Origin of the sequence: Sphingomonas colocasiae, assembly GCF_019880585.1 — a bacterium.
GTDB lineage: Bacteria > Pseudomonadota > Alphaproteobacteria > Sphingomonadales > Sphingomonadaceae > Sphingobium_A > Sphingobium_A colocasiae.
The window spans coordinates 1-56,708 of sequence record NZ_JAINVV010000015.1 but is presented as its reverse complement, the minus strand read 5'-3'; the positions used below and the strand labels follow the sequence as shown (position 1 = coordinate 56,708).

53 protein-coding genes (1 of these 53 running past the window's edge) are annotated in these 56,708 nt (G+C 66.4%); 18 read left to right on the top strand and 35 right to left on the bottom strand.

Translation table 11 applies throughout. The features are described 5' to 3' along the window. The 4 genes from K7G82_RS28135 to K7G82_RS28120 all read left to right on the top strand — a co-directional run. On the top strand, positions 1-1,203 hold the 3' portion of the coding sequence (locus tag K7G82_RS28135) for an amino acid permease (RefSeq protein WP_222993638.1). Its footprint begins 321 nt before the window's first position; only the last 1,203 of its 1,524 coding nucleotides appear in the window; its start codon lies off the left edge, out of view; it ends in the stop codon at positions 1,201-1,203. 3 nt (positions 1,204-1,206) lie between these two features. Further along, complete coding sequence (locus K7G82_RS28130; protein WP_222993636.1) at positions 1,207-2,175, top strand: alpha/beta hydrolase; 969 nt, start codon at positions 1,207-1,209, stop codon at positions 2,173-2,175. Between the two features lie 155 nt (positions 2,176-2,330). Continuing rightward, complete coding sequence (locus tag K7G82_RS28125) at positions 2,331-3,434, top strand: helix-turn-helix transcriptional regulator (RefSeq protein ID WP_222993634.1); 1,104 nt, start codon at positions 2,331-2,333, stop codon at positions 3,432-3,434. A gap of 105 nt (positions 3,435-3,539) precedes the next feature. Then, complete coding sequence (locus tag K7G82_RS28120; RefSeq protein ID WP_222993632.1) at positions 3,540-4,109, top strand: septal ring lytic transglycosylase RlpA family protein; 570 nt, start codon at positions 3,540-3,542, stop codon at positions 4,107-4,109. Positions 4,110-4,166: 57 nt separating this feature from the next. Here the strand turns inward: K7G82_RS28120 and K7G82_RS28115 are convergent, their stop codons facing one another. Beyond that, positions 4,167-4,640 (bottom strand): Lrp/AsnC family transcriptional regulator, encoded by a 474-nt coding sequence (locus K7G82_RS28115; RefSeq protein WP_222993630.1) that lies wholly within the window; start codon positions 4,638-4,640, stop codon positions 4,167-4,169. A 130-nt stretch (positions 4,641-4,770) separates the two neighbouring features. Here K7G82_RS28115 and K7G82_RS28110 point away from each other — a divergent pair, with 130 nt between their 5' ends. Together K7G82_RS28110 and K7G82_RS28105 are read left to right on the top strand one after the other, a co-directional pair. Further along, positions 4,771-5,142 carry a nuclear transport factor 2 family protein gene (locus K7G82_RS28110; protein WP_222993628.1) on the top strand — a complete coding sequence of 124 codons (372 nt, stop codon included), beginning with the start codon at positions 4,771-4,773 and terminating at the stop codon, positions 5,140-5,142. Between the two features lie 281 nt (positions 5,143-5,423). Next, entirely contained in the window at positions 5,424-5,738 is a 315-nt protein-coding gene (locus K7G82_RS28105) for a hypothetical protein (RefSeq protein WP_222993626.1), read from the top strand. 185 nt (positions 5,739-5,923) lie between these two features. Here K7G82_RS28105 and K7G82_RS28100 read toward each other — a convergent pair whose 3' ends face one another. Both K7G82_RS28100 and K7G82_RS28095 read right to left on the bottom strand, forming a co-directional pair. After that, complete coding sequence (locus tag K7G82_RS28100) at positions 5,924-6,730, bottom strand: agmatinase family protein (RefSeq protein ID WP_222993624.1); 807 nt, start codon at positions 6,728-6,730, stop codon at positions 5,924-5,926. Between the two features lie 56 nt (positions 6,731-6,786). Continuing rightward, positions 6,787-10,248, bottom strand: a complete 3,462-nt coding sequence (locus K7G82_RS28095; RefSeq protein WP_222993622.1) for an indolepyruvate ferredoxin oxidoreductase family protein — start codon at positions 10,246-10,248, stop codon at positions 6,787-6,789. Positions 10,249-10,442: 194 nt separating this feature from the next. On the opposite strand from K7G82_RS28095, the gene K7G82_RS28090 reads away from it, so the two are divergent. Continuing rightward, positions 10,443-11,594: a pyridoxal phosphate-dependent aminotransferase gene (locus K7G82_RS28090; protein ID WP_222993620.1), complete on the top strand. Its 1,152-nt coding sequence runs from the start codon at positions 10,443-10,445 to the stop codon at positions 11,592-11,594. A gap of 70 nt (positions 11,595-11,664) precedes the next feature. Here K7G82_RS28090 and K7G82_RS30115 read toward each other — a convergent pair whose 3' ends face one another. From K7G82_RS30115 to K7G82_RS28070, 4 genes are all read right to left on the bottom strand, one after another. Beyond that, positions 11,665-12,477, bottom strand: coding sequence for a response regulator transcription factor (locus tag K7G82_RS30115; RefSeq protein ID WP_222993618.1), 813 nt, complete (start codon positions 12,475-12,477; stop codon positions 11,665-11,667). Between the two features lie 323 nt (positions 12,478-12,800). After that, positions 12,801-13,277 (bottom strand): MEKHLA domain-containing protein, encoded by a 477-nt coding sequence (locus tag K7G82_RS28080; RefSeq protein WP_222993616.1) that lies wholly within the window; start codon positions 13,275-13,277, stop codon positions 12,801-12,803. 44 nt (positions 13,278-13,321) lie between these two features. Continuing rightward, positions 13,322-14,191: a sigma-70 family RNA polymerase sigma factor gene (locus tag K7G82_RS28075; protein WP_246623945.1), complete on the bottom strand. Its 870-nt coding sequence runs from the start codon at positions 14,189-14,191 to the stop codon at positions 13,322-13,324. Further along, positions 14,191-14,649, bottom strand: coding sequence for a carboxymuconolactone decarboxylase family protein (locus K7G82_RS28070; RefSeq protein WP_222993614.1), 459 nt, complete (start codon positions 14,647-14,649; stop codon positions 14,191-14,193). Before K7G82_RS28070 ends, K7G82_RS28075 begins: the two co-directional genes overlap by 1 nt. 59 nt (positions 14,650-14,708) lie before the next feature. Here K7G82_RS28070 and K7G82_RS28065 point away from each other — a divergent pair, with 59 nt between their 5' ends. Beyond that, positions 14,709-14,888, top strand: coding sequence for a hypothetical protein (locus tag K7G82_RS28065; RefSeq protein WP_222993613.1), 180 nt, complete (start codon positions 14,709-14,711; stop codon positions 14,886-14,888). Between the two features lie 149 nt (positions 14,889-15,037). On the opposite strand, the gene K7G82_RS28060 is transcribed toward K7G82_RS28065, so the two are convergent. Genes K7G82_RS28060 through K7G82_RS28050 form a run of 3 tightly spaced genes read right to left on the bottom strand, consistent with a single transcriptional unit; the run spans position 15,038 to position 18,193 of the window. Then, entirely contained in the window at positions 15,038-15,901 is an 864-nt protein-coding gene (locus K7G82_RS28060) for a hypothetical protein (RefSeq protein ID WP_222993612.1), read from the bottom strand. A 1-nt stretch (position 15,902) separates the two neighbouring features. Next, positions 15,903-16,928, bottom strand: coding sequence for a 2-hydroxyacid dehydrogenase (locus K7G82_RS28055; RefSeq protein WP_222993610.1), 1,026 nt, complete (start codon positions 16,926-16,928; stop codon positions 15,903-15,905). A 53-nt stretch (positions 16,929-16,981) separates the two neighbouring features. Continuing rightward, entirely contained in the window at positions 16,982-18,193 is a 1,212-nt protein-coding gene (locus K7G82_RS28050) for a GGDEF domain-containing protein (protein WP_246623944.1), read from the bottom strand. 248 nt (positions 18,194-18,441) lie between these two features. Between K7G82_RS28050 and K7G82_RS28045 the strand changes: the two genes are divergently transcribed. After that, the gene (locus K7G82_RS28045) at positions 18,442-19,056 is read left to right on the top strand and encodes a LysE family translocator (RefSeq protein ID WP_222993608.1); all 615 of its coding nucleotides are present in this window, start codon (positions 18,442-18,444) and stop codon (positions 19,054-19,056) included. A 27-nt stretch (positions 19,057-19,083) separates the two neighbouring features. Here the strand turns inward: K7G82_RS28045 and K7G82_RS28040 are convergent, their stop codons facing one another. Both K7G82_RS28040 and K7G82_RS28035 read right to left on the bottom strand, forming a co-directional pair. Then, the gene (locus tag K7G82_RS28040) at positions 19,084-20,838 is read right to left on the bottom strand and encodes a hypothetical protein (RefSeq protein WP_222993606.1); all 1,755 of its coding nucleotides are present in this window, start codon (positions 20,836-20,838) and stop codon (positions 19,084-19,086) included. Between the two features lie 2 nt (positions 20,839-20,840). After that, positions 20,841-23,405 (bottom strand): hypothetical protein, encoded by a 2,565-nt coding sequence (locus tag K7G82_RS28035; protein WP_222993604.1) that lies wholly within the window; start codon positions 23,403-23,405, stop codon positions 20,841-20,843. Positions 23,406-23,595: 190 nt separating this feature from the next. On the opposite strand from K7G82_RS28035, the gene K7G82_RS30260 reads away from it, so the two are divergent. After that, the gene (locus tag K7G82_RS30260; RefSeq protein ID WP_222993602.1) at positions 23,596-24,633 is read left to right on the top strand and encodes a helix-turn-helix transcriptional regulator; all 1,038 of its coding nucleotides are present in this window, start codon (positions 23,596-23,598) and stop codon (positions 24,631-24,633) included. A 35-nt stretch (positions 24,634-24,668) separates the two neighbouring features. Here K7G82_RS30260 and K7G82_RS28025 read toward each other — a convergent pair whose 3' ends face one another. The 9 genes from K7G82_RS28025 to K7G82_RS27985 form a co-directional block, all read right to left on the bottom strand. Beyond that, the gene (locus tag K7G82_RS28025; RefSeq protein ID WP_222993600.1) at positions 24,669-26,624 is read right to left on the bottom strand and encodes a serine hydrolase domain-containing protein; all 1,956 of its coding nucleotides are present in this window, start codon (positions 26,622-26,624) and stop codon (positions 24,669-24,671) included. A 139-nt stretch (positions 26,625-26,763) separates the two neighbouring features. After that, positions 26,764-26,955: a hypothetical protein gene (locus K7G82_RS28020; RefSeq protein ID WP_222993598.1), complete on the bottom strand. Its 192-nt coding sequence runs from the start codon at positions 26,953-26,955 to the stop codon at positions 26,764-26,766. Next, positions 26,952-27,122 carry a hypothetical protein gene (locus tag K7G82_RS28015; RefSeq protein ID WP_222993596.1) on the bottom strand — a complete coding sequence of 57 codons (171 nt, stop codon included), beginning with the start codon at positions 27,120-27,122 and terminating at the stop codon, positions 26,952-26,954. The genes K7G82_RS28020 and K7G82_RS28015 overlap by 4 nt, the downstream gene beginning before the upstream one ends. Before the next feature lie 306 nt (positions 27,123-27,428). After that, a complete protein-coding gene (locus tag K7G82_RS28010) occupies positions 27,429-28,835 on the bottom strand; it encodes an amidohydrolase family protein (RefSeq protein WP_222993594.1) in 1,407 nt (468 codons plus the stop codon). A gap of 328 nt (positions 28,836-29,163) precedes the next feature. Beyond that, a complete protein-coding gene (locus tag K7G82_RS28005) occupies positions 29,164-30,348 on the bottom strand; it encodes a serine hydrolase domain-containing protein (protein WP_222993593.1) in 1,185 nt (394 codons plus the stop codon). A 151-nt stretch (positions 30,349-30,499) separates the two neighbouring features. Next, a complete protein-coding gene (locus tag K7G82_RS28000) occupies positions 30,500-32,179 on the bottom strand; it encodes a TonB-dependent receptor domain-containing protein (RefSeq protein ID WP_222993591.1) in 1,680 nt (559 codons plus the stop codon). A 106-nt stretch (positions 32,180-32,285) separates the two neighbouring features. After that, positions 32,286-33,683 (bottom strand): CapA family protein, encoded by a 1,398-nt coding sequence (locus K7G82_RS27995; RefSeq protein ID WP_222993589.1) that lies wholly within the window; start codon positions 33,681-33,683, stop codon positions 32,286-32,288. A 160-nt stretch (positions 33,684-33,843) separates the two neighbouring features. Next, positions 33,844-35,151, bottom strand: coding sequence for an NTP/NDP exchange transporter (locus K7G82_RS27990; protein WP_222993587.1), 1,308 nt, complete (start codon positions 35,149-35,151; stop codon positions 33,844-33,846). Beyond that, positions 35,138-36,058, bottom strand: coding sequence for an aldo/keto reductase (locus K7G82_RS27985; protein WP_222993585.1), 921 nt, complete (start codon positions 36,056-36,058; stop codon positions 35,138-35,140). Before K7G82_RS27985 ends, K7G82_RS27990 begins: the two co-directional genes overlap by 14 nt. Positions 36,059-36,305: 247 nt before the next feature. Between K7G82_RS27985 and K7G82_RS27980 the strand changes: the two genes are divergently transcribed. Next, positions 36,306-37,265, top strand: a complete 960-nt coding sequence (locus K7G82_RS27980; protein ID WP_222993583.1) for an SDR family NAD(P)-dependent oxidoreductase — start codon at positions 36,306-36,308, stop codon at positions 37,263-37,265. A gap of 24 nt (positions 37,266-37,289) precedes the next feature. On the opposite strand, the gene K7G82_RS27975 is transcribed toward K7G82_RS27980, so the two are convergent. After that, on the bottom strand, positions 37,290-38,195 hold the full coding sequence (locus tag K7G82_RS27975) for an NAD(P)/FAD-dependent oxidoreductase (RefSeq protein ID WP_222993834.1): 906 nt from the start codon (positions 38,193-38,195) through the stop codon (positions 37,290-37,292). Between the two features lie 139 nt (positions 38,196-38,334). Between K7G82_RS27975 and K7G82_RS27970 the strand changes: the two genes are divergently transcribed. Continuing rightward, positions 38,335-38,784: an Rrf2 family transcriptional regulator gene (locus tag K7G82_RS27970; protein ID WP_222993581.1), complete on the top strand. Its 450-nt coding sequence runs from the start codon at positions 38,335-38,337 to the stop codon at positions 38,782-38,784. Here K7G82_RS27970 and K7G82_RS27965 read toward each other — a convergent pair. Together K7G82_RS27965 and K7G82_RS27960 are read right to left on the bottom strand one after the other, a co-directional pair. Further along, the gene (locus tag K7G82_RS27965; RefSeq protein ID WP_222993579.1) at positions 38,763-39,797 is read right to left on the bottom strand and encodes an AI-2E family transporter; all 1,035 of its coding nucleotides are present in this window, start codon (positions 39,795-39,797) and stop codon (positions 38,763-38,765) included. The genes K7G82_RS27970 and K7G82_RS27965 overlap by 22 nt on opposite strands. Before the next feature lie 122 nt (positions 39,798-39,919). Continuing rightward, positions 39,920-41,203 (bottom strand): MFS transporter, encoded by a 1,284-nt coding sequence (locus tag K7G82_RS27960; protein WP_222993577.1) that lies wholly within the window; start codon positions 41,201-41,203, stop codon positions 39,920-39,922. Positions 41,204-41,379: 176 nt separating this feature from the next. On the opposite strand from K7G82_RS27960, the gene K7G82_RS27955 reads away from it, so the two are divergent. Beyond that, positions 41,380-41,913, top strand: a complete 534-nt coding sequence (locus K7G82_RS27955; RefSeq protein WP_222993575.1) for a DUF4269 domain-containing protein — start codon at positions 41,380-41,382, stop codon at positions 41,911-41,913. A gap of 111 nt (positions 41,914-42,024) precedes the next feature. Here K7G82_RS27955 and K7G82_RS27950 read toward each other — a convergent pair whose 3' ends face one another. The 6 genes from K7G82_RS27950 to K7G82_RS27925 form a co-directional block, all read right to left on the bottom strand. Then, complete coding sequence (locus tag K7G82_RS27950) at positions 42,025-42,393, bottom strand: hypothetical protein (protein ID WP_222993573.1); 369 nt, start codon at positions 42,391-42,393, stop codon at positions 42,025-42,027. 158 nt (positions 42,394-42,551) lie between these two features. Beyond that, positions 42,552-43,211: a PAS domain-containing protein gene (locus tag K7G82_RS27945; RefSeq protein ID WP_222993571.1), complete on the bottom strand. Its 660-nt coding sequence runs from the start codon at positions 43,209-43,211 to the stop codon at positions 42,552-42,554. An 89-nt stretch (positions 43,212-43,300) separates the two neighbouring features. Then, on the bottom strand, positions 43,301-43,564 hold the full coding sequence (locus K7G82_RS27940; RefSeq protein ID WP_222993568.1) for a hypothetical protein: 264 nt from the start codon (positions 43,562-43,564) through the stop codon (positions 43,301-43,303). Between the two features lie 97 nt (positions 43,565-43,661). Beyond that, positions 43,662-44,927: a dicarboxylate/amino acid:cation symporter gene (locus K7G82_RS27935; protein ID WP_222993566.1), complete on the bottom strand. Its 1,266-nt coding sequence runs from the start codon at positions 44,925-44,927 to the stop codon at positions 43,662-43,664. Continuing rightward, positions 44,924-45,568: an O-methyltransferase gene (locus tag K7G82_RS27930; protein ID WP_343228670.1), complete on the bottom strand. Its 645-nt coding sequence runs from the start codon at positions 45,566-45,568 to the stop codon at positions 44,924-44,926. Before K7G82_RS27930 ends, K7G82_RS27935 begins: the two co-directional genes overlap by 4 nt. Positions 45,569-45,645: 77 nt before the next feature. Further along, entirely contained in the window at positions 45,646-46,131 is a 486-nt protein-coding gene (locus tag K7G82_RS27925) for a GNAT family N-acetyltransferase (protein ID WP_222993564.1), read from the bottom strand. A 147-nt stretch (positions 46,132-46,278) separates the two neighbouring features. On the opposite strand from K7G82_RS27925, the gene K7G82_RS27920 reads away from it, so the two are divergent. Beyond that, on the top strand, positions 46,279-47,403 hold the full coding sequence (locus tag K7G82_RS27920; protein ID WP_222993562.1) for a zinc-binding dehydrogenase: 1,125 nt from the start codon (positions 46,279-46,281) through the stop codon (positions 47,401-47,403). A 21-nt stretch (positions 47,404-47,424) separates the two neighbouring features. On the opposite strand, the gene K7G82_RS27915 is transcribed toward K7G82_RS27920, so the two are convergent. The 4 genes from K7G82_RS27915 to K7G82_RS27900 are packed head-to-tail and all read right to left on the bottom strand — an operon-like array spanning position 47,425 to position 51,876. Next, positions 47,425-49,395, bottom strand: coding sequence for a glycoside hydrolase family 5 protein (locus tag K7G82_RS27915; protein ID WP_222993560.1), 1,971 nt, complete (start codon positions 49,393-49,395; stop codon positions 47,425-47,427). After that, the gene (locus K7G82_RS27910; RefSeq protein ID WP_222993558.1) at positions 49,392-50,261 is read right to left on the bottom strand and encodes a phytanoyl-CoA dioxygenase family protein; all 870 of its coding nucleotides are present in this window, start codon (positions 50,259-50,261) and stop codon (positions 49,392-49,394) included. The genes K7G82_RS27915 and K7G82_RS27910 overlap by 4 nt, the downstream gene beginning before the upstream one ends. After that, positions 50,258-51,076, bottom strand: coding sequence for a phytanoyl-CoA dioxygenase family protein (locus K7G82_RS27905; RefSeq protein WP_222993556.1), 819 nt, complete (start codon positions 51,074-51,076; stop codon positions 50,258-50,260). Before K7G82_RS27905 ends, K7G82_RS27910 begins: the two co-directional genes overlap by 4 nt. Beyond that, complete coding sequence (locus K7G82_RS27900) at positions 51,073-51,876, bottom strand: phytanoyl-CoA dioxygenase family protein (RefSeq protein ID WP_222993554.1); 804 nt, start codon at positions 51,874-51,876, stop codon at positions 51,073-51,075. The genes K7G82_RS27905 and K7G82_RS27900 overlap by 4 nt, the downstream gene beginning before the upstream one ends. Positions 51,877-52,045: 169 nt before the next feature. Between K7G82_RS27900 and K7G82_RS27895 the strand changes: the two genes are divergently transcribed. After that, positions 52,046-52,798, top strand: a complete 753-nt coding sequence (locus K7G82_RS27895; protein ID WP_343228669.1) for a Crp/Fnr family transcriptional regulator — start codon at positions 52,046-52,048, stop codon at positions 52,796-52,798. 60 nt (positions 52,799-52,858) lie between these two features. Next, a complete protein-coding gene (locus K7G82_RS27890; RefSeq protein ID WP_222993552.1) occupies positions 52,859-53,059 on the top strand; it encodes a hypothetical protein in 201 nt (66 codons plus the stop codon). On the opposite strand, the gene K7G82_RS27885 is transcribed toward K7G82_RS27890, so the two are convergent. Beyond that, positions 53,056-53,625 carry a TetR/AcrR family transcriptional regulator gene (locus tag K7G82_RS27885; RefSeq protein ID WP_343228668.1) on the bottom strand — a complete coding sequence of 190 codons (570 nt, stop codon included), beginning with the start codon at positions 53,623-53,625 and terminating at the stop codon, positions 53,056-53,058. The two genes, K7G82_RS27890 and K7G82_RS27885, sit on opposite strands and share 4 nt — an antisense overlap. Before the next feature lie 164 nt (positions 53,626-53,789). Between K7G82_RS27885 and K7G82_RS27880 the strand changes: the two genes are divergently transcribed. Beyond that, entirely contained in the window at positions 53,790-54,476 is a 687-nt protein-coding gene (locus K7G82_RS27880) for an O-methyltransferase (RefSeq protein ID WP_222993548.1), read from the top strand. Between the two features lie 184 nt (positions 54,477-54,660). Then, positions 54,661-56,708: hypothetical protein (locus tag K7G82_RS27875; protein ID WP_222993546.1), on the top strand; the 2,048-nt coding region annotated here is incomplete at its 3' end.

Below are 56,708 nucleotides of genomic sequence, written 5' to 3'. Positions count from 1 at the left end.
GCCTGGGGGCTGGGCTGGATGCTGATGCTCGAGCTCGGGCTGGCCGGATCGGCGCTCGCGGTCGGGGTTTCCGGCTATCTGGTCAGTCTGCTCGGCGATTTCGGCGTGCAGGTGCCCGCGATGATCGCGACGCCGTTCATGCGGCCGGAAGCGGGGCAGGCGGGCACGCATTTCGTCACCGGCGGCGGCGTCAACCTCGTCGCGACGGGGGCGCTCGCGTTCTTCGCGCTGATCCTGGTGCGCGGCGTTTCGCAATCGGCGGCGATCAATGCGGTCATGGTGACGGTGAAGGTGGGCGTGCTGATCGCGTTCATCGCTTTCGGCGCGCCGCATGTCGATCCGGCCAATTGGCAGCCCTTCATTCCCGAGAATCAGGGCGGCTTCACCTATGGCTGGCAGGGCGTGCTGCGCGGTGCGTCGATCCTGTTCTTCGCCTATCTGGGGTTCGAGGCGGTGGCGACCGCGGCGCTGGAGGCGCGCAAGCCGCAGCGCGACATCCCGATCGGCATATTGGGCGCGCTCGCGATCGCGACGCTCGTCTATATGGCGGTCGCCGCGGTGCTGACCGGTCTGGTTTCCTATCGCCTGCTCAACGTGCCCGATCCCGTCGCGGTGGCGGTCGAGGCGATCGGGCTGCCGACGCTGACCCTGGTGATCAAGGTCGGCGCGCTGACCGGCCTGTGCTCGGTGCTGATGGTCAACACCTATGCGCATTCGCGCATCTGCTACGCCATGTCGCGCGACGGGTTGCTGCCGCCGCTGTTCAGCCGCGTCCATGCGCGGTTCCAGACGCCGCACCAGGGCACCTGGTTCGTCGCGCTGACGGCGGGCATCGCCGCCGCGTTCCTGCCGATCTCGATGCTCGGCGACCTTGTCAGCATCGGCACCGGCTTCGTGTTCGCGACCGTGGCGATCAGCGTGATGTGGCTGCGCACGACGCAGCCCGATCTGCCGCGCCCGTTCCGCGTTCCGTTCGGCGGCGTGCGGATCGGCGGCATGTGGCTGGGCGTCGTGCCCGTGCTCGCCCTGCTCTTCTGCATTCTGATGATCGGCCCGGTCATCCTCGACATCATCCACAAGGCCACAGTCGGCGAGTGGGTGCCCGCCATCATATTGGGAGTGTATCTGTGCTTCGGTCTCGCCTTCTACCTGCTCTACGGCGTTCGCAATTCCCGCCTCGGCCGCGCATTCGCCGAGGGCTGATCGATGCATGACGGTTCCCCGGTCCTCGACGATCTCGATCCCGATATCCGGCGTTTCCAGCGCGAGGTTGCCGCCGCCTATGGCCGCTATCCCGATTTCGACCGCCTGCCGCTCGCCGAACGGCGGCGCGTTGCGGAAGATGTGCGCGCGCCCTGGACGGCGGGCGGGCCGGTCATGGCCGCGACCGAGGAACGCCGGATCGGGCCGCATGGCGTGCGTATCCGGATCCACCGCCCCGATCATCGGCCGGACATGCCGATCCTGGTCTATATCCATGGCGGCGGCTGGACGATGTTCAGCCTCGACACCCATGACCGGCTGATGCGCGAATATGCCGCGCGTGCGGGTGTGGCGGTGGTGGGCGTCGACTACAGCCTGTCGCCCGAAGCCAAGTTTCCCGTCGCGCTCGACGAGATCGTCTCGGCGATCCGCTGGCTCCGCGCGGAGGGTTCGGCGCTGGGGCTCGATGCGTCGCGCATCGCGATCGCCGGCGATTCGGTGGGCGGCAACATGTCGATCGCCGCCAATCTCCGGCTGCGCGCGGCCGGCGAGCCCGTTCTCGCCGCCATGCTGGTCAATTACGGCGCGCTCGACAGCCGGCCGGTTCATCCGAGCTACACGCGCTATGACGGCCCGGACTATAACCTGACCACCGCCGAGATGGCGGTGTTCTGGGCGAATTACGCGCGCGATGCGGCGGATCTCGATGATCCTTTCGCCTGTCCGATGCGTGCCGATCCGGCGGGCCTGCCGTCCGCCTTCTTCGCGATCGCCGAATGCGACGTGCTGGCGGATGAGAATCTCGCCATGGCGTCGCGCCTGGCGGACGCCGGTTCGGCGGTGACATCGCGCATCTATGCGGGCGCCACGCACAGCTTCCTCGAAGCCGTTTCGATCGCGCCGCTGGCGGACCGGGCGCTGGAAGAGGCGTCTGCCTGGCTGGCGATGCAACTGGGCGGGACGTCCCGATAATGCTCGAACGGCCGGCATGCGGGTGCCCGGTCGGATAAGTCGGCGACCGTCGGGGTTAAGTCGTCGCGCTGCGCGCATCTATCCTGTAGCATGGGCGCAATCGCGTTGGGGCGGCGAGGCCGGCGGTCGGGATCGGCATGGTGCGGGAGGCTGCGATGACGAATCCGAACTTTCCGCCCCGGACACCGGCGACGCGCAGTATCCAGGACATGAAGCGGATGTTCCGCTCCGCCCATGACACCGGCGTTCGCACGCCCGGCGCCGATGACGGCTGGTTCAAGCCGTTGGGGGAGGCGGGTTTCCGGTATGATTACGATATCAATGTCGCGCGCGGCGGCTGGGAGTTTCACGAACTCGGCAATGGGCTGAGCCTGATCGTCACCGACATGGTAGCGGTGATGCCGACGCCGCGCTCCCATCGCATGACCGATCATCTGGTGATGTCGATCGTCGTCGATGGGGTGATACCCTTCGCCGACCCCGGAGGGACGACACCGGCCGATCCAATGACGCGCGGCTTCTGCACCGTTTACGGGCTGCGCGAGGGCGGCGCCGTCGAAACCTTCTACGAGCCGGGCAAGCATCTGCGCTGGATCAGCATCGTCATCGACTGCGAGCACTTCCGGGATGCGACCGGCATTGATCCACGCGCGCTGCCCCAGGACATGCGCGCCTTCCTCGATGGCGACGAACTGCGCGCCCGCCATGTGCCGGTGACGCATCCGGCGGTTTCGCTGGCGGCGGTGCATTTGCTGGAATGCCCTTATGACGGCATGTTCCGCACCGCCTATATGCGGGCAAAGGCCAGCGAATTGATCTGTCATGTGCTTGCCGCGATGACCGATGCCGCGCATGTCCATCTGGGCGAGCGCCTTTCGGCCGCCGATCTCCGCAGGCTTGAGAAGGCGATGCAGATATTGCGCGCCAATCCCCAGGCGCCGGTACGTGTCGACGATCTGGCCGGCATGGTCGGCATGTCGCGCCGTCGTCTCCAGCACGGCTTTCGCCAACTCTATGGCGAGACGGTCTGCAATGTCCGGGATCGCCTGCGGATGGACCTGGCGCTCGATCTGGTGATCGATTCGGACATGCCGATGATCGAGATCGCGCTCGAGACGGGCTATGAGCATCCCGCGAGCTTCACCCGCGCGTTCAAGTCGACCTTCGCCGCGTCGCCGATCGCGGCGCGCAACGCCGCGCGGGCGGGGCGCTTCGCCCGCAGGCGGCAGGAAGCCGCCCGGACACGGCCTGCACCCTGAACCGTCCTCCATCTTCTCCGCACGATGCTTCGCCATGTGCTGTCGCATCGTTTTCTGCGGAAAACCGGTTCCCGTTTTTCCGCACGATGCTTTAGGGACCTAAAGATGCAGGGGCATCCGATCACGATCCGCTTCACGAGCGCAGCGGCGCTGCTGATGCTTTCGGCGTGCGCGGGCGGCAATTTCCGGGATGTCAGCGATACGCCGGTCCGGATCGGGCCGCCCTATTCGGTGCGCGGCACCACCTATGTGCCTGCCGCCGCGCCCGCCTATGACGTGCTGGGCTATGCGAGCTGGTATGGCAGCGAGTCCGGAAACCGCACCGCCAATGGCGAGAAATTCCGCCCCGGCTGGATCACAGCCGCGCACACCACGCTGCCACTGCCGACCTATGTGGAGGTGACGGCGCTCGATACCGGGCGGCGGATCATCGTCCGGGTCAATGATCGCGGGCCGTTCGCGCAAACGCAGCGCATCATCGACCTGTCGCGCGGCGCGGCCGAACAGCTCGGCGTCAAGGCGCAGGGCCATGCCCAGGTGCGCGTCCGCCGCGTCGAACCGTCGGAGCGGGACCGCAAGCGGCTTCGCGAGGGCAAGGCGGCGGCCGGATTGGCGCCGGTGTCGCAGCGCGAGTTGCAGGCGCTCCGAACCCGATTCGCCACCAAGGGGCGCTAGTGGATCGTATCCGACAAAAGCGTCTGCTTTTGACGGAGGTCCGATCCACTCAGACCACTAGATGAAATCCAGCGGCAGCGCGGTCGTATCCTTGATGCCCGATACGACGACGCTGGAATTGACTTCCCTCACGCCGGGAAGCTGCGAGAGCTTCTTGAAGAAGAATTCCTCGTAATATTTGATGTCCTTGACCGCGATCTTGACGAGCACGTCGATGGCGCCGAGCAGGATGTAGCATTCCAGCACTTCGGGCCAGGTCTTGATCCGGTCGCGAAATTGCTGGGTGGCGGTGGCGTCGTGCGCGGCCAGCCGGATGGTGGCATAGACGATCAGGTTGATGCCGATCGCTTCCGGATCGACGATCCAGGTCTGGCGCCGCAACACCCCTTCGTCCTTCAGCCGCTTCACGCGCCGCCAGCAGGGCGGCGGCGTCATGCCCAGCCTGTCCGCGAGTTCGGCGATCGAAAGCGATCCGTCCTGCTGCAGCAGTGACAGGATCGCGCGGTCGGTCTGGTCCAGAGATATAGTCATGCTTGAAATCGCTGAATCCGGGTCATGATATTACTCATATAATCGATAAGTGCGAATGTCCGTCGATGCAATTACCCGGCATCCGTTCGTAGATATCCCGTCAGAACCAACCGCAATCCAGGTAGGGAAGATGGGCACGACACAACCCCGGCAAGGCGTGATCCGGGACTATTATGCGCATATCGACCGGGTCGATCTCGATTGGGTGCTTGCGCTGTTCGCGGCCGATGCCGTCTATGAGCGCGCCGACGCCACCTATTCGGGGATTTCGGAGATTTCGCACTTCTTCCGCGAGGAGCGGCAGATACGCGGCGTGCATGATATCGAACAGCTCTGGGCCGATGACGACAGTGTCGTCGCCTTGGGCGAGTTTCGCGGTGTCGGTGCAGAGGGCGATGCGCGCCGCGTGCGCTTCACCGATGTCTGGCATTTCGGCGCGGACGAGCGTGTGCGGCGGCGCCAGACCTTCCTTGCGCTCGGCCATGGCTATGTGGCGCGCTGAGAAGGCAAACAGCCTCCGAGATCATATATTTGATTTTCACTTTTACGTGCGCATGGTGTAGGGACCCTGCGTTCCTCGAATGAAGGACTTGGACGAAAGCGCGATGCCGAAGGGCGCGATCATGGCTGCGAACGGATGCGCGATGCGACTTAGCATCGGCGCCGGCATGCCGTGCGTGGTATCCGGTGTCCGAATTATGCGCGGTCGGATCGGCTGATCCGACCATCACTGCGCCCGTTGCCGGGCCAAAGCGTTTTTCCTTCGTTCCAGTGAGTTCCGACATGACCGTTATGACTGCGTCCGGCGCATTGCGTCCGGCTTTCCCCTCTCCCGTCTTCCCGCCCAAGATCCCGCGCGAACGCCTGTTGCGCCTGGATGTGGAGGGGGAGCGCGATGCATCCTTCCTCGCCGAACTGCTCGATCTGGTGCGCGCCCATGCGCTGATGCCGCTCGGCATCGCGATCGATTCGGCGGGCGCGCGGATGCGCGTGCGACTGGAATTCGATCGCGCCGCCGACGGTGCGGGCGACGCGCTGGTCGAACGGCTGCGCAATCGCCCCTCGATCCGCAAGGCCGCGTTCGTCACGCAGGATTGAGATCGTCACCGTTGTTTATGCGGTGTCAGGATCCTCCCAACGGTTGGGGCTGTGCTTGGCGACCCCCCTACTTCCTACACACCCCCGCGAAGGAAGGACAAGGGCTTCGACAGGCTCAGCCCGAACGGAGGTGTTGGTGACGCGGCATAAGGCCGGCTTGGCTCATTTTGATGGCGGCCAGCCCTTCATGCCCGATCCTGCGCCATCCGCCCGGCCAGCTCCTTGACGAGCTTGGCCGCGACCGTCGCGGTCATGCCGTTGATGTCGTGGACCGGATTGAGTTCGACGATGTCGGCGCCGATCACCGGGCCGGACAGACGGTCGATCAGGTCGAGCACTTCGCGCACCGAAAGCCCGCCGGGTTCATGGTGCGAGACGCCGGGCGCGTACGCGGGATCCAGGCCGTCGAGATCGATCGAGATATAGACGGGGCCCTTGGGCAGCGCCGCCATCGCCGCGCCATATTGGCGTGCGGTGAAGGCGTTCACGCCATAAAGTTCGATCTGGCCCTTTTGCGTGGCGTTGATCGTGCGCACGCCGATCTGTGTCAGGCTTGCCGCCAGCCCGCCTTCCATGATCCGCGCCATCGGCGAGGCGTGCGAATGCGGGTTGCCGTCGAAATCGGGATAGAGATCGGGATGCGCGTCGATATGCACCAGATGCGGGGCGGGGTGGCCGGCACGGCGCAGCCCTTCCAGAACCGGCCAGCTCACGAAATGATCGCCGCCCAGGAAGATCGCGGGCCCTTCCGCGAACAGGCCTGCCGCCGCATCGGCGATGATATCCAGATCCGCCGGGCTTTCGGTGAGCGCCGCATCGCCGCGATCGCGCAGCAGCCCGTCGCTCTCCAGATCCCAGCCATTTTCGGACCACATGTTGGACGATCCAGAGGCCAGGCTCGCCCGGATCGCGGCCGGCGCTGTCGCCGGTCCGCGCAGATGCGATGAATTGACGTCGGTCGGAAGACCCAGAAGCGAGATCGTGACGGACATGTCTGAAACCCTCGGCTCAAAGCTGAAGGGCGGCCTGCTCGGTCTCGATCACCGCGTCAAGCGGCGGCTTCATGCTCGGCGAGCTTCGCCTGATAGCTCTCGACCGCCGCTTCCTTGACCGGGCCGAAGCCCCGGATCATGTCCGCCAGGCCCAGCAATTGCGTCGCCGACCCGTGATTCTCGGGCGTCAGCCGCCGCAATGCGGTTTCGACCAGCGCTTCGTAGTCGGCGATCAGTCGCCGCTCCATCCGGCGTTCGGCGGTGCGGCCGAACGGATCGAAGGCGGTGCCGCGCAGCCCCTTGGCCGATGCCAGCAGCTTCAGGAACGGGCGCAGCTTCGCCGCGCCGAATTCGCGCTTGCGCGGGCGGCCGTCGGGCGTGCGCCCCGGCAGCATCGGCGGCGCCAGGTTGAACGACAGTTTCGCGCCATCGGCGAAGGTCTGTTCAAGCTCGGCCTGAAGCGACGGATGCGTCAGCAGCCGCGCCACTTCATATTCGTCCTTGTAGGCGAGCAATCTGGCATAGTTGCGCGCGACCGCCATGGTCATCGCGTCGCTCTCCGGCAGTGTGGCCTGTTCGGCCTGGCGGACGCGTTCGACCAGATCGCGATAGCGCCGGGCATAGGCTTCGCCCTGATAGTCGGTCAGATGCGCGCTGCGGGCCGCGATGACGGCGTCGAGCGAATGATCGGGTTGCGGTGCCGCTTCGCCGCGCCGCATCGCCGTCACGCGATCGGGCTGCTCGGCATAGAGGCGCCCGAGCCGGAACGCCATCAGGTTGAACGCGATCGCCGTGTTGTTGAGCGTGACGGCCTGTTCGATCGCGGCGGTGCCGACGGGCAGCAGGCCGCGCTGCGCTGCGACGCCGACCATGAACAGATTGGCGGCGATGCTGTCTCCCAGGATCCCGGTCGCCAGCGCGGTCGCGTCGATCCGCTGGATCGCCTGTTCGCCGATCAGCGCGGTCAGCCTTTGCGTCAGCGCGCCGCCATCCACCGTCGCGTTGCGATCGAACTGGAACGCCACCGTCGAGGTGACATCGCCGTTGACGAGCGCGCGGCTGCGGCCCGGCTCCAGCGTCGATGCCGCTTCGTCGGCAAGCGCCGCGACAAGATCGAAGGCGAGCAGGGCGTCGGTCTCACGCCGGCCGATCTTCTGGCTGGCGATGCGTTCGGGCGTATCGGCCAGGCGGATATGGCTGAACACCGCGCCGTTCTTCTGCGCCAGCCCGGTCATGTCGAACATCGATGCCGCGCGCCCCTCCAGATGGGCGGCCATGCCGATGATCGCGGCGACGGTGATCACGCCGGTGCCGCCGATGCCGGCGACCATGATGTTATAGGTGCCGCGCGCGATCGGGGCGATCGGCGCATCGGGCAGGCCGTCGAGCAGGGTCGTGTCGAAATCGAGCCGTTCGCGCTTGCGCGGCTCGGCACCGTGGACGGTGATGAAGCTGGGGCAGAAGCCGTTCAGGCAGCTATAATCCTTGTTGCAGCTCGACTGATCGATGCGGCGCTTGGTGCCGAATTCGGTTTCGACCGGCGCCAGGCTGACGCAGGTGGACTGCACCGAACAGTCGCCGCAGCCTTCGCACACCGCCTTGGAGATGAAGAGCCGCTTGGGCGGATCGGGATAGAGGCCGCGCTTGCGCCGCCGCCTTTTCTCCGCCGCGCAGGTCTGTTCGTAGATCAGCACGGTGCAGCCGGGAATCTCGCGCAGCTCGCGCTGGACGTTGTCCAGATTGTCGCGATGCTCGATCCGGATGCCGGCGGGCAGCTCGGCATTGCCGCGATGCGCATCGGGATTGTCGCTGACCAGGATGATCGTGCGCACGCCTTCATGCGCCACCTGCTGCGCGATCTCCGCCACCGAGATCGGTCCGTCGACGGGCTGCCCGCCGGTCATGGCGACCGCGTCGTTGTAGAGGATCTTGTAGGTGATGTTGACGCCCGATGCGATCGCGGCGCGGATGGCGAGCAGGCCTGAATGATAATAGGTGCCGTCGCCCATATTCTGGAAGATATGGCTGGTCTCGCTGAACGGGGCCATGCCGATCCAGTTGGTGCCTTCGCCGCCCATATGCGTGGGGAGGAGCGCCTCTTTCGGCCGCACGAAGGTCGCCATCGTGTGGCAGCCGATGCCCGTCATGCTGATGCTGCCGGCGGGAATCCTGGTCGATCGGCTGTGCGGGCAGCCCGAACAGAAATAGGGCGCGCGCCGTGGCAGCGCGGCATTGCCCGTGCTCGTCACGGACCGGGGTGCCAGCGCATCGCGCGCGGTGCGGACGCCGTGGTCGTCGATCCCCAGCCGGTCCAGCCGCGCCGCGATCGCCAGCGCGATCCCGATCGGTTCCAGCGGCATGGCCGACGACATCAATATCGCGCCATCCTCGTCGCGCTTGCCGATCAGGCGCGGGCGTTCGGGCCGGTTGACCAGGATCGACGCGATCTGCGCCTCGACGAAACTGGTCTTCTCCTCGACGACCAGGATCGTGTCGTGGCCCATGGCGAATTCGGCGATGCCCTCGGGTTCTAGCGGCCAGATGCAGCCGACCTTGTAGAGCGACAGCCCCAGCCGTGCCGCCGATGTTTCATCGAGCCCGAGAAGTTCGAGCGCCTGGCGCGTGTCGCCATGGCTCTTGCCCGCCGTCACGATGCCGAGACGGGGCGATTGCGCGCGGAAGATCGTGCGATCGATGCGGTTGGCGCGGACGAAGCGCTGCACCAGCGGCAGGCGGTGATCGACGACGATCAGTTCCTCGCCCAGCGGGTTGAAGGCGCCCGACTGAACATGGACGCCCTCTGGCGGCAGCGTGGGATAGGGCGGGGCGACGGGCGCGAAGCCGGGCAGGTCGATATCCGCCGAAACCGTCTGTTCGACCACTTCGGTCACGCATTTGATGCCCACCCAGGATCCGCTGTAGCGCGACAGTGCGAAGGCGAGCAGGCCGTAGTCCAGGATCTCGGCGGCATTGGCGGGATAGAGCGAGGGGATGAAGGCGGCAGCCATCGCCTGTTCGCTGTGATGCGCGATCGTCGACGACTTGCCGGCATGATCGTCGCCATAGAAGATGGCGACGCCGCCATGGCGGTGCGCGCCGCCGAAATTGCCGTGCTTCAGCGCATCGCCCGACCGGTCGACGCCCGGTCCCTTGCCGTACCAGGCGGCGAAGACGCCGTCATATTTCTGGCCGGGCACCGCGGCGATCTGCTGCGTGCCGCGCACCGCCGTCGCCGCGATATCCTCGTTGAGGCCGGGCTGGAAAACAACGTTCGCCGCCTCCAGTCGTTTGGCGACCGACCAGAGCGTCGTATCGACATTGCCGAGCGGCGATCCGCGATAGCCCGAGATATAGCCGGCGGTGTTCAGTCCATTGGACGCATCGATGGCGTGCTGCGCCAGCAGCACGCGCGCGATCGCCTGGGTGCCGTTGAGCAGGATCCGGCCGCTGTCGACGGTCCATCGGTCATCCAGGCTGACGGCGCGGGGCGCCTGCGGGTCCTTGACTGCGGATGCCATGCCGTCTCTCCATCTCGCACGGCCTCGCTGCCGTCGCCTGCCGTCGTCCCCGTCGCGCTACCGGGGCAGCGCCCACGCAACAACCGTGCAAAAAACCATAGGGGCGGCGCAAGCCCGGCCGGTCCACCCCTGCAATCCATGAGATTGCCCGCCCGCGTCGCCCGCGAAAAGATCATTCGCAGGGGAGAGCCTGAATGACCGCCGAGATCGACGCCTTTCACACCATCGATGTCAGCCGCCATGCCTATGCGCTGCAATCGGCGGGGCGATCGGTTATCCATATGGAGTTCGGCCAGCCTTCGACGGGGGCGCCGCGGGCGGCGATCGCGGCGGCGCGAGAGGCGCTCGACACCGATCCGTTGGGCTATTGGGAAAGCGACGCGCTCAAGCGGCGGATTTCGGAGCATTACCGGCAATCGCATGGCGTCGATATCCGGCCCGAGCGGATCATCCTCACGTGCGGTGCGTCCCCCGCGCTGATCCTGGCGCTGACCACCGCGTTCGCGCCGGGGCAAACCATCGCGACCGCGCGCCCGGGCTATGTCGCCTATCGCAACAATCTGCGCGCGCTGCATATGAAGGTGCTGGAAATCGAGTGCGGCGCCGCGCAGCGTTTCCGCCTGTCCGCCGATGCGATCGCGGCGCTCGATCCCGTGCCCGACGGTCTCGTCATCGCAAGCCCCGCAAATCCGACCGGGACGATCATCGCCCCGGACGAAATGGCGCGCATCGCCCGCCTGTGCGCGGATCGGAATATCCACGTGATTTCAGACGAAATCTACCATGGCCTGAGCTTCGGCGAGCCCGCGCATTCGATGCTGCAATATCTGGATGACGCGTTCGTCGTGAACAGCTTCTCCAAATATTTCTGCATGACCGGCTGGCGGCTGGGCTGGCTGGTGGTGCCGGAAACACATGTCGCGCCCGCCCGCGCGCGCATGGGCAACATGTTCCTGACGCCGCCGTCGCTCAGCCAGCATGCCGGCCTCGCCGCGTTCGAATGCGCGCAGGAACTCGATGGCCGCGTCGAAACGTATCGGCGCAACCGCGAACTCCTGCTCGATGCGCTGCCCGCGCTCGGCCTCGATGCGATCGCGCCGCCCGATGGGGCCTTCTACATCTACGCCTCGGTCGCGCATCTGGGTGAAGACAGCCTGGGCCTGTGCATGAAGCTGCTTGACGAAACCGGGGTGGCGACCGCGCCCGGCATCGATTTCGATCCGGTCGATGGCCGCCATTTCATGCGCATGAGCTTCGCGGTGGAGACACCGCAGATCGAGGAGGCGATCGTTCGGATGAAGAGCTGGTTTCCGGCGCAACCGCGGTTGAAAGCGGCCGGCGGCTGAACCCTGAAACGCTCAATCGCCGCGCGGGCTAGACCAGGATGCGATGAGGCACGCTCATCGTGTCTTGGCATCAGCCGGTCAGGCTCTCCAGGAACAGGTTGAAGAGCTGCGCCTGCGAATGGATGTCCAGCTTCTGGTAGATGTTGCGCTTGTGGTTCGAAACGGTGCCGTCGTCGATGTTGAGCAGCCGGGCGACCGACTTGGTCGAATGCCCCTTCAGCATCAGTTCGACCGTGTCGATCTCGCGCGCGGTCAGTTGGGCGCCGGGCAGGGCCGCGATCTTGTCGCGCAGGTCGAAACTGTCGGCGCCCTGGGGCGAGGCGCCATAGTGCCGGCCCGCTTGCGCCAGATGAAAGCGGCAATATTCCGAAACCAGCGGATGGAACGCGCGCAGCAGATCCAGCTCGATATCCTGGAACTTCACATCGTCGCCGGCGCGGGCGACAAGCACTTGCAGCGATCCCCCCTGATCGAGCGGCACGATGAAGCGCGTCTCCTCGACGATGTTGGTGTGCTGGTAGAAATGGTCGTGATATTCGGAGATGAAATAGTCTTCCGGGCTGATGTCGGTCAGCCGGTGGAAGCCGCTCTCCTCGGCGACCGCCTTCTGATAATAGGGATCGAGCAGGTACAGGCCGTCGATATAGTCCGACAGGCGATCGGCCAGCCACTCCATGCCGAGATTGGTCGTCAGGATCAGCGGGCGCGACTGTGGCCGGTACAGCAGGACGATGAAATCGTTGAACTGGCAGATTCTTCCGAGCGCCTCGCCAAGCCGGTCGAGCGCGTCATCGCCGGCGGCGTGGCGGAAGAGGTCGGCGGAAATCCCGACGATATCGGCGATGAACGCGGCGCCGCTGTCGGCCAGTCTTTTCGCAATCACCGTCGATCGTCCATCCATCCTTCTTGCCGGGGATTAGGGTCCGGCGCCATGACTGCTGAGGCCGTGACGAGGACGAATTGGGTTCATGGCGAGGCGCGAGTGCGCCGGATAGCATCGCTATCCGGCAATCGAGCAACGACGCCAGGGATCCAATTCCTCCTCGCCCGAAGGGTGGCATCATATCGGGCGATCCGCGGCGTCGGAACGCTTGCACGTGGCGATGCCACGTGCTGCGCGCCCCTCCTGGCGGCTCATCCCGATCTGATACCATCACGACCTCAGCAGTCATGGCGCCGGACCCTAGCGCGGCGCCTCGCGGCGGGTCAATCGGCGGGCAGATCGATCCAGCGATCGAAGGTCGCGGCCTGCCCATGGATCGCGCCTTGCGCATCGATCAGGTTCCACACCGTCGCTTGCTCGATGCGGAAGCGGCGTCCCCCGGCCGAGATGCGGATCCCCGAATAATCGTCGATGAAGCCGTTGCGGGTCACGCGGTCGAGCAGGGCCTGCCGCTCCTCGCGCAGCAGCGCTTCGGCCGAAAGGCGGGAGGGCATGGCGGTGAACGCGTCGATCGTCGTCTCGAACCGGTCCAGCGCGGCGCGATTGCCGAAGAAGAAGACCGGATCGGCCTGGACGCCATGCGCCACGATCACGCGCGGCGCGCTCCACAGCGTCTCCGCCGGATCGGCGTTCCCGGGCGCGAGCGGCCGGCCGGTCAGCCGTTCATGGCTTTCCGCGATCAGGCCCAGCCGGGATCGCATGTCCGGGGTGGTGAAGCGCTGGGGCAGGGGCATCGTCATCCGGTCGCTGATAGCGGGCCTTGCTCCGCTCACCAATGGCCACTTCAATGCAGATGCTTCAGCTTGTCCGGATTGCGCATGACGTAGATCGCGGTGATCTTGCCGTCCTCGATATCGAGCGCGGTGGTCTGGAGTTCGCCATCGGCCTCGCGCGTGACGAAGCCGGGCAGGCCGTTGATGAAGCCGGCATGGACGAGTTCCGATCCATATTTGCGGAACAGCACCGCCAGCGCCTTGTGCAGCGTCATCACCTGGCCATAGCCGATCGCCGGCCGCACCGCCGCCGGGCGCTTGCCGCCGCCATCCGAATGCACGCTGACGTCCGCCGCCAGCATCGCGCCCAGCGCGGTCATGTCGCCGCTGCGCGAGGCCGCGAAAAAGGCGTTGGCGATTTCCAGCCCATGCGCCTTTTCCAGCTTGAAGCGCGGGCGTGCCTCGCGGACATGCGCGCGCGCCCGGTTGGCGAGCTGACGGCAGGCGGCGGGATCGCGCTGGATCGTTACCGCGACTTCCTCGAACCCTAGGCCGAACACGTCGTGCAGCAGGAAGGCTGCGCGTTCGAGCGGGGAGAGCCGTTCGAGCGCGAGCATCAGCGGCAGGCTGACATCCTCCTCTTCTTCCTCCTCGACGATCGGATCGGGCAGCCAGGGGCCGATATAGGTTTCGCGCTGGCGCCGCGCCGATTTGAGCTGGTCCAGGCAAAGCCGCGTCACCGTGCGGCGCAGGAACGCCTCGGGCTCGCGCACCTCTGTCCGATCGGTGCCCATCCAGCGGATGAAGGCGTCCTGCACCGCATCCTCGGCATCGGCGACCGAGCCGAGCATGCGATAGGCGACGCGGACGAGACGGGGGCGCAGCGGATCGAAACTCTCCGCCGCGTCCTCCATCCCCCTATCCGTGTCCATATCGGTCATCAGGCGGCGGCCTTGGCGGGGGCCATGTCCAGCCACAGGCCGAAGCCCACGGCCAGGCGGTTCCAGCCGTTGATGACGTTGATCATCAGGGTCAGCTTCACCTGTTCCTCCTCGCTGAACTCTGCCTTGAGCGCGTCATAGGCGGTTTCATGGGTGTGCCCTTCGGAGAGCCGCGTCAATGCCTCCGTCCAGCCGAGCGCCGCGCGCTCGCGATCGGTGTAGCAGGGCGCCTCGCGCCAGGCGGAGAGCAGATAGATGCGCTGCTCGGTCTCACCCTTGGCGCGCGCCTCGACGGTGTGCATGTTGATGCAGTTGGCGCAGGCGTTGATCTGCGAGGCGCGGATCTTCACCAGTTCGACCAGGCTGGCTTCAAGGCTGCCGGCGACGGCGAGCGAGGTGCCCATCCAGGTCTTCATGAGCGAGGGGGCGGCGGCGAAGGGGTCGAGCTTGGTCGTCATGATCGGTGTTCCTTTCCTTGGTTCCGATTGCATGACGAGCGGGAACCGGCGCGTGTGACATGGCGCGAAAAAAAGTTCAGTATCGCGCCATGGACGGCCCGATCACCGGATTGCTGGAGGATGCCATCCGCCTGGTGGAGGATCGCTACGGGCGCGCCGCGGCATGGATCGTGGCGATCGTCGGGAGCGGTCTGGCCCTGACGATCCCGTTGGCGATCATGCTGTATCTGCTTCGCTGATTTCTCGCCCCGGATCAGGCCCGATCATGCGTCAGGGGCCGCGCGAAATCCGAATCGCGCAGCCCGCTTCCGGATATTGGTGATCGCATCGCTTGTTGCGGAAAACCGGTTCCCATCCTGGGCGGGGACATGCTTTTCCGCACGATGCCCTAAAAGGCGATGCCGGGCCTCAGCACGAGCTGGAAAAAGGCGAGGAGCAGCACAAGCGCCAGTGCCGGTATCGCCGGCCCGGCGGACGGCATGGCGGCCGGGGGCGCCGTCCGCCGCCTGAGTGCCGCGCCCAGCACCAGCCAGGCCGCGCCGGTGAGGTTGACGATCAGCGGGATCAGCGCGACCTCGATGGGGTGGCGCGGCAGGCGGAAGGGGATGATCGGCAGGATCGCCGCGACGACCACGATCAGCACCCAGGCAGCGAAGCGCCGGTCATGTCCGTCGCCGCCGCCCGGCGCCGGGGCGATCCGCGCCAGCGCGGCGCCCGCCGCCGCCATCGCGACAACGGCCGGCAGAAGCAGCGCCATCCGGGCCGCTTCGCCGAACTGGAGATAGGTGAGGGCGCGGCCGACATCGTTGCCCGGCAGGATCGTGCCGATCGCAAGCTGGGTCAGCGCCTGGAACAGCCCCTGAAACGCCATCCAGAAACAGAAGGGGCGCCATGCAGCCGGGGCCCGGCCGCCCGCGAGCACAAGGAAGATCAGGCCGCTCGCCAGCGTCGCGATCGCGCCGCTGCCTTGCAGCAGCTCGGCGATCGGGTTCGAGCCCGTCCAGCCATGATCATTGTGATAGAGGATCGGCTGCAGCCCAGGCGCCAGCGCCTTGGGAATGACAAGCCCGAGTTCCTGCCAGAAAAAACTGAGGTTGAAGGCGAGCGCGCAGAGCAGGATCGCAGGCAGGGCGCCGGACAGGGCGAGCCGGGCGGGCGCCTTCGCATCGCGCGCCGCCGGCAGCATGGCCGATCCGATGGCGATCGGCGCGATCGCGATGGCCGCCATCAGCAGGATCAGCGATTGCGGCATGTCAGCGCGCGGGCCCTGCGCGCACGATCCGGTCCGCGCCCAATGCATGGGCCAGTGGGCGCCCGGCCTCCGCATCGGCCAGGCTTTGCAGCGTCACGGTGGCGATCGCGGTCAGCGCTTCCTCGGTCAGGAAGGCCTGGTGGCCGGTGACGAGCACGTTGGGAAAGGTCAGCAGCCGCTGGAAGATATCGTCCTCGACGATCTGATCCGAAAGATCCTCGAAGAACAGATCGGCCTCCTGTTCGTAGACGTCGAGCGCCACGCCGCCCACGCGCCGCGCCTTCAGGCTCTGGATCAGCGCCGCCGTATCGATCAGCGCGCCGCGGCTGGTGTTGACGATCAGCGTATCGGGCCGCAGCGTCGCCAGGCTGGTCGCGTTGAGCAGATGGTGGGTGTCGGGCGTCAGCGGGCAGTGCAGCGTCACGATATCGCTCGATGCGATCAGCGCGTCGCGCGGCACATAGCGGATGCCGATCGCCGTCAGCGCCGGATCCTCGACGATGTCGCTGGCCAGCACTTCGCAGCCGAAGCCCAGCCGCAGCGTGCGCGCGACGAGCGCGCCGATCCGGCCGGTGCCGATCACGCCGGCGGTGCGGCCCGCCAAGTTGCGGCCGATCAGCCCGTCGAGCGCGAAATTATTCTCGCGCACCCGCGCCCAGGCGCGGTGGATCTTGCGATCGAGCGCCAGCAACAGCCCGATCGTGAATTCGGAAATCGCCTCGGGCGAATAGGCGGGCACATGCACCACCGCGATGCCCAGCCGCCCGGCCGCCGCGAGATCGACATTGTTGTAGCCCGCGCAGCGCAGCGCGACGTGGCGCACGCCGATCGCCGCGAGGCGTTCGAGCGTTCCGGCATCGAGCCGATCGTTGACGAAGACGCAGACGGCGTCGTGCCCGGCCGCCAGCCCCGCCGTTTCGCCGTCCAGGCGCGGTTCGAAATAGCGCAGCTCATGCCCGAACCCGGCATTGGCGAGATCGAGGAAGCGGCGATCATAGGCTTTGGTGGCGAAAACGGCGATGCGCATGGGTTCAGACGGATATCATCATGGGGTGCATGGCGCCATCGCGGCGGCGGCGGTCAGCCGCTGCGTATCGCCAGCGCCTCGTCCGGCGTGCAGAAATGGAGCTGCGCCTTGCCGCCGCGCTTGGCGCGATACAGCGCGGAATCGGCGCAGGAGGCGAGATGTTCCAGGTCCAGCCCCTGTTCGGGCGCCATCGCGATGCCGACGCTGACGGAGATATGCATCTCCTGCCCGTCGACGACATAGGGCGCGCTCAGCCGGCGGATGATCCGCCGTGCGAGCAGGTCCGCCTCGCTGCCGTCCTTGATATCGCCCTGCACGACGACGAACTCGTCGCCGCCCATGCGCGCCACCGTATCGCTTTCTCGCACCATCGCGGTCAGCCGGGCGGAGACCTGTTTCAGCACCGCGTCTCCGGCGGGGTGGCCATATATGTCGTTGATCGCCTTGAACCCGTCCAGATCCAGGAAATGCAGGGCGAGTTGGCCCGACGATCGCGAAACCGGCAGGATGCTTTCGTTGAAGCGTTCGCGCAGCATCAGCCGGTTAGGCAGGCCGGTCAGCGCATCCTGCGTCGCGAGCTGGGCCAGATCGTGCTTGATCGTCAGATGCTCGACGGTGGAGCGGTGGAGATGGCGGACGGTATCGAGGCTGAGCGCGGTGATCATCGCCACCAGCAGCGCCTCGATCGCGAACAGTTCGGCATGAAGCGGCGTATCGTGCTTGCTGGTCGCATGCGTCGCCAGCGCGATCACCGTCGGCACCGTGGCGATCAACAGGCTGATCACGCAGATCCTGGGCCGGATCGATATGCGCGAGACGATGCCGGCGCCGAAGCTGAAGATCAGGCTGACCGCGATCAGTTGCTGCAACGGCACATGCGCTGAAAGCACGCGCACGCTGAAAACCGCCAGCAGCAATGCGGACAGGTAATTGCCCAGCGCATAGCGGCGTTCCCAGGCGCGCAGTTCGTCGATCGTCCAGCGGGCGCCCGGCCGGTGATAGCGCGTGATGCTGGCAAAGCGGGCGACGACCACCAGTATCGCGCTCACCGCGATCGCGATCATCACCGGATCGCCGAACCGCAAGCCCAGCAGCGCCGCGACGCCCGCGAACACCGCGCCCATCGCGACGATGGGCAAGCGCATGCTGAACAGCATGTCGATCAGTTCGCGATAAACGGCATCCGGGATCGGAAGCTGCGGGCCTGGCCAGCGCCACCGGGATACGCGCGGCGGGGCGGAACGACGGTCATGGGGGCTCGTCATGCCCCGAATCCTACGCCCGCGGCGGTTAACGATGCGTATGCCGATCGCCGGAATGGCCGGATTCGATCCGGGCGGGGCCGATCGCCGGATCATCCGGGAGGCCGATTGTCGTGCGCCGAGGAGATACACCGGACCTTTCGCACAGCCACCACCATGCTTGCGCGCGCCGGCGGGGGGATGCAAAATCGCACGGATCGGGCTAAGGGCCTTGCCAAGCCGCATCCTGCCCGCCGTCATGGAGCATCGTCATGGATCTCGCCGGACTCGCCGTCTTCTCGATCGCCCTGCTTGTCGCCGCCGCCTCGCCGGGGCCGGGCATCGCCGCGATCATCGCGCGGGTGCTGGGGCGCGGCCCCAATGGCGCCGCGCCCTTCACCGCAGGCATGGCGGTGGGCGATGTCGTCTGGCTGTCTTTCGCGATCATCGGCCTGGCGGCGCTGGCGCAGAGCTTCTACGGCATCTTCGTCGCGATCAAATGGGCGGGCATCGCCTATCTCGTTTATCTCGCCTACAAGCTGTGGACCGCGCCGGTTTCGGCGGGCGAGGTCGAGCGCGACGAGCGGCGCGAGAATCCCGTGCGGCTGTTCTTCGCCGGGCTGGCGCTGACCCTGGGCAATCCCAAGACGATGGTCTTCTATATCGCGCTGTTGCCCACGCTGATGGATCTGACACGCGTCACATTGGTGGGCTATCTCGAACTGGTCGCCGCCACGCTCGCCATTCTGGGGCTGGTCTTTTCCATCTATATCTATCTGGCGGTCCGCGCGCGGCGGCTGTTCACCAGCCCGCGCGCGCTGAAAACGCTCAACCGCGCCAGCGGCACCGCGATCGCCGGGGCGGCGGTGGCGATCGCCACCCGCTGAGCCACCGGCGGCAGCTGGGCCCGGCCCTTATTGGGTCAGGCCGAAATGGAACATCTCGCCAAAGGGCAGGCGCATCTTGGGAAAGGCCGTCGTGACGACGGCGTGATAAAGCAGCGTCTTGTTGAAATGCGCCTCGTTCATGAACGAGGTGAAATCGAGCAGCACGCCCTGATGCCCGAAGGGATCGCGCACGAACAGGTCCAGTTTCAAACTGCCCAGCGGCGTGCGGCCATCGGCCGCCAGCACTTTGGCGAGGTTCCTGCCGTCGAAACCGATCATCTTCGCCAGATCCGGCCGGCTGCGGACGAAATCCTCCACCGTCATTTCCAGCAGCTTCGATCCCTCCGGCAGGAAATCGCGCAGGATCGTCTTCAGCGACTGGCCGCGATGGAACACCAGATGCGCATGCTGGATCGTCCATTTCTGGATGATGTGGCGCATGTCGATTTCCACCTGGGCGCCGAAGCTGGCGGCTGAAGGCTTGAAGCCGGGCATCGCCTTCACGCGCTTCGCGATCTCCTGCGCGCGCTTCGATGCGACCTGGGCGAGTTCCTCGGCCAGATGACGCAGGTTGAGGCGCGCGGCGCCCGCCGCGAAGTCGCTGCTCGTCCGCGCGGTCTCGCACAGCTTGCGCAGCGCCGCCATCGCATCGGGATCGGCCGGCAGCGCGGGCGCGCCGGGGCTTTTGAGAAGCGCGTCGAGCGCGGCGTCGAAATCGGCATCGCCCACAGTCTTCCAGGCGCGCGCCAGCGAATGCGGATCGAAGATGCGGCCGATCAGCTTGCCCTCGCGGCGGACGAGCACCACCGATGCGGGCACGAAATCCGAAGGCAGCACCCCCGAACGCACGACCACCATATGTTCGCTGGCCCGGGTGGATTCGACGAAGACCAGTTCGAACCCCGATCTGGTGAGCGTCCGTACGCCACCCGCCAGCAGCGCCCGCAATTCGCCCGGAGCGACAAGGGCGGGCAGCAGCGCCGAAAAGCGGAAATCGGGCACGACGAACAGCACGCCCCACACCGCCTTCACGAATATCGCCGCCTGTTCGGCGGTACGCACGGTGATGATTGCGGCGCGGTCGATCACCAGCGCCGCCTCGCGCGCCATCACCGGCACCATCTTCACGAATTTGGGAAGCGCGGCGGCAAGCCGCACCGCGCCTTCGCCCATCATCGCCAGCGTCGCCAGGCAATTGCCGAGCTTGGCGCCGGCCTCGAACCAGCGAAGCTGGAATATCAGTTCCTCGAATTCTGCCAGCCATTTCGCGCCGCTATCGCCCAGCAGCTTCACGAGATCGCTGTTCCACAGCGCATAGACCGCATCGAAGAACCTGCCCGCTTCCTCCGCCAGCCGGCCGTCGACGATGATGCGCGCCAGCTTGACGATCATCACCGGCAGATCGGCGATCGCGAAGCCCATGCCCGCCAGGAACCCCGCATAGAAATCCAGGCTGTCGCGCACATCATATTCATAGGCGTCGTGGATCGCCTGCCACGATACGCCCTGATCGATCAGCCAGCCGCGCACATAGGGCCCCCAGCGCGGATGCGCGGTCTGCACGAATTCCCGGTAGAGCCCGATCCTGCGCAGCGCGTCGAACAGCGCCGCCAGATCGGCCGGGCCGATCCGGTTGGTCTCCAGGATGTTCAGGATCACCCGGCCTTCGCCATGGGTGTTCGCGCGATAGAGCGGTTCGTTCAGGATCGCGGCGATGCCGCGCGCGGCGGTGACCACCGCCGGCGGCAGCGGCGCGGAGCGGATCGCGGCAGCCGTCCCCATGATCAGGGCAATGGCAGGTCGGGATTGAGCATCGGGAAATGGCCCGTCTCGTCGAGCGCGATCAGCGTCGTCGGCAACGTCACTGTCCAGCTCCGCACCAGGCGGCCGTCCTCGGCGCCGCGCTGCATGTCCTCGATCTCGGTGGCGATCGACAGATAATCGGGATCGTCCGGCCCCGGCGCCACGCCGCCGCCCCAGATCACGCCGTAGTCGACGAAAAGCTGCGCCTGATATTCATAGCCCGGCCGCGCGGGGATGACGATGCGCGCCGATCCCGCGCGCAGGAAGGCGGCGAATTCGGGATCGTCATTCTCCATGGGGATCAGCCGTTCCCAGCGCGTCTCATGCGTCCAGAAGCTGGGATAGAAGACGAAGCTCATGTTCGACCATTCAAAGGCCTGTTCGGTGAACTGGATCCGCGCGGCATTGTTGCGCGCGATCGTGCGATCCAGCACCGGCGCCTCGTTGGGGCCGGGATATTCCATGCCGCCCAGCCCGCGCACGCGATCGTCGGAGAGCATCTCGATCGACAGGCGCTTGAGCTCGGCGATCATCAGTTCGCGATTGCGCGCGGGCGGGCGCGGCGGCGCGGCGTTCCCGCCCGACGCCTCGGCCTGCGCCTTCGCATCCTCGTACAGCAATTGCCGGCGGTCGTGCGCGGCGCGCAGCGCGGCCATCACGTCCATCCGCCAATTGGCCATCGCCGTCGGGCCGGGTTCGCACTCGATCTCGAGGTTCACCGCATATTTCGCCGAATTGCGCTGGTTGAGCGCAACGGGGATCAACCCTTCGTTGATCGTGCCGACCTCTCCGGCGATCTGGTCGTGCATCCACAGATGGTCCGCCGCCACCAGCCGCTGCGCCGGTCCGGCGCCGACCGCGATGTGCATCACCTGCGCGGTGTTGAGCGACGGCGCGACACGCCCGTCATAGGGGATGCCCACCGCCGTCGCGCGCCAGCGCCGTGCGATATAGCCCTTGGGCACCGGGGTATCGTGTTTGGAGACATTGCCGACCGAGGCATCCTGCTGGCTTTCCGGCGGCCCCTTGATCTGGTCGGAGACGAACAGGGTTTCGGGCGGGGCGGGCAGCGCTTCCGCGCCCAGCATCTGCGCCAGCGAGAGATAATAGGTCGGCGCGCGGGGATCGGTGGAGATGTCGTCGATATGCACGGCGGGGAAGGGGCCGGGCGGTTGCGGCGCCGGGCTGCGCGCGGCCTCGCGATCGAGCAGCCAGCGCAGCCAGGCCGCCGGCTCCGGAATCTGCAGTTCGAACATATAGCGGTTGGGATAGGATATCAGGTCGACGCGGTTGATCTTGTCGACCCAGCGATAGACGCCGTTGACCGCGCCTTCGCCCTTGTTCTCCAGGGCATGGCGGACGCTGTCGACCACGCTTTGCAGGCGGCGCTGAGAGGTCTGGCGCACCGTCTGCTGCGTCACCTTCGAAACGGCGCGGTTGACGATCTCCTGCACCGATCGCGCATCGCTGGCGCGCTGGGTTTCGGAGGAAAAGGAATAATCGGCGCCGACATGCGCGCTCACCTTGGTCGTCGGCATCTCCGCATCGACGTTCAGCCACCCCTCGACGCCCACCGACTGGCTGACGCTGCTGGCGACATGCGTCGAGAGTTCGAACCGGTCGGTCGACTGGTTGTCTCGCTCGATGCTCGACGATGTCGATTCGCTGGAACTGAGGATATCCTCCACCTCGCTCTTGCGTTCGAACAGGCGGATCTTCGATTCTCCGCCCATCAGCGGTTCGACGCTGGAAATCTCGCCCAGCGCATATTTGGCCCAGCCCTGGCGCAGCACATGGAGATCGGCGACGGCGGGGCGGCGCGCGAGATTGTTCGCGCGCTTGAGCGGCCTGATAAACGCCTGGTGGATCAGGAGCGGGCGGTGATGGAGCAGGCGGTAGATCGCCGGGCCGTCGATCGTCGCGCGATCGAGCAGTGGGAGCGTCTCGATCGCGGATGCCACCATCAGCCGCCGCGCCAGCACGCCGCGCAGCGCGATCAGATCGGCGGTCTGTTCGCGATAGAAGCTGAAGACCAGCAGCAGCGCGCATTTCAGCCGGTCGATCAGCCATGCCGGCTGCGAGACGAGCGCGCGCGCCGTCTGGTCCAGGTGAAGCGGCTTGGGCGGCGTGACGTCGCGTTCGGCAAGCAGCGCGCCCATGCGTTCGGCCAGCGCCGCCGGATCGGGCGCGTCGCCCTGGGTCACCAGCCAGGCGTCGAGCCGGTCGAGACCGGAGGGCATGGCGGCCATGCCGAGTTCGGGCACCGCGAACATGCCGTCGGCGATGCCCTGCCAGCGCTCGCGCGGCAGATTGCCGATGCTGGTGAGCGCGATCATCGCCGATCCCAGCGCGCGCAGTTCGGCCGGGTACAGCGTGTTCGCGCGTTCGATCAACTGCTTCGCCTGTTCCTCGTCATACAGGTCATAGGGATCGAAGAGGCCGTCGATACTCGCGGTCTTGCCGCCGATGGCATAGGCATTGTCGATGGTCGCGCGCACCGATCGCGCGACGCCGCGCACCGATCGGAACAGGATGGTTTCGGTCATGGGCAGCTCCCGCCTCGGATGCGCTTGCATAGTCCGGCCGAAGCGCGCATTTCTTCCCCCGGTGGGGGGAACCAGCCGATGCGGTGCGGCCTTTCGGGGCCGGGGCGCAAAGGCGGCGTACAGGGTTTCGCATGGATGTTCGTCCTCTCCGCCATGTTCGGCGGGATGCGGTTCGCCGCCGGGAACTGCCGTGAAGACGGGCGCGGCGATCGCCCATATCGCGCAGCTGGCGCGGCTTGGCCTGCCCAGCCGGTCGGTCGTTCCCGAAATGCTCGGCGCGCTCGCCAATGTCGTGCCCAGCCATTTCTGCATGTTCATGTGGACCGATGCGCAGGGCCGGCCGGAGGATTTCCACCTGCCCTGGATCGTGCCCGAAGCGATCGAGGCGAACAGCCGGCTGCTTGCCGGAAATGACGGTTTCGGCAGCCTGATCCGGATGGGGCTGAGCGCCGCGGAGGCATGCAGGATGCCCGAATTCCAGCGATCGCCCTTCTATAACGAATGCTGCCTGCCCTATGGCATCGGCCATGGCTTCGACGTGCCGATCCGCGATGGCGGCGCGATGCGCGGCATGCTGGTGGCGACGCGGGAACCGAAGACGCCCTTATTCTCGCGGCGCGAGGGCGATCTGCTGCGATCGGTGGCGCCGGCCTTCACCCATGCGCTCGCTGCCGATCATGTCGTGCGCGCCGAACGCTTCGCGCCGCATGGCGAACGCGCGGTGCTGACCGTCGATGCCGAGGGCGATGTGGTGGAGGCGGGAGAGGGGCATGAGGCGTTGCTCAAGGCGGCACTGGATGCGCGCTTCGGCGCCGGCTTCAGCGCCTCCGCCTTCTACGCCGCCGCGCGCGATTTGTTCCGGCCGCTGGTCGCCGCGCGGCAGGCGGTGACGAGCTTCGATACCCGGCACGGGCGGATCACGATCCGCCTCTATCCCGCCGCCATGCCGGCCGCCGGGCGACGCGGGGGCGGTGCGGGCCATATGTTCGCGCTGATCGAGCGTCGCCATCCGCTGGCGTTGCAGGCCGCGATCGGCGTTGCCCGGCTGGAGCTTTCGACGCGCGAGCGCGAGGTCGCCCGCCATATCGTGCTCGGCCATCCGCCGCAGCAGGTGATGCGCGAAGTCGGCATCGGCGCGCATACGCTGCACGATTATCGGCGCCGCATATACCGAAGGCTGGCGATCTCCTCCCGCGAGGAACTGGCGGCGCGGGTGCTGGCTGGGTAACGGCGCGCGCGGCGGCCGCGCGCGCCGGTTCGTCCCTATTGCTCGATGCCGATATGGATCAGGTGGAAGGCAAGCGCGCCCCACAGCACGATCAGTGCGGCCAGCGCGACAAGCGCGCTCCAGCCGATCGACAGCTTCGATCCGCCCTTCCACGATTGCCACAGCCGCGCCAGCGCGAAGCCTGCCAGGCCGGGCAGCAGGATCACCGTCGCAGCCTGCAGCGCATAGACGCCGCCGCCCATGGGCTGGCCGCGCATCGTGGTCAGGAAGTTGAACCAGATGCCGATCGTCACCAGGCTCGCCGCCGACAGGCCGGCGACGGAGCGCTGGATGCCGAGCGTGCGGCCCGTCGCGGTCGCGCGCTGCGCCGCATAATAGCGCCGCTGCACCCATCCCAGTGGCCAGGCGAGCGCCGCGAGCAGCAGCACGACCAGGCTGGCGATGATCGCGGGGCGCAGCCAGCTCGTATTCTCATACCAGGGCACGCGCATCGCGACCGAGGCGGGGAAGCTCTGCGCGATTATCGTCACCCGGCCATTCTCGGCCTTGGCGCTCATCACCTCGCTGGTTTCGGCATTGCGCCAAAGGAACGGGCCGATATGCACCCATTGATCGGGGCCGCCGCCCACGTTCAGCCAGTTGGGCGCCTTCAGCGATCCGTCCTTGTCGGTGCTCACCACCTGTTGCGAGAAGAAGGTCAGCGCCTTGCGCAAACCGCTGTCGTAACGGCGGCTGGCGACATAGGTGCCCGCCATCGCCTGTCCGTCCGCGATCGCGCGCGCCTTGTCGAGCGGCGGATCCTTCGGCGCGGGCGCGGGAAAATAGCGGCGCATGAATTCGGCGAGCAGCGCTTCGCGGATCGCGCCCGTCGCGCCGTCGCGGCCGGCGCTGTTCATCGAGACGTACAGGCCCGACTTCGCCTCCGGGATCATCCACATGCCGGTGTGGAACCAGGCGGTGTCGCCGCCATGCGAGATGATCCGCCGGCCGTGATTGAGCACTTCGATGAAGCCCAGCGACATGGAAGGCACGCCGGGGAACACGTGCAGCGGCGAATTGTGCATCTGCCGCGCGGTTTCCGGGCGCATCAGGCCTTGGCCGTCATTCATGTGCGCGATCATGAATCTGGCGATGTCGGGCGCGCTGGCGCTGCCCGATCCGGCGGGCGGCAGCGTGACGATCTCGAACGGCTTGGCCGCGCCCGACGCCTTGTCGTAACCCGTCGCCATCAGCGGCTTCAGGTTCGCGGGCAGCGGCTGGCGCATCGTCGTATGCTGCATGCCGAGCGGGCCGAAGATATGGCTTTCCAGATACTCGTCGAAGGGCTGGCCGCTCACCCGCGCGACGACATAGCCGGCAAGGCCGGTCGCATAGTTGGAATAGGCGGGCGTCGTGCCCGGCGGGAAGATCCGCGCCGGGATCCATTCCTTCAGCTTGTCGCCCAGCGGCGGATAGGTGGCGGGAGAGGGGACGATCAGCCCGCCGCTCGCCTCCTCGAAGCCGGCGACATGGCTCATCATCATCCTGAGGGTGATCGGCTTGCCGTCATAGGGCGGGATCTTGAAATCGAGATAGGTGTTCACATCGGCGTCGAGATCGAGCTTGCCCTGTTCGACGAGCTGCATGATCGACGTCCAGGTGAACAGCTTGGACATGGATCCGGGCCGGAACAACGTGGTCTCCGGATCCACCTTCCGCTTCGATTTCAGATCGGCATAGCCATAGCCCTTCTGCGTCAGCACCTGCCCGTCCTTGACGACGAGCACCACCGCGCCGGCGATGTCGCCGCGCTGGAGCGCATAGGGCATGAACCCGTCGAGCCAGGCGTCGACATCGGTCTTGTTGAAGGCGCTCGTATCCGGCACCGCGGGCGTCGCGGCCGGTGGCGACTGGAGTTCGGCGGGTGTCCGCTGTTTGTTGTCGGGCACTTGCGCCACCAGTGTGCCGGCCGCCGCCGCGACGGCAAGCCCGCCGAGCCATTGCTTCAGCATATTCGCTCCCCCTATTTTCCGCTGTTCAGAAATTTTCTCTGAACGGGAGCGTCCTGTTCGAATCGGAGAATGTCAAGCGCCGTTCGACGGGCGTGATTTCAGCGCCGGCGCCCGCCGATGCGGGCGTGGCGACGGGGCATCATCCCACTGGATCCGGCGCGGCGGGATCCGATGCGGGTTTTCGGGCGGCCAAGCGCAGCCAGGTTTCCGCAGCGGCGATATGAATGCGTGCGCGGTGCGGCAATGTCTCGGCTTCGGCTTTGCGCATCGCTTCCTTCGCGCGCTGGAGCAGCACGGCGCGGGTCTCGCGGACGGGGGCGGCAGCACTCATCCCGCCACCGGGCGCGGCGCGGGCTCGGATGCGCGGCGGATGCGCCGCTCATATTCGGCGGCGATGCGTTCATGGGCGCGGCGTGCGCAGGAATCGGCGGCCGCATCGGCGCGTTCGCGCTCCTCGCGGGCGCGTCTTCGGAAATATTCGGTGCCATCTTCGGCCATCATCGTCTCCATCGCGGTTCCCCCCGCTCCAGAGCATCGTTCGAATCCGGGTGAGGACGGTGCGCGATCCGCAGAAAACGGCGATCCGTCGGGACTCGGTCTTGATCCGATGACCGTTTCTAGCTCGGAACGGAGCCGCCGTCATTGACCTCGATCAAGTGATGCGGCGGCCCGTGGAGCGCGGGCGATGGCTCGAGCCGGCTCATTACAAGGTGCAGGGATGCTGACGCATCCGCACCTTGGAACGCTCAAGCGCCGCGCGGGCTTCACCAGGATGCGATGAGGCACGCTCATCGCATCCTGGTATCAGCGCGCGGGTTGCGGAAGCGGAACCGGCATGTGCTGGGCCATGAAAAGGCGGCCGTCGCGCAGCATCAGCCGCCCGTTGACGAAGGCCGTGGTCACCCTGGCCAGCGCGTCCAGATCCTGATCGGGATTGCCGTCGATCACGATGATGTCGGCCAGCTTGCCCGGTTCGATCGTGCCCAGCCGGTCCGCCATGCGCAGGATCTCGGCGTTGGTCTTCGTCGCCGCCACCAGCGCCTCGCTGTTGGAATAGCCGACCTTCACGAAGCCCTTCAGCTCCTCGATATAGGCGTTCGGCATGTAATCGATCCAGTTGGTGATCAGATCGGTGCCGACACCCAGCTTGATGCCCGCTTTCCTCATCTTGCGCAGCATCTCCAGGATCGTCGTCTCGTTGAGCTCGAACCGGCGCGAGGTCGATCCGAAATAGCCGCCGCTGCTGCGCTGGATGATGCGATAGGGGATCAGCGTGGGCACCGATGCGATGCCGCGCTTCGCCATCAGCGCGATCGCCGCGTCCGAGCGGGGCAGGGGATGCTCGATCGAATCCACCCCGGCCTTTACCGCCATGTCGATATAGCGGGTCTCGGAATCGACGGTGACGGGCAGGCCCAGCGAATGCGCCTCGTCCACCGCCGCGTCGATCTCGGCCTGCGAATATTCACTCGCCAGCTTGATCAGGTCCGCGCCCTGCTTGAACTGGATGCGCACCGCTTCGCGCCAGCCGTCGGGTCCGGAGGCTTCGCGCACCGCATCCATCGGGCTGGGCGCCGTCTTGTTGAGCGCCGCGCCATGGCCGCCGGTGGCGGTGATGAGCTGGCCGGCCGCGAACACGCGGGGGCCGACGATCCGGCCATCGGCCTGCCAGCGCTTGAGCACGAAGGGCGTGTCGCCGTGCGAGGCGACGTCGCGCACGCTGGTGACGCCCGATTGCAGGAAGATGCCCATGCGGCGGATGCCGCGCAGCGCCGAATCCGCGCCGCTCGCCACCGCCTCGCCATAGCCGGCGTCGAACCTGTCGACATAGGTCAGGTGGGTATGGAGATCGATCAGCCCGGGCATCACCGTCTTGCCGGTGACGTCGTAGACCACGGCATCGGCGGGCCAGGCCTGTTCGCCCGGCTTCAGGATCGCGGTGATCCGCTTGCCCTGCACCACGATCGTCGCCGGCCGCGCGGCCGTGCCGGTGCCGTCGAACAGCCGCCCGCCGACCAGCACGAACGATCCCTTGGGCACGTTGTAATCGGCCGGAACGAGGATGCGCAGCACATCGTCCGATGTCGGCACCGAAGACGGCAGATACGCGCCGCGATCGTTGATCGGCGGCGCATCGGGCCCGCGATCCTGCGCGGCGACGGGCAGGGCCGACAGCGCCGCGGCGGCGAGCGGCGCGAGAAGGATGTGCATGACGAAGCCGGGCCGTGGCCGGCGGCGCCCGCGGAAACCCGCGTCCGGCCCCCCGCAATCTTCAGAGCGGGCTGCGCGAAACATGAATCGCGCAGCCCGCTCCGGATATTTGTGATCGCATCGTTCCTGCAGAAAACCGGTTCCCGCTTTTCCGCACGACGCTCCAGGCATCGCCGCACGCTCGCCGCCGGCGCCCGTTCCCATCATCGACATCGCGAATCCCCCGTTCAAGCGCGATTGCACCGCCAGGAAAGCTGCAGTCCCACCAGGAAAAATTCAAGCCGGACGGGCTTCGGCGACAATCGCGGACGAGGTTTCGCGCCGACGATCAGCGCGGCGCGGCGAACCACGCGTCGACGATATCCCAATAGCGCTCACTCGCGCCGCCACTGGTATTGGTCAGCATCACGATCGTCGTCTTCGTGTCGGGATAGCTATAGAGCATGGCGTTGAAGCCGTTGATCGCGCCGCCATGGCCGATCAGGCGGCGGCCGTCGCGGCTGCCGAACGCGATGCCCAGGCCATAGTCCATCGGCGGGTTGCCTTTTGCATCGGGCTTGCGCGTCTGGCTGGTCAACCGGCCGTCGTTCAGCTTCGTCGGTTCGATCATCATCGCCAGGCTTTCGGGTTTCAGCAGCTTGCCCTCGAGCAATGCCTGATTCCACCGGAGCATGTCGGCCGCGGACGAACGCATCGCGCCGCCGCCGCCGGCGACGCTGACCGACAGCGGCATCGGATAAGCCAGCTTGTCATCGCGCAGGACATAGCCTTTGGCGCGACGCGGCACGATCGCGCGCTCGTCGTCATAGGCGGTGTCCGTCAGCCCCAACGGCTTCGCGATCATCTCGTCCAGCGCGGCGGCATAGGGCTTGCCGGTCAATGTTTCGACCAGGGCGCCGGCCATCACATAGGCCGAGTTGTTGTAGCGAGAATCCGTGCCGACCGGAAAATCGGTGAGCACATCCTGCCTGGCGATGAAATCGACCATGTCGCGCGTGCTCTGTTCCCGCCACATGCGCAGGCCGAGCGGCGTGGCCGCGTCCCAGAATGCCTTGTCGGTATAGCTGTGGATGCCTGACGTATGGTTGAGCAGGTGGCGGACGGTAATACCTTCGGCCTTCGGGAAATCGGGGAAATATTTGCTGATCGGATCGCTCAGCGACAATCGTCCCCGCTCCACCAGCATCAGCAGCATCGCGGCGGTGAACTGCTTGGTGAGCGAACCGATGCGGAAAATGGTGTCGGGCTTCACCGCCTGGCCGTCTTCCAGATCGGCCATGCCATAGCCCTTCACCATGACGATCCGGCCGCCCTGCATCACGCCGACCACGGCGCCGGCAAGCTTCTGCGAGCCGATAGGTTCCGCCATCACCCTGTCGATCGCGGCGCCGCCGGCCGGGGCTGGCGCGGCGCGCGGCGCTCCGCCCGGCGCGGGCGTTGCGGGCGCCACCTGTGTGAACAGCAGAGCCGCCGGCGCGATCGCCAGCCAGCGCACCATCGTGCCAGTCTTCATGTCCTCACCTCCCCAAAAAATGCATGCGGCCGTTCCCGTTGGGGGCATGCCGCCGGTTCCGGGGCGGGCTGCGCGAAATCCGTATCGCACAGTCCGCTCCAGTCATTTGTCGTCGCATCGTTTTCCGTGGAAAACCGGTTCCCGCACGATGCTAGAAGTTCAGCCGGACGCCGCCCGAGAAATATCGACCGATCGAGTCATGGAAGATCGGCGAGACGGAGCTGAGCGGCGGATCGCGATCGAACACATTGTTGATGTTGGCGTAGATCGAGAAGGCGTCGCCGATCCGGTATTGCGCGCTGAGGTCGAGATAGGCGCGCGGCGCGATCCGGTTGTTGATGATCGGAAGGGTCCGATCCTGATATCCGCGGCCGACATAACGGACGCGGGCATCCGCGGAAAAGTCGCCTCCTTCCCAGCCGACGGTCGCCGTGAAGCGCCACGGCACCGCGAATGCCGCGTTGCCGATATCTCCGACCCGGTCGAGCGTGGTGACGCCGTTGTTGACGATGAACTTGTCGACATAGGTGCCGAGCAGGCGGAACCGGATGGCGCCGTCCAGATCGGCGGTGGTGACCGGCAAACGATAGCCGATCTCGAAATCGACGCCGCGCGTCTTGTAGAAGGCGAGGTTCTGGAAGTTGCCGAAAGCCAGGATAGTGCCGTCGGGCTGACGCTGGATCGTCGAACAGGCCACCGCGGATCCCGCGAAGCATTGCGCGAGCGCGTCGGCCAGCGTGATCGTGCCGATCACGCCGTCGATATCGATCCGATAGGCATCGACCGACAGGCTGAGCCCGGGGACGGCGGCCGGCGTCCATGAACCGCCCAAGGTCAGCGTATGGCCGATTTCGGGCTGCAGGTCCGGATTGCCGCCCGTATAGCGTCGATAGGTGACGGCGTTGTTGCCGTTGAACGGATCCGCGACGGAGCCCACGCCCAGCACCATGTCCGAATAGAGTTCGGAGATGTTCGGCGAGCGGATATCGCGCGAATAGACGGCGCGAAGCCGGATATCGTCGAACAGCCGGACGGTTCCTCCGACCTTCCAGGACCAGATGCCGCCGCTGTTGCTGTAGTCGCTGTAGCGCGCCGCGCCATTCACATCGATGGTGGCGACGCCCTCTGCATTCAGAAGCGGGACGGCCAGTTCCACGAACCCTTCCTTCACGTTGAAGCCGCCGTTCAGCCTGGTCCGGTTGTCGAAGCCGAAGGCCCGTGCCTGCGACAGCGGATCGATATAATCGGTCACGATGCTTTCCCACCGCGCCTCCACGCCCGTCGCCAGCGAAACCGGCCCGGCCCATGTCGAGAACAGGTCTCCGCGCAAGCTGGCGCCCGCCGAATCGAGCAGGATCCGGTTGATCGAAAGCGCGGCGCCGAACGCATAGGCGATGGCATCGTCGGAGGCGTTGTTCTGGCCCAGCAGGTTGAGGGGGCGGCAGGCGGTGTTGGGATCGGTCAGCGCGACGCGGCAGATCGGCAGCCCGGTCGTCGGGCTGGTGATCGCATCGACGGCGTTGTTGAAATTGGCCGTGATCGTCTGGTTGAACGTCTTCGATCGGGTCCGGTATTCGCCATGGTTGTAATAGGCGGAATATCGCCAGCTGGCGCCGATCCTGCCGTCTATTCCGATGGCGCCGTCGACCTGGTCGCGCTGATAGTCGAGCGCGAAGGTCTTGAAGGGGCCGATATCATCCAGAAAGCGCCCGAGGCGGAAGCTGGTGGTCGCCCCCATCGCGGCCCGGATCGCGGGTGAGAGAAAGGCATTGTCGCGCTGGATGACGATCCCGCCTCCGGTGGCTGTCGCGCGGAAAGCCTGGTGGCTCAATCGGGATAAGACGCGCCACATCCCGCAACCCACACCGGATGATGCCGAATTTTTGCGCCGTGCCCGTGACGGAGCATCCCGGCCGGTTCCGTGCCGCGATTGCGGATCAGCTTGCCGGCAGCCGGATGATGCCCACGCCGTTCTCGATCGCCATCTTCGTGCCATAGACGGCGGACAGCCGCTGCAGCCGTTCCAGGATGCGCTGTCCGATCTTCCTGCTGGCGGTTCTGGGCACGCCGCGCGCGGCGCCGGTCAGTTCGACGCCCAGCTCGATCGGATGGAGCCGGACTTCGCTGGCCTTGCCGCCGGCATAGGTGATCTTCGCCACCACCGCCTCGTAGAAGCGCGGATCGGAAAAGCTGCGCGTGTTGCGCGACTGGAGCAGTTCGGGAACCGTGGTGCTGCCGGGATCCACGCTGAACTGGTCGAACACGTCGGCGGGCAACTGGTCGAGCGAATTGTTCATCATCGCGAAGTTGCCCAGCGAATAGAAGATCACCTTGCCCTTGTAGATCTCGATCCCGCGCAGCTGGTGCGGGCCGTGGCCGACGACGACGTCCGCGCCGCTGTCGACCATCTTGTGCGCCATGGGCTGCGCGAAATCGGCGGGCTCCTCGCTGTCGTTGCCGGGTTCGTGATGATGGAGCGAGAAGATGGCGAGATTGCCGTTCTGATGCGCCTGGCGCACCGACGTCATGTTGGCCTGCTGGTCCTTCTCGTTGATCTCGTAGCTGTAGCTGAGCTTCGCGGGCGCACCCTCGCGCCCGATATAGCGATTGCCCATCAGCGTCACCGGCTTGGCGGGATCGCTGCCCGCGATGCCCGCGAGCATGCGCAGATTTTCCGGGGAGACCACGCCGGCGCGGATCGAGCGGATGGCGTTGACGCCCGGCCGCCCCGGCACCTCACCCTGCGGATCGGCGGCGCGCGACATCGGCGTGAAGCTGGTGGCGGCGGCGACCAGCCCGATCCGGCCATGCGCGGTATCCAGATAGCGCGGCGCGCGCGCGGCGGTCATCGTCGCGCCGGTGCCGGCATGAACCAGCTTGTTGGCGTCGAGATGGTCGAGCGTTTCCGCCAGCCCTTCCGCGCCCCAATCGGTGGCGTGGTTGTTGGCGTGGCTCAATATGTCGAAGCCCATCGCGGCGATATCGTTGACCGTCGATGGCGCGGCGAACAGCCAGGTGCCGCCGGATTCGGCCTGGGGGCTGCCCTTGAAACGGGCCAGGTCGATCGCGGTGGTCTCGAAATTGCCGAAGGTGGCGTCCGCGCCGCGCAGCACCTGCAGGATGTCCGGCGCCTGGCGTTCCAGCGTCGCCAGCATCGGCCGCAGATAGATGATGTCCCCGGCCAGCGCGAGCGTGAAGCCGTCGGCGATCGGGGCGGAGGGGACGGCGGTGGTGGTGAGCGGGGCCGGCGGCACCTGGGCGATGGCAGGCGTCGAAACGCCCATGGCCAGCAGGATCGTAGCGCCGAACGCCCCCGTCAGCGCGCGCGTCGTCATTCGATCAGATCCTGCCATTGTCCGCCCCATTCCTTGATGTTGCCGGGGCGGCGCATGACGCGCGCCCCGGGCGGCCGATTCAGCCGATCCGGAAAGTGCAGGTCCGATCGGAGAATATCAACTCGAATGAATGCGATGGCGTCGTTGGACGATCCCGCATTCAGCCGTCGGCGCCGGCGGCCTTCCCGCGCGTCGCCCCGTCATGGCGCCGGCCGATATAAAGGCCGAGCCATGCCCAGAGCGCCGCAATGAGCGCACCGGCGACCGCCGCCGCGCCCGTCGATCCGATCGCGACGATCGCGGTGTTGGCCCAGGCCGAGATCGCGTCGCCGCCGCGATAGACGAAGGTATCGATGACGTTCTTCGCCTTGTATTTCGTCTCGGTATCGACGGCGGTGAACAGCATCTCGCGGCCCGGCTTGACCAGCGCATATTCGCCGACGCGGCGCACGATCATCACCGCGGCCAGCACCGGGAAGGTCGCGACCAGCGCGAGCAGGCCGAAACCGAACATCATCGTCACCGGCACCGCGGTCAGCAGCACCGTCACGCCCAGCCGGCGCGCGAGCCGCCCGGTGAAGAAGATCTGGATAAGCACGGTGAGCGACTGGACGGCGACGTCGATCGCGCCGAACACTTGGGTCTGCTGCACCTTGTCGGTGAAGGTCGCCTCCACCACGCGCGCCTGCTCGAAATAGAGGAAGGTCGAGACAGAGGTGAACAGGATGACGAAGATCGAGATCGCGATCAGATAGGGCGAACGCAGGATCAGCGTGATGCCCGCCCAGATGCTGCCGCCCATGCTGGTGCCGGTGGAGGTGCGCGCCGGGTCATGCTCACCGTGACGTTCCTGCCATTTCATCAGGTAGCGCGCGCAGGCGAGCGTTGCGAGCAGCAGGACGGTGGAGAGCATCAGCAGCCCGGCATGGCCGAGCGGTGCCACCAGGAAGGTGCTGAGCAGCGGCCCGGTCAGGCCGCCGACGCTGGCGCCCGCTGCGATCTGGCCGAACAGCCGGCGGCCCTGATCCACGCTGAAGATGTCGGCCATCAGGCTCCAGGCCAATGAGATGACGAACAGGTTGAACACCGACAGCCAGATATAGAAGGCACGCGCGACCCAGACATTCTCGGGGTCTGTCAGCAGGCCGATCGCAAAGCCGAACATCACCAGGGCAGAGACGATATAGGTCACCGGCAGCAGCGAGCGGCGCGGCAACCGGGCGGCGAGCGCGCCGTAGAGCGGCACCACCACCAGGGTGGCGAGGAAGGTGCCGAGGAACAGCCATTGCAGATTGTCGACGCCGCCGGCGATGCCGAAGGTCTCGCGCACCGGGCGCAGCATGAAATAGCTGGCGAAGAGCAGGAAGAAGAGGAGGAAGCCGCCGATCACGGCGGGCACTTCCTCACGGCGCGCGACGATCAGCCGCGCGAGCAGACCCGGCTGGGCCTGGGCATCAGAGTGTTCCAATATAATGCTCCATCCGGCGGCGCATGGCTTCATCGGGCAGCGGTCCGCGCGCGGCGCCCAGATTGTCGTCGACATAGCGCGCCTGCGCCATGCCGGGGATCGCGATCGGCCGCGAAGGGTGCGACACGATATATTTGAGGAAGACCTGCGCCCAGGTGGCGGCGCCGATCTCCTTCGCCCAGTCGGGCAGGGGGCGGCCCTCGGTCGCCTGGAAAAGACGGCCGCGTCCGAACGGCAGGTTGATCATCACCGCCATGCCCTTTTCCTGTGCCAGCGGCAGGATGCGATCGGCGGCACCGCGATTGTCGAGCGCATAGTCGATCTGGATCACATCCATGGGCTCGCGCCGCATGGCCGCTTCGAGATCGGCATATTGCGTGTCGGACGATGTCGTCACGCCGAGCGCGCCGATCCGTTTCGCGGCCTTCAGGTCGCGCAGGATGGCGAGCTGATCGGTCAGGTTGCGCAGATTATGGACGGCGATCAGGTCGATATGGCGGGTGCGCAGGTTCTTGAACGATTGTTCGATCTGCGCGACGCCGTCGGCGCGCGCATCGACGCCCACCTTGGTCGCCAGGAACAGCTTGTCGCGCACGCCCAGTTGCTCGACGAGCCGGCCGACGACATCCTCGGCCCGGCCATAGGCGGGGGCGGTATCGATCATCTGTCCGCCCAGTTCGACGAAGCGCGCGATGGAGGCGCTCAGCGCCGCCATCTGCTCGTCGGTCTGCGGATCATTGTACCGGCGCGAGGTGCCGATGCCGATCAACGGCACGGGGCGGCGGGCCCCGGCGATCGGGCGGCTGTGCAGGGCGCTGCCGGCAGGTGCCTTGGCCAGCCATGCATGGGCGGCCGAAGGCAGGAACGGGATCGACGCAAGCGATCCCAGAAAGACACGACGGTCCATCCTTCCTCTCCCCAATTTTATCCCAGACGGAAAACATGACGCCTGAAACGGCTCGCGTCAAACAATTGCTGTTGGGGCCATTCGGCCTGTGGGGGCGTGCCGGATCGCCCGGTTTACTGGCCGGGCAAACTCCATTACGCCTGGAAAATCACGCGGCCGCCTGGATCGTTCATGTCCTGATTGGAGATATGATGCCGGTCGAGGCGCCTTGCCGACGTGGCGACCATGGAAAAAAGGGGAGCGTGCGATGCATCGATTGAAACTTCTTCTGGCGGCTTTCGCCATGCTGGCCGTCTCGCAGGCGGCGCTGGCGCAGGACGCCGCCAAGCGCCGGTCGGTGCTGGTGACGGGCGCGAATTCCGGCATCGGCCTCGCCATCACCCAATATCTGACCGCGCGGGGCTTCCACGTCTATGGCGGCGCGCGCAAGGACGAGGATCTGAAGACGCTGAACGCGATGCCGAACGTCACTGCCGTCCGGCTCGACGTGACGAAGCAGGCGGATATCGATGCCGCCGCCAAGTTCGTCGAGGCGCAGGGGCGCGGTCTTTACGGCGTGATCAACAATGCCGGCGTCGCCGTGATGGGCGAACTCGCCACGGTTTCCGACCAGGACGTGCAATGGCAATATGATATCAACGTGATGGGCCCGGTCCGGCTCAACCGGGCCTTCATTCCGATGCTCAAGCAGAGCAAGGGGCGCACCGCGATCATCGGCTCGCTTTCCGGCTTCGCAGTCGGCCATTCGGGCGGCGCCTACAGCATGACCAAGTTCGCGGTGGAGGCCTATGCGGAAACGCTGGCGCTCGAACTGAAGGATACGGGTGTCCTGTCCGGCATCGTCGATCCGGGCTCGTTCAAGTCGCACGCGCGCGAAAAGGTGGTGATCCAGCAATTGACCGGCCATCACGACCTGAACCAGCCGCTCAACGACGAACAGAAGAAGGTCCTCGCGGGCGTGCGGGAGGCCGAGGCCAAGCGCAAGGATCCCACCGACGTCGCGGAACAGGTCTATCGTTTCCTGACGATGGACAAGCCCTATATCCACTACATGGCGGCGCCCGACCAGACCACGGTCGACCGGGTGATCCACGTGATGATGGAGCGGACGCTGGAGCTCAACACCAGCCAGCCCGCCTATTCGCTGAGCCGCGACAAGCTCGTCGCCATGGTCGACGAGATCCTGGCGGCACAGGCGAAGAAGTGATCGACGCCTGACGGCGCGGCCGGATCAGATCCGGCCCGCCGCCAGCACCAGCGACTGATGGGCGCCGACGCCCGCCATCACGCCCGATGCCGATGCCAGCGTGGCGTTGGACATCGGGCTGGCCGCATCGCCCGCGGCATGGATATGCGGAACCGAGGTCGCGCCCATCTGGTCGGTCCGGATATAGGGGCCCATCGGCCCATCCTCGAACGCGCAACCGAGCTGCCCGGCGATCGGGCTGGTCATGCGGACCGTCGGCGCGGTGAACACCGCATCGACCGGAACGATACGGTCGTCGGCCAGGCGCACGGCCGAGAGCGCAGGTGCGTCGCCGAGCAGTTCCACGACGGGCGTGCGCTCGATCGTCACGCCGCGCGCGGCGAGCAGCGCGAGATGGTCTTCGTCGGGCTCGAACGCGCCCTGGGCGAAATAGGTCGCCGGCCCCCAATCGGGAATCAGCGCCGCCTGATGCGCGGATTTGGGATGATTGGCGATGATCCCCAGCCGGCGGTCTCGCACCTCATAGCCGTGGCAATAGGGGCAGTGGAGCACGGTCGCGCCCCAGCGTTCGCGCATGCCCGGGATCGGCGGCAGTTCGTCGGTCAGCCCGGTGGCGAGGATCAGGCGGCGGGCCCGGTGGGTGTCTCCGTTCGCGAGCGCGACCTGGAAGCCATGGTCGTCCGCCTGGGCCGATAGCGCCTCGCCCTGGACGATGCGCGCGGTGGGATAGGCGAGCAACTGGCATGTCGCCTCGCGGACGATCGCGTGCGGCGCCTTGCCGTCCTGCCCCAAGAAACCGTGAGAGGCCTCCGCGAAGCGATTGCGCGGCAGCCCCGCATCGATCAGCAGCACGTCGCGGCGTGCGCGTGCGAGCTGCATCGCGGCGGACTGCCCGGCGAAGCTGCCGCCGATGACGATGACGTCGTGGATCATTTAAACCTCCATTTCCAGTCGGCGCCATCAGGCGCGACTCATGACACTTATGAAGTTGCGTATTGCATCGCATTTGCGGTTTCGCAACATCGAAAGTTGCGTGTATAGATGGTCAATCGGATGGAGGTCGAAACCAATGCAGCGGGATGGACGATTGTCGCGGATGCTCCACGTCCTGATCCATATGGATCGGATGGAGGGGCCGGTGACCTCCGAAGCGGTGGCGAAGATGCTGAATACCAATCCCGTCGTGGTCCGGCGGACGATGGCCGGCCTGCGCGACGCGGGCTATGTCCGCTCCGAAAAGGGCCATGGCGGCGGCTGGACGCTCGAACGTCCGCTTGCCGCCATCACCATGCTCGATATCCATCGCGCGGTGGGCGAACCGAGCGTCTTCGCGATCGGCCCGGCGACCGACGCGCCCGAATGCCTGGTCGAACAGGCGGTCAACGCATCGATGGCCGATGCCTTTCGCGCGGCGGAGATGCTGCTGATGGAGACCTTGGGCCGGGTGACGCTCGCCGATATCGCGGCGGATTTCGATACGCGTTTCCGCGCGCTGGATCAGGGGGCCTGCGCCGCCTGATCCTCATGCCCGTCCATCGCCTCGTGCCAGACGAGCAGCAGGATCGCCATGATGACAGGCCCCAGGAACAGGCCGACCAGGCCGAAGCTCTCGATCCCGCCGAAGGTGCCGAGCAGCGCCAGCAGGAAGGGCAGGCGGATCGCGTTGCCGATCACCGCCGGCTGGACGAGATTGTCGCCGATCAGCATCACCGCGACCGAGAAGCCGAACAGCAGCACCGCCGGCAGGATAGCGCCCTGGATCAGCAATATCGCGGTGGCGATGCTGAAGACCAGCCACGCGCCGAACGGCAGCATGGCGAAGGCGATGGTGAGGATGGCGAACAGGAAGGGGCGCGGCACCCCGGCGGCGGCGTAACCGATGCCGATCAGCGTGCCCTCGCCCAGCGCGATCAGTACGGTTCCCGCGACGGTTCCGCGGATCGCGGACACCAGCCTGTCGGTGAACCGCGCGCCGAACTCGCCCAGCGCCGTCGCGGCGATCCTCTCGAACTGGCCGGCCAGTTTCTCGCCATGGCGCAGCATCGCGAACAGGGCGATCAGCGTTACGAAGAACAGCAGCGCGCCATGTGCGATCTCCGCGCCGATCGTGCCCGTCACGCTGAACACCGATCCGGTGTTCAGCCGCCCGAGCAGGGCCGCTGCGGCCTGGGGAGTGCCGGCATAATGCTGCCACCAGGCGGCGAGATGGTCGCCGAACGGCAAGCGGGAGAGCCAGTCGGGCTGGGCGATGCCATGCTGCTGCGCGTCGCCGATCCAGCCGATCGCGACCTGGCTGTCGCGCGCCGCCTCCACCGCGACCACCGAGAGCGGCAGCATCAGGATCAGGCCCACGCCCAGCGTGAAGCCGAGCGGGGCAAGCCAGGCCGCGCTCGGCGCATGCGCCGACAGTCGGGTCAGGAGCGGCCATGCCGTCACCGCGAGCACGGCCGCCCAGGCGAGCGGGACCAGGAAGCTGCGCATCACCCACAGCGCGAGCAGGATGACGAGGATGCTGAACCAGCGTCGCGTCATCCGTCGGATCGCGGCGCTGCCGCGCGGCGGGGGAGGCGGGGCGGTTTTCCTGCTTGTGGGCCGCACATCGGTCTCCATGACGCTGCTTGTCCGCCCAACGCTCTATCGCGGGTGCGGTTGCGTTACGAGCCCCGTGCTCCGGCGCGGCGCCCGGTCAGCGCCAGCAGGCCGGCGGCGGCCATTCCCGCGCCGAGCGCGAGCATGCCGCCCGAATAGCTGCCGGTCTGATCGCGCAGCCAGCCGACCGCGACCGGGCCGACATAGCCGCCGAGATTGCCGATCGAATTGATCAGCGCGATCCCGCCGGCCGCTGCGGTGCCCGTCAGAATCGCGGTGGGCAGCGTCCAGAAGACGGGAAGCGACGCATAGATGCCGATCGCCGCCACGGTGAAGGCGGCCATGGTGAGTACCGGATCGGTGGAGGCCGCGCTGGCCGCGAAACCGGCGGCGCCGAGAAAGGCGGGCAGGGCGAGCGCGAGGTTGCGATCGCCCGACCGGTCCGATCGCCGGCCCCAGATGTGCATGGCGACCGCCCCCAGCGCGAACGGCCCCATCGTGACCAGCCCGACCTGCAGGGTGGAAAGCGTGCCCAGCGACTTGACCATTTGCGGCGCCCAGAAGCCGAAGCCGTACAGCCCGATGACGAGGCCGAGATAGATCAGCGCGAAACGCCAGACCGCGCCGCTCATCAGCCCGTCGCGCAGCGAGGCGTGCGTGGCCTGCGTGCCTTCGCGTTCGAGCACGGCGGCCAGTCGCTCCCGCTCGTCGGGCGTCAGGAATTTGGCGTCGCGTGGCCCATCGGGCATCAGGCACAGCACGGCGATGCCGAGCAGCACCGCCGGCAGCCCTTCGACGATGAACATGGTCTGCCAGCCCTTCAGCCCGAACAGGCTGGTTTCGAGCAACATCGTCGACAGCGGCGCGCCGAGCGCGCTGGAGAGCGGGATGGCGATCAGGAAGCCGCCCATCACCCGTCCGCGCGTCTCCTTGGGAAACCAATAGGTGAGGTAGAGGATCATGCCCGGAAAGAAGCCGGCTTCGGCCAGCCCCAGCAGGAAGCGCAGGCACCAGAAGCTCACCGGGCCGCTGACGAATGCCATCGCGGCGGAGACGAGCCCCCAGCTGATCATGATGCGCGCGATCCAGCGCCGCGCGCCGACCTTCTTCATGATCAGGTTCGACGGCACTTCGAAGATGAAATAGCCCAGGAAGAAGATGCCCGCGCCGAAACCATATGCGCTCGCCGACAGGCCGACATCCTGGTTCATGGTGAGCGCCGCGAAGCCGACATTCACGCGATCCAGGAACGATACGAAATACAGTACCGCAAGGCAGGGGATCAGCCGCCGCGCGACTTTCGCCACGATCGCCCGCTCGGTTTCGTCCAGCGCCGTCTCGGTCATCATCCCCCCTCATCCTTCCGCCGCAGCGTCGCCGCCATCGGTCGCCATGGTGATAGGGGGCTTCGACGCCGGCGGACAAGGGCCGGTTTTGCCGAACGGCACAAAGCGTTGACCCTCAGGATGACGCGCGCCGGAACCGGCGCTTTTCGGGTCGTGCCTTGCTCGGCTAGAGCGGAACCATGATGAGGCCGGATTATCGGGAGGCGATCGCGCGATCGGGCGTGCTGGAGCGGCTGTCGGCTTTCGATCCGCACGTCGCCGGCACGCCGCCGCTGGGGCTCGATCTGGCGACGAGCGACATCGACATCCTTTGCCACTGCCCCGTGCCTGACGTTTTCGCCGCCGCTTTATGGCAGGCATTCGGCGATGCCGAAGGCTTCGCGATCCGACAATGGGCAAGCGGCGCACGCGCGATCATCGCCGATTTCGTGTCGCATGGCTGGTCGTTCGAGATTTTCGGGCAGGCCGTTCCGGTCAGGGATCAGCAGGGCTGGCGGCATTTCCGCGTCGAGCAGCGGCTGCTCGCGCTGGGCGGCGAAGGGCTGCGGCGCGCGGTGCTGGAGAAGCGGCGCGCGGGCATGAAGACGGAGCCTGCCTTTGCGGCGGTGCTCGGCCTGCCGGGCGATCCCTATCGCGCGATGCTCGATCTGGAGATGCTGCCCGACGCGGCCCTTGTCCGTCATCTGCAAGAGGCGGGACCAGAAGCGGGGTGACCGCCCGTGGCTGCTGGCGAACCCGGTCCGCCGGCGTGATCGGCTGGCCAGCCCGCGCGATAAGGGATGATCGCGATCGTCGCGGACGCGGACGGGCAGTGGCGGCTCAGGTCAGGCCGGCGGCCAGCCTTCGGGCGAGATGCCCCTGCCGGTGACGCTGATCAGCGCGTCGTTGAGGATCAGCGCGGTGTCGTCGCGGCCGAGTGCTTCGGCCGAGGCCAGCGCCGCCAGGATCATCTCGGCAAGATCGCCGATCGAAGGCGCGCCGTCCGCCCGCCCGCCGGCCGGGGCCGGGCCTTCGGCATCGGTCAAGGGTTCGGCATGTACGGCGATCCGGCCGATCTCGGCACGGACGCTGCCCAGGGTCGTGGCGACCCGGTTCCAGATCGACGCGTCGCCATAGCGCGCCGCCCATTCCAGTGCATCGCGAAGCGCGGTCTGGATCGACTTCAGAACAGTGATCGAACGCTCGTCTGTCACGCTACTTACTCGTTAACCATGCAGCCACCTGCATAGATGGTGGATCAGGCCGAAACTCGCATTTTTACGGGGCTCCAGCGATGAATCCGGGCTGTTATTGACAATGCGATCGCCCGGCGTTTTTGGGTGACGGCGCCTCCGACGGGCGACAGCGGCGTTCAGAGCAGCCCCAAGCGAATCGCGGTGGTCGTTGCATGAACTTTGTTGGAGGCGCCGAGTTTCCGCACCGCGTTGTTCAGATGAAATTCGATGGTGCGCCGGCTGAGGCCCAGGATCACGGCGGTTTCCCACGCTGTCTTGCCCACGCTGACCCAGCGCAGGCATTCGCGTTCGCGGTCGCTGATTGCCGGTGCTTCCGGCGCAGACGCAGCCCTGATCGGCTGTTCCGCCGGCAGCTCGTTGTTCGCCTTGCCGGTCTGGAACTCGGTAATGTCGGTGATGCAGCCCACCGCGCGCGGCTGCTGCGTGGCGCCGTCCAGGATGACGCAGGCGACCGAACGCACCCAACGGATCTCGCCGTCTGGCCGGACGATCCTGAATTCGTGATGATAGCGCCCGTCGCTCGCGATCAATTGCGACACTTTGTCGTAATCGACGGCGGTCGCGGAATCGACGTCTTCGGGATGGATATGGCGTCGGAATTCGACGATCGAGGTGATCGGGCTGGCCATCGGATCGAGCCCCAATATCTCGTACCAGCGCGTATTGCAGAACAGCCGGTCGTTCGCGATGTCATAGTCCCACAGGCCGCTGCCCATGGCCTGGAAGGTAAGCCGCAGCCGCTCGTAATCGGCCCGGAGAAAGGCGTCGTCAGCCATTGTCGTGCACGTCCGGCGCCAGACTGCTGAATTTCGCCGGACTGTGCAACATATGTCAGATAAGTACCTCTACTCCGGGCGGATTCCGGTCAGCGCGGCCGGACGTCGGGCGTGCTGCGCTCGCGGATGTTCTCCACGCGATCGGGATTGAGCGCCACGAACTTGTCGGTGCAGGTGCATTTATAGCCGGTCTGGCCGGCGCTGTTGGTGAAGCTGCTGGTTTCGCATTTGGTGAGCTTGTTCGCCATCTGCGTCTGCGTGCAGCGTCCGCCGGTCACCACCGTGCCGGCATAGGCGGTGGCGGAAATGCCGATCGCGAAAACGGCCGCGGACCGGAAGATAAGCCTGTTCATCATGACCTCCTCTACCTGCCCGGCAGGTTACGCGCCGGGCAGGACGGGATTTGGCAGGTTCCTTGCGGCCGGTTTGTGACCGGGCGCACAGGAAGGATCAGGATTCCGGCGCGGTCGCTTCGCCGGGCGGTGCGACGATGGCGGTGACGGCGACGTCGGCGGTCACATTGGCGGTGGTGCGGAACATGTCCGGAATGGTGTCCACCGCCAGCAGGATCGGCAGCAATTCGATCGGCGCGCCCAGCGCCATCGCGGTGGGCGTCGCGGCGGCGAAGAAACTGACCACGCCGGGCATGCCCAGGATCGTCAGCGTCGAAAGCACGGCGATCGGGATGGCGACCGCAAGCTGGAGCGGCGACACTTCCACCCCCGTCATCCAGGCGAGCGCCAGGCCGAACAGCAGGGATCCCGACGGGGCCGTCACCTTGAACACCGCGACCGTCAGCGGCAGGATCACCGCCGCGTCGCGTTCGGCGACGCCGATACGCGCGGCGCTGGCGAGCATCGCAGGCAATGTGGCGATCGAGGACTGGGTGCCGGCGGCGACCGCCTGCGCCGGCGCGATGGCGCGGGCGAAGCGCCAGATCGGCACGCCGCCGAAACCGCGCACCAGCAGATAGCTGATCGCCGTCAGCACCAGCGCGACCGCGACCTGGATCATGATATAATGGCCCAGCGCCAGCGCGGCGCCAGCCCCGGCGGTGGCGCCGATCGTCAATGCCAGCGCGAAGATGCCGATCGGCGCGGCGCGCAGCACCCAGGTGACGATCACGACCATCGCATCGGCAAGGCCGCGAAACGGCGCCAGCGTCGCCGCGGCGCGCGGCCGGTCGATGCGGCCGAGCGCGAGGCCCAGGATCAGCGCGAAGACGACGATGGGCACGATCGCGCCCGCCGCTGCGGACGCGACGACATTGATCGGCATCAGCGCGGCGATCGCTTCGGCGGCGGTGGGGGCAGGCGGCGGGGCGGCGGTGGGGATGTTCGCGCGCAGCCCTGCAACCACGTCCGGTGAAAGCGGGAACAGCGCCAGCAGCGGCGGCACGATCAGCGCCGCGACGATCCCCGCCATGAACAGCATGGCGACCAGCACCAGCGGCAGGCGTCGTCCGATCCGGCGATCGGCATGATCCTCGCTCGTCGCAAGGTCCGCGACGCCGGTCACCACCAGGGCGAAGACCAGCGGCACGATCGTCATGCGCAGCGCATCGAGCCAGACGCCGCCCACCAGCCGCGCAGCGGCGATCGCCTCGGTACGGCCCGCGCCGATCGCGGTGCCGGCCATGAAACCCAGCACCAGCGCGATCATCATCCAGCCGGGGCCGGGGATCCGGCGCGACAGTCGCTGAAGCCGCGCGATCACAGCTTGGCGTTGCCGGCCGCCCAGCGGACCGAAAGCTCGATACCGCTGCCGATCGGCAGCAGCGCCGATTGCAGTTCGGGAATGGCGCGGACAGCCTCTCGATATCTGCGGACCTGCGGGCGCGCGGTGACGGGCTCGACCATATTGTCGGCCACCACGATCGCCTCGTCCGAAAGCTTGGGAAGAAAGGCGTCCAGGCAGGGGACGTAAAGATCCTTCCAGATATCGAGCAGCACCAGATCGAACGGTCCGGGATCCTCGGCGATCATCGCCACCGCGTCGCCCAGCCGGAACTCGACGACGTCGGACAGGCCGGCGCGGCCGATCATCGCGCGGGCATGCGCCTGTTTGTAATCGGCCAGATCCATGGTGATCAGCCGTCCACCTACCTCGCGAGCGGCATCGGCCAGGATCAGCGTCGAATAGCCATAGCTGGTGCCCAGCTCCAGGATGCGCGCCGGGCGCTTCGCCAGGATCAGGCTGTGGATGAAACGGCCGGTATCGGGGCCGATCGGCAGCAGGAATTCGTCGATATGCGCGCCGACGGCGTCACCCAATGCGGCCATGCGCGCGGCATCCTCCGCCGCGCGCCGTTCATAGTCGGCGAACACCGCCGCAACCGCCGGATCCGAAAACCGCACCGCTTTGTCCTCCCGCAATCAGGACGCGGAGACTGCAATAATCGATGGCGAAAGCAAGCGTTGTTCGGGCGCCGCCATCAATCCGCCAGCATGCGCCGCATGAACAGCGTGCCGGCGACGGGAGACGCATAATAGGGATCGACGACCACGAAGCCCATCGTGCGGTAAAGGCTCTGCGCCGCGGCCATGCTCGGCAGCGTGTCCAGCCACATTTCGCGATAGCCCAGCTCCTTTGCCACGGCGATCAACGCATCGGCCAGCCGTCGCCCCAGGCCCAGGCCGCGTCCGGCGGGGGCGACGAACAGGCGTTTCATCTCGCAGCACGCCGGGTTCTTCATCGGCCGCAGGGCGATGCAGCCCAGCGGCGCGCCTTCGCCGTTCCGCGCGATCAGCAACGCGCCCATTGGCGGGGCATATCGGCCGGGCAGCCCGGCAAGCTCGTCGGCGAAATCCTGATAGGCAAGATCGACGTCCAGCGAGGCCGCATAGGCGCGGAACAGCGCCGCGACATCGGCCAGATCGTCGGGCGTGCGGACGGGATTGATGCTGATCTGCGCTGGCATGGTCCGATCATGCCGAGCGGCCATATGTCCGCCAATATCCGCTCCGCTTCCAATGGCTACACGATCGGCCCGGCGCGCGACGCTTGCGCTCGCCCGTCAGTGACGTATGAGGAAAGTAGCAATTCGAGACTGATCATGGAGACGGATATGACGGACGCATTCGAGGGCCTGGAAATCCGGTCGCTGGTGACCGAGGAGGGTGATCTGCGCCTGAGCCTGGAAAGCGTGACGCTTTCCGAACCCCAGGCCGACGAAGTGATCGTCCAGGTGCAGGCGGCGCCGATCAACCCGTCCGACCTCGGCCTGCTGCTTGGCCCCGCCGACATGGCGACGATGCGCGCGGGCGGCACCGCCGAACGGCCGGTGCTGACCTTGACGATTCCGGAGCGCCGGCTGGGCGCGGTGCGCACGCGCATGGGCGAATCGATGCCCGTCGGCAATGAAGGCGCGGGCGTCGTCGTGCGCGCCGGCGCGAATGTTGCTGACATGCTGGGCAAGACCGTCGGCATGCTCGGCGGTGCCATGTATACCCAGTATCGCAAGCTGCGCGGGCGCGATTGCGTGGTGCTTCCCGAAGGCGCGAGCGCGGCGGACGGCGCTTCGCTGTTCGTCAATCCGCTGACGGCGCTGGGCTTTACCGAGACGATGAAGGCGGAAGGGCACACGGCGCTCGTCCATACCGCCGCCGCCTCCAATCTCGGCCAGATGCTCAACCGCATCTGCCTGGCCGACGGCATTCCGCTGGTGAACATCGTGCGGCGCGAGGAACAGGCCGCGATCCTGCGCGATATCGGCGCCGAATGGATCGTCGACAGCAGTGCCCCCGATTTCGAGGCGAAGCTGGTCGAGGCGATCGCGGCGACCGGCGCGACGCTGGGCTTCGACGCGATCGGCGGCGGCAAGCTCGCGGGCCAGATCCTGCATGCGATGGAAGTGGTGGCAAGCCGGGGCGCGGCGTTCAGCCGCTACGGATCGAACAGCCTGAAACAGGTCTATATCTACGGCATGCTCGATACCGGCCCGACGATCATCGACCGGACCTTCGGCCTGTCCTGGGGCGTGGGCGGCTGGCTGCTGACGCCGTTCATGGCGAAGGCCGGGCCCGAAGTGGTCGGGCGGATGCGCCAGCGCGTGCTCGACGAGCTCAAGACCACCTTCGCCAGCCATTATACGCGCACCATCGGTCTGGCCGAAGCATTGCAGCCCGATGTCGTCCAAGCCTATCAGAACAAGGCGACGGGCGAGAAATATCTGATCGATCCCAGCCTGTAGGCGGAGTGCGGCGCAAGCGTTTCAGGCCGGCTCGATCGCCAGCCAGGCCGGGCCCGACGCCAGCGCGCGGATGGCGACGCGCTGCCGTTCCGGAGACATGTGCAGATCGCCCGGCACGCCTTCGAAGCGGACGGTGAAGCCCGCCGGGTAATGGACACGCGGCACATGGATCTCGGTCGCGCCGCCGATCGCGGCGTCGGCGGTGAATTCGAGGCGGAACGACCGGCATGTCCGGTCGAAGCGCATCCCGCGCAGCCGTCCCTGGATCCGCTGCGCATAGGGGCGGCTGAAACCCGCGACCGCGCGGCCGCCTGAAGAAGGATCGGCCGGGTCGTCCTGCTGGTCGCGCGAGAAGATCGACAGATCCTCCTGGTTCCAGCCGTCGCCGATCGCCAGGTCGTTGCGGTTCGATGCGGTATAGTTCCACTGGGTCGAGTGCAGGCCCAGCGCGTCCATCGCGTCGTACATCAGCGACAGTGCGGCTTCATGCTGGCCCCACAGCCCGTCGCGTTCGCCCTGCGCCCAGCGATCATAGGCCTCGCCCTCCGACAGGTCGTAGGGAATGCCGAATTCGCCGATCAGCGTCGGCGCGCCGCCGGGGAAATGAGCGGATTCGCCCGCCAGGGCGGAGAGCTGGTCGCGATAGCGCGCGCCGATGGCCTCGAGCCCGCGCTCGGCGGTGCCGGTCATCACGTCGTGATGATCGTCCGGATCGAAGCGCTTCAGATACAGCGTGCCGACATCGTACCAATGGCTGGCATTGACCGTCCGTTCGGGCAGGTCGGCGGGAAAATTGCGGCCCGAGACATGGGCGAAGGGATCCATCTCCGCGAAGATCGACCAGTCGGCCCGGTGGCGGCGGATCGTGGCCGCGACCTTGTGGAAGAAGGGCGCGAAGCCATGCTCCGGCATCGACAGCCGCTGCCCGCCTTGCGTGCGGAAATGATCCTCGTCGATCGGCACCGCGACATCGCCATCGATGCGATAGGCGCCCGCGCGCTCGAAGGGGCAGGGGGCATCGTCGCGCCAGATGCGGACGTGCTTCCCGTTGAAGCTGCGCGTGCCCGTCGGCACCGCACGGCCGCCGGCATCGCGCGTCAGCACCGGCACTGTCACCGGCAGGCCCTGCGCCATCGCCAGCGCGTCGAGCGGTGCGAGCGCCGGGCCGATGCGCGGACGATCGGGGCGGGCTTCGCTCGCCGCCAGATGGCGATAGCTCAGCGCCTCGCCCATCCAGCCCAGGCCGGGTTCGTTGAGCGTGTCGAAGCCGATGACGTTGGGCAGGCCGGCCAGGCGGCGCGCGATCTGGTCCATCGCGCCGAGATAGCGGTTCTGCAGAAAGTCCTGGACAGTTTCGCCCTCAATCTCGAAGCCGGGCGCGAACAGCCGGCCGCCCCAGAAGAGCGACCACATGATGCCGTTGGCGGGCAGGCGGTAATTCGATCCCCAACTCATCTGGGGATAGGCGGCCTGCAATTTTTCGGCGCTGCCATAGTCGTAGCGCGCCTGCATCACATGCGCGGCCTCGGCCGCGTCGAAGCGCGTGAAATCCAGCCCCACCGCCTCGAAGGTCCAGCCCGGCGCACCGTCGCCGCCCGACATGCGGCTCCATACATCCTGGTGGAAGTCGACGAACAGGTGCAGCCCATGCGTACCCGCGATCCGCGCGACCTCCGCGAAATAGTCGAGATAGTCGCCGTCGTAGAGGCCGGGGCCGGCATGTTCCACCGCTTCCCAGGTGGTGAGCAGCCGCAGCGTGTTGAAGCCCCAGCCGGCGATGCGGCCGAGATGCTCGTCCGCCTCGTCGATCGGAAAGGGGCGGCCGACGAACGAGACCGACCGATGGTCCGAGAAATCGCTGGGGAACTGCGTGCCGCCATCGGGCCAGGGCACCTTGCAGTCGCCGCCCAGATTGACGCCGCGCAGCATCATCTGGCCACCGCTTGCGTCGAGGAACAGGCCGCCATGCTGGCGGACGCGCTGGATGCTCATGCGCGCTTCGGGATGATGCCCAGCCGCTCGGCGCGCTCGCGCCATTCGAGCCCCGCCTCCGGCCAGGGTTCGGGCTCGGGCAGCCTGCCGTCAGGCAATGGCCAGGTGATCGGGGTGGCGCCGCCGTCGATCGCCGCGCCCTTGGCGATGCCGTCGCGATCGACCGAGGGGTGTGCGCGTTGGCCGCCGCGATGCGATCCGTCGGCGAAATAGATGGCGGTATAGACGCGGCGGGTGCGGTCGGAGCGATTGGCCTTCGCCATGTGCACCGTATAGCCGTGATGGAAGATCACGTCGCCGGGCGCGCAGGGGATGAAGACGGGCGGTGTATCGGCGAACTTCGCCTCCAGCCTTTTGCCGTCGCCCGGCGTGCCGAAGATGTCGATGAACTCGGCCTCGCCGCGATGCGATCCGGGCACATAGCCCATGCAGCCGGTGCGATCGTCGGCGCCGTCGAACGGAATCCAGACGGTGGCGGTATCGGTCTCGGCGATCGGCCAATAGGGCTGGTCCTGATGCGCCTCGGTCTCGCGCCCGCCGGCTTCCTTGTAGAGCGCCTGATCGTGCCACAGCCGCACGCGCTTCGCGCCGAGCAAGGCGGCGGTCAGCGCGCCGATCGCCGGATGGAAGGTGAGCGGGCGGATATCGGGAAAATCCTCCCACACATATTGGCATTGCAGGAAGGATTGTTCGTAGGGGCTTTTCTCGTCGAGCGCGCGGGTGTCGCCCGCCTTGCGCGCGGCGACGGCGGCGTCGACCGCCGCGCCGTAGCGGGCAAGCTCGTCGGGTGTCAGCACGCCGGGCACATGCACGAAGCCGTCGCGCCGGAAGGTGGCGGCATGGCGTTCCAGCTCGGCCGCGTTCATATCCGCGTGCCCCCTTTCAGGATCGGGAATTGCCGGCTTGGCTCGGTCTGGGGCACGCGGCTGCCGTCGGGCATCACCGCTTCCGCGCCATCGGGCGCATATTGCAGGATATAGGCCTTGCGCACGGTGCCGGCGCGCAGGTTCGGGCCGGTGCGGTGCGGGGCGAGCGAGGAAAAGACGATCACGTCGCCGCGGTTCGCGGGGGCGGGCACCGCATCGGGCGCATCCTCCAGGCATTTCAGCCCGATCGGCGTCGCCCAATGTTCGAGCGTGCCGAGCCGGTGCATGCCCGGCGCGATCCAGGGGCAGCCATTCTCCACATCGACATCGACCAGCGGGATCCAGAAGGTCAGATATTGCTGGGGCTCGACGAAGGTATAGCCATTGTCCTGATGCCAGGGGAATTCCTGCGGCCGGCCCGATTTCTTGTAGACCGACTGGTCCCAATAGAGTCGGACATCGCCGCCGATCAGATCGTGGCAGACATCGGCGATCGCCGGATGCGCCGCGAAGTCGCGCAGCACGTCCGATCTCGCGACGATATGGCCGGTGAAGGTGATCGCATCCGCAGACGAGATGGCGGCGCGCCCTTCGTTGGCGCGCAATTCGGCCTCATGCGCCTGTTCCAGCGGATCGATCGCGGCTTCCACCGCGTCGAGCTCGGCGGGGGTGAAGACGTTTCGCAGCACGAAGAAGCCCTGCGCGTCGAACTGGTCCTTCTCGGCCGGGCTCAGGCGGCGCAACCCGGCGGCGGACGCCTCCTCCCAATGGAAATCGCGGTTGCGGGGGTGGATGCGGTGGGCGGGGAAAGTCATGCGGCCTCGACGGATTGGCGGCGGACGGGGATCCAGCGATTGACGGGAGCGAGGCTGGCGGCAGCCTCGGCGTTCACGGGGCGGGTGCCGGCGCGGCCATAATGATAGACCATGGCGGCACGGCGCTCGTCGGCGACATTGTCGGTCGACATGTGCATCAGATAGCTGTGGAAGAAGAGCACGTCGCCCGGCTCCATCAGCGCGGGCTGGCGCGTGCTGTCGTCCTGGTCGACGATCTCGGTATAGGCGCGGTTCGCGGCCGGGCGGCGATCGGGCACATGCGCATGGATCGGCCCGGTGTGCGATCCCGGCAGCACCCACAGGCAGCCATTGTCCAGCGTCGCGCGGCTCAGCGCCAGCCACACGCCCACCTGGGGCTGGCGATCGAAGCGGAAATAATAGCTGTCCTGGTGCCAGGGCTGGCCGATCACGCCGGGGTTCTTGAAGATGAACTGGCTCTGGAAACAATCGATATCCGGGCCGAGCAGCCCTTCGACCACATCGACGATCGCATCGCTTTCCGCGACCGCGCGCGACAGCCCTTCGGCATGGCAGTTGAACACCTTCGCGATCCGGTCCTCGGGATTGACCGCGCTCGGGCTCGGCGCCTTTTCCGGGAAGATCGCGTAATTGGGGCCGGCGGCATAGATCGTCTCGCCTGGATGATCCTCGGGCGGGTTGGCGCGGATCCGTGCGATCACCTCGTCCTCGACCGCTTTCACATCGGCCTGCGAAACCAGCCCGCGCAGCACGAAGAAGCCCTGGTCATTCCAAGCCGCAAGGCGCGTTTCGGCATCCATCGCCCTCTCCTTTTCCTTCCTTTAAAATATGGAATATGGTTTGAAAAGCCAATTTTCGATAAATTTTTGGATAAAAGGCAATCATAGACTGAATTGTTGGGGTTCGGCGATTGTGGGAGGGGCGACGATAGATGCTCGTATCGTCACGGGGAAATGCCTATGAAGCGGCGTGGCAAGCGAAACGAGCAAGGCGACCCGGGGCGAGCTTGCGGCGCAGTTCCTGAAACTGCGCTGCCGCGATACGGTATCCGACGAAGAAGAGCGCGCGCTGGAACATGCCTGTTCCGGCTTCCGTGAGGCGAAACCGAAAGAGGTGCTGGTGCATGAGCGCCGGCCGCAGACGCAGAGCCATTTGCTGCTCGAAGGCATCGTCGCGCGCCAGAGCACGCTTTCGGACGGGCGGCGGCAGATCGTGGCGCTGCACGTGCCCGGCGACTTCGTCGATCTTCACAGCTTCCTGGTCCAGAGTCTGGAGCATGACGTGGTGGCGCTCACCCCGGTGCGTATCGCGATCTTCCCGCATGCCGGGTTGCGCGCGATCACCGAAACGCACCCGCATCTTGCGCGCATGCTGTGGCTGAGCACCTTGCTCGACGCGGCCCTCCACCGCGAATGGGTGCTGACGGTGGGGCGTCGCACCGCCAAGGAACGCGTCGCGCATCTGCTGTGCGAACTCCATGCGCGGATGCGGGTGGTGGAGCGCACCACCGGCAACAGCTATCAACTGCCGCTCAGCCAGACCGATATCGCCGACGCCTGCGGCCTCACCAACGTGCATGTGAACCGCGTGCTGCGCCGGTTGCGCGAAGCGGGGCTGGCGCGGTTCAGGACGAAGATCGTCGAGATCCTCGATCCCGAAGGGCTGGCTGCCGCGGCCGAGTTCGATCCCTTCTATCTGCATCTCGGCGGTTTTCCTCGCTGACGGAACCCCTTGTTTCGCCGGATGTTTCTGTCTTGCCGGGGGCAGGTGGAGCTTAGTGCGATGCACAGCAACGCAGCATTCGACACGTCCGGCGCCGTCACCGTCGAGAGCGGTGAGGTGATGATCGACGGCCCCAACGGCATCGCCCTGTCGCTGACGCCGCGCGCGGCGCGCGAAATGGGCCGGCGCCTGATCGCGGCAGCCGATCGCGCGGCGGGGCAGGGGACGATGCCGGACGGCGCGCAAGAGGATTGCGGCTAAGGCGAAGCCCCTGAAAGCCCTGCGATATAGGCGGCGACCATGTCCGCCGATGCATCGGCATAGGCATCGATCGTCTCCACCGGCCATTGTCGTTCGGAAATCGTCTTGCCGATCGATCCCAGCGCGATGGCGGCGATGTCCGCGACGCGCCGTCGCTGTTCGCGCGTCGCATCCGGCAGCGCCTCGCGCCAGAAGGCGATCGCGGTGCGCAGCCCGGCGCGGCGATGCGCATGCGCTTCGGGCGCATGGCGATAGAGCGGCGCCGCATCGGCCAGCGCGATCCGCATCGCGGCCTCCTCGCATTCGGAACGGAAAAAGGCACGGATCGCGGCGCGCAGCCGCTCGATCGGCGGTTGGCCGGGTGCTTCCAGCAGGGTGCGGAGCATGACGCTGGTGTCGCGCCATTCGTCGGCCTGCAGTCGAAACAGGATCGCCGCCTTGTTGGGGAAATACTGGTAGATCGAACCGACGCTGACCCCCGCGCGTTCGGCGACGCGCGCGGTGGTGAAACGTGCTGCGCCCTCGGCCGCCAGAACCTGAACCGCCGCCTGCAATATGTCTGCCACCAACTGGGTCGAACGTGCCTGGCGCGGTTGTTTGCGTGAGGAAATCCGGGGTTTTCGTGGCGCGGTCATGGGAAATTCCGAAACGCGAATAGGAAATGCGACGAATTCGTCGCATATTCTGCCTGCCCGGCCGGCACGTCAATCCCGACCAAGGAAAATCCATGATGAACACGCTCACACAGGCGCCGCTCGCGGCGCTGCTTGATCGTCTGTTCGCCGATGCCGAAGCATCGACGACCAGGGTGCAAAGCCAGATCCAGTCCGTTCCCGAAGCCCAGCGCGCCGCGATGATGGCGGACAAGGAAGGCTATCTCGATCTCTACACCTGGATGAAGGACGCGCATCTCGCGGTCTCGCGCGAAACGGGGCGGCTGCTCTACATGCTCGCGCTGAGCAGCCGTGCGCGCAACATCGTCGAGTTCGGCACCTCGTTCGGGGTCTCGACGCTGCACCTTGCCGCGGCGCTCCGCGACAATTGGGGCGAAGGAGGTGGGGCGCGGCTGATCTCCAGCGAGTTCGAACCCGGCAAGGTCGCCGCCGCGCGCGCCACCATTGCGGAAGCGGGTTTCGCCGATCTGGTCGAGATCCGCGAAGGCGATGCGCTCGATACGCTGGCGTGCGACCTGCCCGAGCGGATCGATCTGCTGCTGCTCGATGGCGCCAAGGGGCTTTATCCCGCGATCCTCGATCTCGCCGAACCGTTCCTCGCGCCCGGCGCGCTGATCCTGGCCGATAATGCGGACTGGTCGCCCGACTATCTGGCGCGCGTGCGCGATCCCGCGCGCGGCTATCTGTCCGTGCCGTTCGCCGACGATGTCGAACTCTCGATGCGATTGGGCGGAGGCCGATAGAATGAATCGACGGCCGGGGCCGCCGGGGCGGCTTCGGCTCGATTTAGAATAAATATTATACCTATTTTCGATCGACCAAATCATTGATGTTGCATACGAACTCCGCCGTGAATCGGGAGGGGAGGCCTTCCGTTGTCAATCGCGCGCCGGATGGCGGCCATTGAGTTGCTTGCGGAGTTGTTGAATGACGATAGCGCCTACGGTTCAGATCGCGGCAGCCGGCACGATCTACGATCAGAGCAGCCTCTGGGTCGACAAGGCGCATAACATGTCGGTGGTGGTGGAAGCCGATGATTTCACGCTCACCGGACGGCGCACGCTGACGACGATCACCGCCGCTTTGAACGATACTGGCGGCCCGGATAATGGCCTGCTGGATGGCTTCAGCGGCACGATAGGCTGGGGCATCTATTCATCGGCGAACGGCGCGCCGGGAACTTTGCTGTTCAGCGGATCGGACAGCACACCCCTGTTCGAGGATACCGGCCTGAGTTTTTCCGGCAGCACCGACGACATCGTCAGAACGACGATCGATCTGGGCGTGACGCTCGATGCCGGCACCTATTACATCGCGTTGCGCGAGGGCGCCTGGGGATCCGCCGGCGACGGGGAAACGACCATATGGTGGATAGGAACAAGCAATGATCAGGGCACCAGCGGCGTTTATCAGGGCTCAGCCATCGCCAATCCGGTCAACTGGTCTGCCGTAGCCGCTGAACACGGATCCCTCGCCTTCTCGATCGATGGGGCGCCCGTCTATGCGGCGACCGAACAGGTGTCGCTCGATCTCAAGGGCAATGTCTCGATTGCCGACAGCGATGTCGGCGGCGGCACCATGACGGTGACGCTGAGCGTCGGTTACGGCATCCTGACGGCGAGCGCCGGCACGAGCGGCGCGAACGTCTCCGGCAGCGGTACGGGCACGGTTACGCTCACCGGCACGCTGGCGCAGATCAACGATCTGCTGGGCGCCAACGGCACCAGCAGCTTCAGCTTCACCGCCAACACCGATACGCCACCGGCCAGCACCGTGCTCACGGTAACCGCGCAGGAACCCGGCGATGCCGCCCCCTCCGCGCCGGCGACGCAGACGATCACCATCGCTGCCGTCAACGATGCGCCATCGGTCGTTTTCCTGGGATCGGCGACGGCTTTCGATCAGGGCGGTATTTCCACGTCGGGACACGGCATCGCGCAACGGGTGATCGCGGAAAGCTTCGTGCTGGCAGAGCGCTGGACATTGACCTCGCTCACCGCCGCCTTGACCGATGAAGGGCCGGATAATGGCATATTGGACAGTTTCAGCGGTACGCTCGGCTGGGGCATTTATTCGTCGGTGAACGGCGCCCCCGGAATGCTGCTGTTCAGCGGATCGGACAGCAGCCCCATATTTGCCGACACGGGCCTGACTTTCCCGAACACCGACGACGATATCATCCGGACGACCATCGACCTGGGCAATGTGACGCTCGATGCCGGCAGCTATTTCATCGCGCTACGCGAAGGGGCCTGGGGGACGGCCTATGACGGTTCCGACATATGGTGGATGAGCACCTCCAACGATCAGGGCAGCACAGGGTATTTCTGGAGCGGCAATCTTGCCGATCCGTCCGGCTGGAATGGAGGCGGCACGAGCTCCACGGCCTTTTCCCTGCAAGGTCTGAAATATACGGCGACCGAGCAGGTGGCGCTCGATCTGAAAGGAAGCATTTCGGTCGTCGATGATTCCGGCGATGGCGATATCACCGTCACGCTGGGCGTGGGCTACGGCATCTTGACGGTGACGGCGGGCACGAGCGGCGCGGACGTGTCGGGCAGCGGCACGGGCACGGTCACGCTCACCGGCACGCTCGCCGAGATCAACGATCTGCTGGGTGGCAACGCCACCAGCAGCGTCAGCTTCACCGCCAACACCGATACGCCGCCCGCCAGCACGACGCTCAGCGTCAACGTCGACGACAATGGCAATGGCGGCAGCGGCGGCGCGCTCACCGGATCGGCCAGCCAGACCATCGCCATCACCGCGGTGAACGACGCGCCGACGGTTTATATCGGTGCGCCCGGCGTGATCCTGGACCAGTCTGGTCTGAGCGGCATCTCGGTAATCAACCTGTCGGAATTCGCGCATGCGGAAAAATTCATCCTCAGCCAGCGTCAGACGTTAAGCACGATCACGACCGCGCTGGCCGATGCCCTGGCGACGCCCGACAACGGCATATTGGACGGTTTCAG

Excerpts from the sequence above, each read along its gene's own strand:
- K7G82_RS28090 (WP_222993620.1), top strand. The coding sequence starts at position 10,443 with ATGACCGCCGAGATCGACGCCTTTCACACCATCGATGTCAGCCGCCAT.
- K7G82_RS28075 (WP_246623945.1), bottom strand. The coding sequence starts at position 14,191 with ATGACCGATATGGACACGGATAGGGGGATGGAGGACGCGGCGGAGAGT.
- K7G82_RS27900 (WP_222993554.1), bottom strand. The coding sequence starts at position 51,876 with ATGGATGCCGAAACGCGCCTTGCGGCTTGGAATGACCAGGGCTTCTTC.
- K7G82_RS28115 (WP_222993630.1), bottom strand. The coding sequence starts at position 4,640 with ATGACTATATCTCTGGACCAGACCGACCGCGCGATCCTGTCACTGCTG.
- K7G82_RS28065 (WP_222993613.1), top strand. The coding sequence starts at position 14,709 with ATGGCGCGAAAAAAAGTTCAGTATCGCGCCATGGACGGCCCGATCACC.
- K7G82_RS28045 (WP_222993608.1), top strand. The coding sequence starts at position 18,442 with ATGGATCTCGCCGGACTCGCCGTCTTCTCGATCGCCCTGCTTGTCGCC.
- K7G82_RS28080 (WP_222993616.1), bottom strand. The coding sequence starts at position 13,277 with ATGACGATGCCCCTGCCCCAGCGCTTCACCACCCCGGACATGCGATCC.
- K7G82_RS27945 (WP_222993571.1), bottom strand. The coding sequence starts at position 43,211 with ATGGCTGACGACGCCTTTCTCCGGGCCGATTACGAGCGGCTGCGGCTT.
- K7G82_RS27925 (WP_222993564.1), bottom strand. The coding sequence starts at position 46,131 with ATGCCAGCGCAGATCAGCATCAATCCCGTCCGCACGCCCGACGATCTG.
- K7G82_RS28125 (WP_222993634.1), top strand. The coding sequence starts at position 2,331 with ATGACGAATCCGAACTTTCCGCCCCGGACACCGGCGACGCGCAGTATC.
- K7G82_RS27940 (WP_222993568.1), bottom strand. The coding sequence starts at position 43,564 with ATGAACAGGCTTATCTTCCGGTCCGCGGCCGTTTTCGCGATCGGCATT.
- K7G82_RS28035 (WP_222993604.1), bottom strand. The coding sequence starts at position 23,405 with ATGACCGAAACCATCCTGTTCCGATCGGTGCGCGGCGTCGCGCGATCG.
- K7G82_RS28010 (WP_222993594.1), bottom strand. The coding sequence starts at position 28,835 with ATGCACATCCTTCTCGCGCCGCTCGCCGCCGCGGCGCTGTCGGCCCTG.
- K7G82_RS28025 (WP_222993600.1), bottom strand. The coding sequence starts at position 26,624 with ATGCTGAAGCAATGGCTCGGCGGGCTTGCCGTCGCGGCGGCGGCCGGC.
- K7G82_RS28055 (WP_222993610.1), bottom strand. The coding sequence starts at position 16,928 with ATGCGCATCGCCGTTTTCGCCACCAAAGCCTATGATCGCCGCTTCCTC.
- K7G82_RS28105 (WP_222993626.1), top strand. The coding sequence starts at position 5,424 with ATGACCGTTATGACTGCGTCCGGCGCATTGCGTCCGGCTTTCCCCTCT.
- K7G82_RS28050 (WP_246623944.1), bottom strand. The coding sequence starts at position 18,193 with ATGACGAGCCCCCATGACCGTCGTTCCGCCCCGCCGCGCGTATCCCGG.
- K7G82_RS28100 (WP_222993624.1), bottom strand. The coding sequence starts at position 6,730 with ATGTCCGTCACGATCTCGCTTCTGGGTCTTCCGACCGACGTCAATTCA.
- K7G82_RS28070 (WP_222993614.1), bottom strand. The coding sequence starts at position 14,649 with ATGACGACCAAGCTCGACCCCTTCGCCGCCGCCCCCTCGCTCATGAAG.
- K7G82_RS28060 (WP_222993612.1), bottom strand. The coding sequence starts at position 15,901 with ATGCCGCAATCGCTGATCCTGCTGATGGCGGCCATCGCGATCGCGCCG.
- K7G82_RS27995 (WP_222993589.1), bottom strand. The coding sequence starts at position 33,683 with ATGACGACGCGCGCGCTGACGGGGGCGTTCGGCGCTACGATCCTGCTG.
- K7G82_RS27890 (WP_222993552.1), top strand. The coding sequence starts at position 52,859 with ATGCACAGCAACGCAGCATTCGACACGTCCGGCGCCGTCACCGTCGAG.
- K7G82_RS27980 (WP_222993583.1), top strand. The coding sequence starts at position 36,306 with ATGCATCGATTGAAACTTCTTCTGGCGGCTTTCGCCATGCTGGCCGTC.
- K7G82_RS28040 (WP_222993606.1), bottom strand. The coding sequence starts at position 20,838 with ATGGGGACGGCTGCCGCGATCCGCTCCGCGCCGCTGCCGCCGGCGGTG.
- K7G82_RS27970 (WP_222993581.1), top strand. The coding sequence starts at position 38,335 with ATGCAGCGGGATGGACGATTGTCGCGGATGCTCCACGTCCTGATCCAT.
- K7G82_RS28120 (WP_222993632.1), top strand. The coding sequence starts at position 3,540 with ATGCAGGGGCATCCGATCACGATCCGCTTCACGAGCGCAGCGGCGCTG.
- K7G82_RS27960 (WP_222993577.1), bottom strand. The coding sequence starts at position 41,203 with ATGATGACCGAGACGGCGCTGGACGAAACCGAGCGGGCGATCGTGGCG.
- K7G82_RS27905 (WP_222993556.1), bottom strand. The coding sequence starts at position 51,076 with ATGACTTTCCCCGCCCACCGCATCCACCCCCGCAACCGCGATTTCCAT.
- K7G82_RS27880 (WP_222993548.1), top strand. The coding sequence starts at position 53,790 with ATGAACACGCTCACACAGGCGCCGCTCGCGGCGCTGCTTGATCGTCTG.
- K7G82_RS28020 (WP_222993598.1), bottom strand. The coding sequence starts at position 26,955 with ATGAGTGCTGCCGCCCCCGTCCGCGAGACCCGCGCCGTGCTGCTCCAG.
- K7G82_RS27985 (WP_222993585.1), bottom strand. The coding sequence starts at position 36,058 with ATGGACCGTCGTGTCTTTCTGGGATCGCTTGCGTCGATCCCGTTCCTG.
- K7G82_RS27910 (WP_222993558.1), bottom strand. The coding sequence starts at position 50,261 with ATGAACGCGGCCGAGCTGGAACGCCATGCCGCCACCTTCCGGCGCGAC.
- K7G82_RS28110 (WP_222993628.1), top strand. The coding sequence starts at position 4,771 with ATGGGCACGACACAACCCCGGCAAGGCGTGATCCGGGACTATTATGCG.
- K7G82_RS28005 (WP_222993593.1), bottom strand. The coding sequence starts at position 30,348 with ATGAAGACTGGCACGATGGTGCGCTGGCTGGCGATCGCGCCGGCGGCT.
- K7G82_RS28130 (WP_222993636.1), top strand. The coding sequence starts at position 1,207 with ATGCATGACGGTTCCCCGGTCCTCGACGATCTCGATCCCGATATCCGG.
- K7G82_RS28015 (WP_222993596.1), bottom strand. The coding sequence starts at position 27,122 with ATGGCCGAAGATGGCACCGAATATTTCCGAAGACGCGCCCGCGAGGAG.
- K7G82_RS28095 (WP_222993622.1), bottom strand. The coding sequence starts at position 10,248 with ATGGCATCCGCAGTCAAGGACCCGCAGGCGCCCCGCGCCGTCAGCCTG.
- K7G82_RS27915 (WP_222993560.1), bottom strand. The coding sequence starts at position 49,395 with ATGAGCATCCAGCGCGTCCGCCAGCATGGCGGCCTGTTCCTCGACGCA.
- K7G82_RS27965 (WP_222993579.1), bottom strand. The coding sequence starts at position 39,797 with ATGACGCGACGCTGGTTCAGCATCCTCGTCATCCTGCTCGCGCTGTGG.
- K7G82_RS27920 (WP_222993562.1), top strand. The coding sequence starts at position 46,279 with ATGACGGACGCATTCGAGGGCCTGGAAATCCGGTCGCTGGTGACCGAG.
- K7G82_RS27955 (WP_222993575.1), top strand. The coding sequence starts at position 41,380 with ATGATGAGGCCGGATTATCGGGAGGCGATCGCGCGATCGGGCGTGCTG.